We start from the raw sequence: 50,242 nt of genomic DNA, 5'->3' as shown, positions 1-50,242 counted from the left end.
GGCAAATACAGTACAAAACGTATTAAATTTAACTCTAGTCTTTCTGGTTAAGCTTTCGTTACATAGTTAGAAATTTTCCCGCCCACCTACTTAGTTGGCAAGAAGACACTTGGTTGTGCATTGATGAGATAGGTAGATGTAGAGCCGATTTCTTTGTTAAAGATGACTTTTCTCAGTACTGGCACAATTCACGCCTTGAGAGTACAGCTTGAAATGAACTCTGCAAGAATTGCTATTTGCTGAGTAAATTGGGATATAGATGCGGAAAATTTTTCTGGGTAAACTTGACCAGCAAATGGTAATGAAAAACTATTATCAAGATTTTTTAATTCGTGATTGGGTGAAAAGCGATCGCACAAGAGCCGCTGAAGTCATCAGTTATGTATTATCAGAATACGGTCTGGCTTGGGAACCCAAGGGTGCTGACCAAGATGTGTTGCGAGTCGAGGAATGTTATTTGGCTACTGGGGGAGAGTTTTGGGTAATTGAACACCAAAGTCAGTTAGTAGGTACTGGAGCATACTACCCCATACACCGAGGCGAAAAAGCTGTAGAAATCCGCAAAATGTATCTTTTGCCCAGCATCAGGGGTTTAGGATTAGGGAAATATTTGTTACAACAGCTAGAAGCAGCGATCGCAAAGCGTGGTTTTCAGCAAATTTGGATTGAAACCGCCAGTGTTTTGGTGGAAGCAGTCAAGCTGTATGAAAGCAATGGCTACATTCCAGCAACGGGAGTAGAAACAACAAGATGCGATCGCGTGTATGTTAAGTCATTGGTCAAAGACTAATGACTAATGACCAATGACAAAGGACAATTCTAAATGCACGCTTGGATTAAAAATCTCACAGGCTTACTCAATCTTTTTCTCCAATCCCATTGCCCTCTATGTCAACGTGCAACTTCCCAAGAATTCTGTCAGAACTGCACCAGACAACTGCAAAAATGTCAACGTAAAGACCCGATTTCTCTATGGCAAGAGCCTATACCTGTGTTTGGTTGGGGAGAATATGGTGGCCCGGTGAAACGAGCGATCGCAGCGATGAAATACGAAAATCAACCCCAAATAGCTCGTCCTTTGGGTCAATGGTTAGGGGAAGCATGGTTGTTAAATTCACCGAAGCGAGATAGCCAGCCTGTAGTAGTTCCTATCCCACTTCACGCTAGCAAACAAAAACAACGTAAATACAATCAAGCCGCACTGATAGCACAAAGTTTCTGCGAAATAACTGGATTAAAATTGAAACCAAACGGTTTAGCAAGAGTGCGAGAAACTGAAGCGCAGTTTGGTTTGTCGGCATCTAAACGAGAAAAAAACTTGAACCAAGCTTTTGCTATTGGGCAAGAATTTCGCCATCGTCCTCCAAATGTCCCAGTGCTGTTAGTGGACGACATTTATACTACTGGTGCTACTGCGAGGTCTGCTGTGCAAACACTTCGTCAGTATGGAATTGTGGTCTTAGGATTAGTTGCTGTAGCCACTGCTGTCAAAGATGGATAAATTAAGAAGTAATGGGCAAGCTTTGACAGATAAATGCATAAATTGACCGAATTACCCTATTTTTGTAGAAAAATTGCTTGAAATGTATGAATAAAGTTTTGGCGGCAGGTTTAAAACAACTCATCATCATTCCTGCCACATTGCTGGCAATAAGCATTAGTACCAGTGCAGCTTTTGCTCAAAATAAATTGTATAGTCCAATTCCTTTATCTAACAGTACTGAAATTGACGATCGCCTTTCAGACAAAGATATTCCCACAGGTCAAGGTGGGTTTGCCCGTGATTACACTGTGAAGTTACAGAAAGGTGATAATTTAGCAGTTGACCTGTCATCAGAAAACTTTGACAGCATCATCACACTGCTGGCACCTGATGGTTCAACTCTGGCAGAAAATGATGATGGCCCTGATGGTAGTAGCAATTCCTTACTATTTACTCGCATCGTAGAGACAGGGAGTTATGTTATTCGCGTCCGGTCTTTTGGAGAAACTGGGGTTGGGGCTTTTAAACTTAAAGTGACAAAGTTGCAACCGATTAAGTGAAGTAGTCATTTGTCATTTGTCATTGGTCATACGAAGAGGCAAAGATGCAGACGGGAAAGACTTACTTCTCCTCTGCTCCTCTGCTCCTCTGCTCCTCTGCTCCCCTGCTCCCCTGCTCCCCTGCTCCCCTTCTTAAAAAGCGGTCAATGCGCAGAGAAATAAGGCTTCAGTCCACTCAACGACTGCGCCGTAGGTATCTCCTGTGTGTCCGCCTAGTTTGTGGTTGAACCATGCACCAGTTAAAGTGGCGATCGCACTTCCAGCAATTATGATTGTCAGCGCGAGAAATAGCTGCTGTTTATCTATTAGCCAAAGTAAACCACTCAAACTAAACAACAACAACAATCCCGGTAACAAATCTTTGTAAGAACGAATGGCTTGTTTGTGAAATGCGCCTTTACCAGTTGCTTTTAGATAAGGATATCGGGCGATCGCTAGTTGCTGTCCCCAACGTCCCCAGCCACAAGCAGCCATCAGCAACAAGCAACGGTTTTCTGGCATATCCGTCAAAGCTGTTATTTTCAGTATCACCAAGGCGATCGCAGCCATTGCTCCAAAGGCTCCTGTAGCACTGTCTGCCATCACCTCCAGTCGCCGCTCTGGGTCGCCGACTGCTAAACCATCGGCAGTATCCATTGCCCCATCTAAGTGTAATCCTCCAGTTATGGCAATCCAAACACTTACTACCAAAGCACTACGAGTTAACACGGGCATACCAATATAATCCATCCCCGTATCTAGCAATCCTAAAATTCCCCCAATCATAACCCCGACAAGCGAAGCAAGAAGTGCCACTCCCCGAAAGTCTAATCCGTTTAAATACGGCAGTGGAATTACTGTGTAAAATATGATACTAGCTGCCAGCTTTAACAGCAGCTTTTTCCACCACTGTTGCTGTTTCGTCATCTGAATTACATTAATTTTTGGTAAATTGCTGGATAATAGTCATAATTTCGGTACGACCGACATCAGTAGACTTTAAAACTTTAAATAAGATTTACTTCCATTAAACATTCTCGTTAAAAATTTTGTTATGCTGGTCTAAGTGGTAAACAAATATTTTTGGGTATTTTTTTATACAAAAACGACTAACTTAGGAAGTTAAAATTCCATCAGGGAGCAAAATTTGTGTTTTGTATTCGTTAACTAAAAACTTACTCCAAATTATTAGACGATTGCCCCACAAAATTGATATTTTTTTAAATGTAGGGAGTAAACAAGCTATTCAATTATGACAGTTTAGCTATGTTGCTGCTCTCCTTAGCTCAATCGCAATTTTCCTATGAGTCACCATCTACCCGACACCAGGATACCAGCTCCGTGCATTATTAACACGGGCATCATTGTGAATAAGCTCGACATCCGGCGATTGCTGGCAGATTTAGGTCGAGTCCACTACATCTACACCCAAGAAGATAAGGTACTGAGCGAGGGTGAAGGGGATGTGATGGAAGTTTTTGCCAATCCGCAAAGGTCTACCTTAGTGGCTAACCGGGCGCTATATCTGAATGTTTGTAGTTTTGATTACTTGGAACTAAAACAGTCGTCGCAACAAGAAACCTACTTCGATTTGATGCAAGAAGGAGTGTGTCTGCGGTTAATTCCCCGATCGACACCTTTACAAGAGCGACGAGAGCGAAGCTTCAATGTCAGCGCTATAGAAGCGATGATGGAACAAGTACTCTCAGCCAGGTGGGATGCAGAAATTGACGATGACTGTTCTGATTCTTTCTAAATAACAATTATTTACAGTATATACTCGTAAAGTTGGTAACTAGGTTAGTAATGAATGCTTAAGTGTTCGCTAAAACTCAATTACCAATTTTGATGTTTGGTCATAATTTAGCCAAATAATATTATTTTTGCCCTAATACCATTTGGTTTTATGGCTGCTAGTACAGCAAGACGGAAGTCAAAAAGCTTTGATTTTGGGCTTTCTGGCTGTAATGAAATGATAGGTTTATTTCTGCTGCGTTGTACTAGTTATGGATTTTTGAAACTCTTTACCGATTAGTGTTTCACAATCCAAAATCTAAAATCTAAAATTCCAAATGGCATGAGTGCGAATTTTTCTTTTCAATGTCTTGCTTGCTGTAGTCAAACCAAAGCTAGAGCAGGAGTGTTTTTCACTCCTCACGGTCTTGTAGAAACCCCCAGATTTATGCCAGTGGGAACACTGGCAAATGTCAAAACTATTACTCCATCTCAGCTCCGAGATACTGGGGCACAAATGATTTTATCTAATACTTATCATCTTCACCTACAACCAGGGGAAGCGATCGTGGCTGGGGGTGGTGGATTGCATAAATTTATGGGTTGGAACGGCCCAATGCTCACAGATTCGGGTGGATTTCAGGTATTCAGCTTAAGCGAGATGCGAAAAATTACTGAAGAAGGCGTAACTTTTCGCTCGCCCCATGATGGACGAATTATTAACTTAACACCAGAGCGCTCCATTGAGATTCAAAATACTTTGGGGGCTGATGTAATTATGGCCTTTGATGAGTGTCCGCCCTATCCAGCGACTCGCCAAGAGGTTGAAACTGCAACTGAGCGCACTTACCGCTGGTTAGAACGCTGTATAACAGCTCATCAACGCAGCGATCAGGCATTGTTTGGGATTGTGCAAGGGGGGGTGTATTTGGATTTGCGTTGCCGTGCGGCGGAAGCTTTGGCTAAGTTGGATTTGCCCGGATATGCCATTGGTGGCGTGAGTGTGGGAGAACCGCCAGAATTAATGGCTGAGATTGTCAAAGTAACAGCACCACTTCTACCCCCCGAAAAGCCGCGTTACTTAATGGGTGTGGGTACTTATCGGGAAATGGCGATCGCGATCGCATCTGGTATAGATTTATTTGATTGCGTCATTCCCACTCGCTGGGCAAGGCATGGTACAGCGATAGTCCAAGGCGGACGCTGGAATTTAAAAAATGCTAAGTTTCGTGAAGATTTTACGCCATTAGATGAAACTTGCCCCTGTTACACTTGTCAAAATTTTAGCCGTGCTTACATATCTCATTTAGTGCGATCGCAAGAAATATTGGCTTATACCTTGTTGAGCATTCACAACATTACCGAACTAATTCGCTTTACGCAAAAAATTAGAGAAGCAATTTTGAGCGATCGCTTTGTTGCAGAATTTGGTCACTGGCTCAACTCATCTGAATCAGCATCAGATGAGGGTGAAATTACAAATGACTATTGACCAATGATCGAGACTCAAACCATGTTAAGATACTTCTCAATTATGAAAGCTGTGTTGGATAGGTGGATTTAAACAAACATGGAAGCAGCACTTTTATTAGCAAAACTGCCAGAAGCTTACCAAATCTTCGATCCTTTGGTAGACGTTCTCCCAGTCATCCCGGTATTCTTCTTGTTACTTGCTTTCGTTTGGCAAGCAGCTGTGGGATTTAGATAAGTTAATCTATTTTTCAATTTATAGGACAGGTAGTTTACCTGTCCTATTTTTTTGTAGCATCGTATTTGAGAAAATTAATATTTATTAATATTTTGCAATGAATTATGATAATAAATAAGATGTTAATCAAGCTATGTCAATATGAAGCCTTGAAAGCCAAGCTTACAGTCAAGGAGGAATCAGTTATGGGTAATATCAAATTCGTTAAAGAAAATAAAGAAGTAGTGGCAGCAGATGGTGCTAATCTCCGGCTCAAGGCGATACAAAATGACATTGATATATATACATTTATTGGTAAAATGACCAATTGCGGTGGTAATGGTCAGTGTGGTACTTGCGTTGTCGAGATAGTCGAAGGACTAGAAAATCTTTCCCCCCGCACAGACGTAGAAAACCGGAAATTCAAGAAAAAGCCAGAAAATTATCGCCTTGCCTGTCAAACTTTAGTGAATGGCTCAGTCAGCGTAGTCACGAAGCCTTAAATTCTCAAATCTGTCATCTATCCAGTCAGTAGTCAAAATACTTACCAAAATTGAGTTTCCTCTCTACGAGACGCTACGCGGACATTTTGAATACTTCTCCTGGCGGAGAGGCTACGCCAACGACAAGCTCAGTACAAGTTTTGAATTTTGAATTGGTATAACTCTGTCATGGATAATGCTATCCTAATGTTGTTGACTGGAAATTAAAGAGAGGTTTTCTTGCCATGCAAGTTAATGACCTGGGGTTCATAGCGAGCATTTTGTTCGTACTAGTCCCCGCCGTGTTTTTACTAATTCTTTACATCCAAACTGCTAGCCGCGAAGGTGGAAAAGATAGTTAAGAGTTTGTGTATAAAATAAATAACCCCTGCACCAATAGTGTAGGGGTTTTTATTTATCAACTATCAATTTAGTGCTGTTAGCGTAGCCTGTGCTGGGTGCTGAATAGTAAAGACGAGACAAATCTTACTTATTTACTATTTTATTACAACAATTATTATACTCAGCACTGTTTACTTTAAGCGATTGTCCGCGCTAACAATACCGGACAAGTGGCATTGACTCGAACATAGTCAGACAAGGAAGATCCGATGAGCCGATCTATATCAACAAAACTCTTAGCGATCGATGGACGACGATCTGGAGAACCGAGCAATAATAAATCTATATTTAACTCTTCTGCCAATCGACAAATTTCTTCACCAGGTTTGCCACTGCTGATATAAGAACGAGATTGGATGCCTAGTTTTTCAGCTTCTGCAACTGCGGCTGCTAAAACTGGATTTTTGTCTGAGTTAACCTTGGTTATTTCCGATTTTTTACCACCGAAATCTGTACTAATATTTGCCAAAATTAATTCGCCGCCCGGAATATCTCGCAGTAAAAACAATGCCAATTTCAAGCAATTTTTTGCTGAATCAGAATTGTCTATTGCCACCATAATTCGCTTAATTCTTTTAACATAAATGTCATCTTTTACCAGCAACATGGGGCGAGAAGATAGCTGGAAAACATACTGACTGACTGAGTTCGATAAAATCGATTGCAGTCGCTTCAGTCCGCGTGAACCCATAATAATTAAGTCAGCGTCGATTTCATCAGCTACTTGGCAAACCACATCTTTGGGATCGCCTTCACGCAAAATTGAAGAAACTTGGCTAGGATCTAAGTTCAAAGTTTGAATAGCATTCGCCAGAATTTTACCCCCATTTTCCCATTTAGTTGTCATGGTAGTAGCAGCATTTTGTGCTTGAACAACATGCAAAATCGTAACTTTTGCAGATTGAATTGAAGGGATTTCTTTCAGGGTTTTGAGCATTTCTTCTGCGTGTCCCAATCCCGATACAGCCAGCAAAATTCTTCTGATCATCTTACGTAATTTTTGTGAAGTTTACTTTTGTTTTCGCTGTTGGTACTTGGCTCTGGTCGGATTTTCACCACCTTGCTTGACAACCTAATTAGTAAGTTGGCACAAATAAACTTTATTTTTTAGTATTTAACACTCAAACAAATGGCAAAGGATAAAAAACTAAACAAATGTTTAAGTTTGTTTGCACTTAGTCACTTAAACTTTCAACTAGACTTCAACTATTCAGGATACTCTCAATTTAGTCTGATGAACTTAATAAATTATGATGTTAGTTATTATTTTTAATCTATGTTTACTTTTGTTAATTAGAAGTTAGTTAAGTATTGCAAATAAATGCCAAAATAACTCTATAGTAAAATTGATTCAGTATAAGCTTTAACAGGCGATGTCTACGACGGGCTATGCCTACGCTTCCCACTTGAATAGTCTACACTCCACCTGAATTTCTCATATCTGCCGCCTTTTTTAAGTCTTTTGCAGTTTTGGTAACTCAGATAGCATTGCTATATCCGAACATTCGCAAAATGTGGGATAAAAATATCTGAATTAAGATATTGTTATGGTCGAAATCATATTTAATACTATATTGAAACCCTCCAAATAGAATCTGGAGGGTTTGTTTGATTGGTTATGAGATTTGCTTAACTTAGATGTGCCCCTGGTTGTCCGTTCTGGACTACAAACGAAGCTAGGGTTTTGACAGAGGCATTCAAGTCAACGATGCTTGATACAACGCGATAGTCACTTTGCCAGCGTTTTTGAGTCAGGTTGCAGCGAACGTATCCTCGGTAAGCACCGTCAAAGAACTTAGTATGGGGATTATTAGTTAGGGCTGCTTGAGATGGGGCGATGAATGAGGTGGGAAAGTCAGAGGTAATTGAAGTTCCTACGAACTCAGTACCTACCGTCGGTGAGTTTGGGTTATTGAAATCAAGCTTCAGGTCGTGTACCCAACTAGAATGAATATCTCCACTAATTACCACTGGATTAGAGGGTTGGCGCTGGTTTAGAAAACTCAAAAGCCGATTACGTGCAGCCACGTAACCGTCCCATTGATCTACATTGAAGACACCGACACCTGGACTACTATTGAAATTGTACTCGGCTAACATAGTCTGTTGAGCGATCGCATTCCAGCGCGATCGCGATTGGTCTAACCCTTTTCGTAGCCACTGCTCTTGCTCTGAGCCGGTCATCGTAGCATTTGTATCAAAAGCTTGGGGACAGCGAGGCTTAAGTCCGTCATCACAAGGTTGATTAGTGCGGTATTGCCTAGTGTCTAGCACATTGAACTCAACTAAATTACCGAAAGTCAACCGCCGATAAAGCAGCGCGTCTGGGCCTTTGGGCAATGAAGACTGACGTAAGGGCATGTGTTCGTAGTAAGCTTGGTAAGCATTGGCTCGGCGTTTTCTAAAAGCCTCTTGGGTTTGGTTGTCTTCGGGAATTAAGTTGGCGTAGTTGTTGTCAACTTCATGATCGTCCCAAGTGACAATCCAGGGAAAAGCCGCATGAGCAGCTTGGAGATTTGGGTCAGTTTTGTACAGAGCGTGGCGATCGCGATAGTCTTTAAGAGTGATAATTTCTGGACTATTATGCTGGCGGGGCCCACCAGATTGTGGCCCGTATTCGTAGATGTAATCACCCAGATGAACCACAAGGTCGAGATTTTCTTCAGCTAAATGCCGATAAGCTGTATAGTAGCCATTTTGCCAGTCTTGACAGGAGACAAAAGCAAAGTTCAGTTGTTGGGTATAGCTATAAAATGCTGGTGCTGTACGAGTCCGTCCAATTGGGCTAGCTTCCCTACCCACTTGAAATTGATACCAATACCAATGGTCAGGGTTTAGCCCACGGACATCAACATGGACTGAGTGCGCTAACTCTGGTGTTGCTAGTACTGTTCCTCGCCGCACAACCTGTTTCATGTTTTCATCAAGGGCGACTTGCCACCGCACTGGGACATTTACGATTGGCATTCCACCTCCAGAGAGTGGATTTGGAGCCAGTCGTGTCCAGATAACAACACCATCCGGCAAAGGATCGCCAGAGGCAACACCAAGACTGAACGGATAGCCAGAAAACCTTGAGTTAGCCAATACCGGATGCCATTGGCTAGCGATTGTTAACCCCGTTAAGAATCCTGCACCCAACAAAAAATTCCGCCGTTTGCACTGATTTGCTAGCAGGCACGTACCATCCATAAGTTCCATATTCACCCCTTCTTAGATGTAAATACAGTTGGCATTTAGGAGGGTCAATTGCCAAAAGCACAAATAATGGCTTGATTTGACTTGTTTCCTAATTGCTGCTCAACCAAACACAAGCAACCTATCAAACCAGGATCAAGTAGAAATTAAGATTTTGTTAAGTTTAAATTTGAATTAGGGGATTGGGTATTGAAACTAGGAGAAGTTTGTGGCAGATTTAGGCCCACCACCAAAATAGTAAATAATTTATGACAGTTAACAATACAGTTTTGGGAGGAATTGAAAGAGTTAAGCAATTGCTGGAGTATGGGAAGGTTGAACAAAAAATTGATGCCCTTATAGATGCTTTTGAGTATGGGGAAGCTGGCTTAGACTTGATTATTGAAGCTTTACAAAACTCAGAGGTTGATGTTCAAGAAGCAGCTTATTGGCTACTCCAGGAAAGTACAGAGCCAAGAGCTAAACTGGCATTACAGCTATACAACCCATATTTATTTTTTGAGTATCTTTTTACTATTGAGAGATATACAGATCAAGTTCGCAGTATAGCTTGTGTAGATATAAGCCAAGAGTTGCAAACCTTAGTTACTTGTAATTATAACAACATAATTCAAGTGTGGAATATGCAAACGCAACAAGTAATATGCACATTCCAGCCAGAAGCAACGAAGGAATTTCATCAAATCGCGATCGCACCCAATAATCGCGTTTTAGGACTTTGGCATTGTCTTGATTTGGCTGAGGTGTGGGATTTAAAAATAGGGCAGAAGATTTTCACTACAAATATCCAGTCGGAGGAATTTTGGGGAGTTTCTTTTAGCCCAGATGGTCAAATCCTTGTAAGTACTCGTGATGGTTATGAACTAACATTTTGGGATGTTAATGAACAAAAGATAATACCTTCTATTTTTATCCCCGAAAATATTCATCGCCGTATTCCCATCTACTCAAATTCGCAAATATTAGTGACTGAAGAACAAGACTTTGACCAAAACTATGAAATATGGGATTGGCAAACACAACAAGTAATTTGCACCTTAAGTCTTTCAGGGTATATGCCTGTAATTACTGTCAGCCGCGATCGACGCTTTTTACTTAGTGGTAGTCGAGAAAATGGAATTATCAAAGTGTGGAATATTCGGACAGGACATGAACTTTGTAGTCTCACAAGTCATTTATCGTCAATTACTGGTCTTGCAATTAGCTCAGATGGACAGAAACTATTTGTTTGGAGTAGAGACAGCACCGTTGAGGTGTGGGGAATTTAATTATTCATGCTGATTTCAGATAGTTTTACTTCAGAATTCAGGATTATATTATATAAATTACGAATTATTTAAAATCTGCCATTTCCCTGAACAATGTGCTTAACGGTGGTCAAAGTTTCCAGGCTGATAAATCCCCGGCGATGACCTTTTTGATTAGACATACCGAGAAATACTGAATCTCCCCGCGAAGGGTTGCGGGAAAAACGCGGAGAAGTGTTGATGTAGGTAGAGGCACTGTTAACTCCCAACGCAAACTGCCGACTTTCCTGGTAAGATTCAGTCACGATGGAGTCGGCATGACCGCTGCTGTATTCATTAATCCAGGCGATCGCAGCTTCTAAGCTATCCACTAGTTTAAAAGCTACTGTCCTGGTTAAATAAGGGTTTCCCCATTCGCCTTCTTTTACCAGCTGCAACTGGGGAAAGGCTTGTACTAGTTCTGCATCCCCTTTAATTTCAAAGCCTTTTTCCGTCAAGCTGTTCCACAGAACTGCTAAAGATGATGGCAAGGCTTGACGATGAATTAGTACTTTTTCAATGGCGTTGACTTGATCGGGTTCACTTTGATGGCTATTAAGAATCATCAAGCGCACCATTTCTAAGCTACTATTCAGCGACCAGTAGAGATAACAGTTACCCATCGCCGACTTTAAAACTGGGCAAGTTGACTGTCGGACTACCTGCTGCACTAAGCTAGAACGTCCGTAGGGAATCACTAAATTCACGTACTGGTCTTGGGTAACTAGATCCCGAACTGAAGCCCCATGTTCTGCTGTGATCAGTTCTAGACAGCCGGGAGCTAGACCAACTTCTGCGATCGCATTTTGCAATGCCTCAGCGATAGCGGCGTTGGTATGGCTGGCTTCGGTGCTGCCTTTGAGAATTATACAATTACCAGTTTTGATACAAAAACCCGCTGCGATCGCCCCTAAATCGGGAAACGCTTCATAAATAAATCCAATCACTCCCAAGGGCATTAACTGGGTGTAACTTTGGGAATCTTCCAGTTGATAATCAGCGGTTCTAACGCGTCGCAGCGGATCTGATAATTCCCCCAACCGTTGTAAAATGTCTACTGTCATCTCTAGTCTTGTGGGAGTCAGCTTCAGCCAGTCCAATATCAGCTCAGGCACTGCCATTTCCCGACTTGCTTCTAAATCCAAGGTATTGGCTTCTAGAATGTCGTCAAATGAGCGCTCAATCGCCTTTGCCATTGCCAATACTGCACGACTTCGGTCTGCTCCCTTTGTGAGCGCCAACTTTAGGGAAGCTTGATAAGCTCGTTGGGCACTAGTAATCGGTTCGGGGTGGTCATCCAATTCAACAGTCATTGAGTTAACGTCTGTAGGTAAGCCAGACCATTAGTGCTGGTAAGATAGCCAATAGCACCGCCACCATTGCCCAAGCAATAATGCTGGAACCATTTGCCAATCGCAGTGCTAATGGCAGCCATATAATCACTAGCACGAAAATAATGCCCAGCGCTATAGGCAGATAGCTTTCTCCCAAGCGGGGATGGACAACATGCCAACTATTTCCCATCCAGCGCCAAGCCCGTTTGTAGGGATAGGTGGTGGAAAGCTGTTCTAGGACATGACCATTATCTTCTACAACAAAGATTTGCTGACAGCGATCGCAACCAAATGCTTCTGTTAGCGTAATCGGAATTAACTGACCCCGGCGACGACAGGGACAGGGGTATTCGGTATTGAAATCGATTTTTTCGGGTTTTTGAGATTGCACAAGCGTTCTAATAACTTGAGCGTGTTTTACACGAACTACGAGAATATAATGACTTGGTAAACACCTTAAAGGCTTCTGTCTTTATATACATAAAAAGGTGATGCAAACATTGCCCTGATTAAAAATAGTAGATGCCGCTAACTTTAAGTATACTAGTTGCCAAATTAGTACAGAGTTATCTATTTGTAATCTTTCCCCATAGCTGGCGATCTTGTTTAAAAATTTCCTTCTCTTCATCTGTCGCTTTCAAGGTAATGTGGTTGCGTTTGTGGGGATTTATTATGCTGACACACCTGGTACAATTTTAAGCATAGGTGGCGATTCGCTCCTAAGGCAAATTCTTTGGGAAGGCTACACTCGTAAACAACACACATCAACAAACCCGCTAATTTCCCTTTGGCTCACTATATATTACTATCAGTTCTCAAAGTTAGATCGGCATTATGTCCAATCTCTATTCCTTGGAGTTCGCAAGCGTTTGCAAAGCGGGAATTGTTAAAACATCTATTATATGCAGTCTGTAAATCTTCGTCCAAATATATAGATTGTGGCTAATCTTGACCGATCTCCCCATCTTTGGAACGGTTTACAATAGTGCAGAGCTAATCTACGTACACTTCAACGCACCCTAAAAACACTAAACCTCTTGGAATTTTTAAATTCAAGAGGTTTTAGTTGGAAGCGGGTGACGCGATTCGAACGCGCGACATTCACCTTGGCAAGGTGACGCTCTACCACTGAGCTACACCCGCAATCAATTGCCATATATCAATATCTCAGATTTATCTGTAATTGTCAACCCCTTAATATAGTCATTAGTCATTAGTGAATAACAAAGGACAAATGACTAATGACTAATGACTAATGACTAATGACGGACTAGCCGAGTTCTTCTGACTCCAAAGTTAAATTGCCAACGCTGGCACTTGGAAAAGCGGCTGGCAGAGACTGGCTATTACGAGAATATGGCTCTGCTAGGTTAGAACGCAGTTGTCGCATCAGGCTAGCCATTTCTAGGGCATTTAGGGCATAATCCCAGCCATGATTACCTTTTATGCCTGCCCGTTCTAGAGCTTGCTGCATAGTATCTACTGTCAAAATGCCAAAAATGACTGGCACCCCAGTTTGAAAGCTAGCGGCGGCAATGCCTTTAGAAACCTCTGAGGATACGTAATCAAAATGGGGTGTTTGTCCTCGAATGACTGCGCCAAGACAAATTACAGCATCATAACGATGGGAAAGTGCTAATTGGCGAGCTACTAAAGGTACCTCAAAACTTCCCGGAACCCAAACATAGTCCACCTGATTACCTTGGGGATTAGGGTCTACACCGTGACGTTTTAAACAATCTTGACATCCCTCTAGCAGCTTTCCGGTAACGAGGTCATTGAATCGACCAATCACCACTGCAAACCGCAAAGGCTCCGTTTGGGTAAAAGTTCCCTCGAAAACTGCCATGATTGCCTCTTTATCAACTATACTTCTGGCCAATATACATTTCTTATTTAAATGTAGAGGAGCAGGAAAGCGCGGTCAAAATGAAGTTTCTAGGAAAAAGAAAAAATCCCTTGTTTCCCTTAACCTTTAACCTTGGCTTTTCTGCCCCTCTAGTTCTTATATTATGTGCCTGCGCCAGAGCGAAGCCGTCGCCTACACGACAAAAAAGTTTAACAAACCAACTAAAAACACCAAACCAATCCAGACCCCAGAACCAACCCAGAGCAGTTTTTTAGATTCACCCCAATTTTGGGGAGTGGCGTAAGCAACCGGAACGCCGACAACTAGGACAAAAGACAACAAGACTAGACCTATCAAGGCAAATTGGAATATTATGGTCATTTTTGCTTCTCCCAATACAGTGAAATACTAAAGATAGAATATCCTAAAGGGCGACACTGACACTTTCTTATTATTTTTAAGCTAGCAGAAATTGCAACATTTTTGTCATTTGTCCTTTGTCTAAGTAGAAGTGACTAATGACTCTAAACTATGGATTTAATTCTTTGCCACACAACAGCAGATTTTGACGCATTAGGAGCAGCAGTAGGGTTGACGCGCCTACTATCGGGAAGCAAGATTGTGCTCCCTGGCGGCTCTCATCCTACTGTACGGGATTTTTTAGCATTGCATCGGGATGAATATCCTCTGATTGAACGCCGTTCGGTAAATTCAGAAAAAATTCGCTCTCTGACTGTAGTGGATACACAACAGCGCGATCGCTTGGGTAAAGCTGCTGAGTGGTTAGATTTACCTACTGTAAGAGAGATTATAGTTTACGATCATCACTTAGGACAAGAATCAGATATTCCCGCCACGCGATCGCATATTGACTCAGTAGGAGCCACCACAACTTTAATCGTTGAGCAATTGCAACAACAGGAAATTTCCTTGAGTTCTGCCGAAGCAACTGTGATGGCTTTGGGTATCCACGTTGACACTGGTTCTTTGACATATGACCAGTCCACAGCACGGGATGCCTTAGCTTTGGCTTGGTTAATGCAACAAGGGGCTAGTTTATCAGTAATTTCCACCTACCGTGACCCCGGATTATCTTCGCAATTGCAGCAGCTATTAACTGAATCTCTGGAAAGTTTAGAATATCTCTGTCTACATGGATATACGGTTGCTTGGGTAACTTTGAAAACTGAGGCTTTTGTGCCGGGGCTGTCGAGTCTAGCTTCGGAACTTGTGGAATTAACTGAAATTGATGCCCTACTGCTGGCTAATGAATATCCTTTAGGTGAAGAGGATTCACGCTTAACGGTAATTGGGCGATCGCAAATTCCCAAAACGAATCTTAACCAATTATTCCAACTTCTAGGTGGCGGCGGTCATTCGCAAGCCGCATCGCTAAACCTAAGAGGAGTTGATTCAGAGGCAATATTAAAACAACTCCTAGACGGGGTAAAAGCACAAATTCCCCATCCCCTCACTGCTAGGGATTTGATGTCTTCTCCTGTGCGCACGATTCTGCCTGAAACCACAATTGCCGAAGCCCAGCGCATTTTATTACGTTATGGACACTCTGGTTTATTCGTAGTTGATACTCAAGGGCAACTAGTAGGTATTATTTCGCGGCGGGATATTGATATCGCCTTACACCACGGATTTAGTCATGCGCCAGTTAAGGGCTACATGACCAAGAATCTCAAAACGATTACACCATATACGACATTGCCACAAATTGAGTCGGTGATGGTGACTTATGATATCGGACGCTTACCAGTATTGGAAAACGAGCAGTTAATCGGTATTGTTACCCGTACTGATGTCTTGCGGGAATTACATCAAGAATGGGATGAAGACCAAGAGGGAGAGCAAAAATTCAAAATTAAAAATGATGCTCACGGACTCGCTAACGCTGCGCTAACAAAATTTAAAATTCCTCTCAGGACTGAATTGCAAAATCGCCTTGCTCCGCAACTGTGGCAATTACTCACCACAGCATCGCAAGAGGCAGAAAAACGGGGTTGGCATCTTTATCTAGTGGGCGGTGCGGTGCGGGATTTGCTATTAACAGAAGCAGTAGCGGGCACTTTGATGATTAAAGATATCGATCTTGTGGTTGATGGCTTTCATAAATCAGCAGATGTCGGTGCTGGTGTGGAATTAGCCAAAGCACTCCAACAACTTTACCCTATGGCTCGCTTAGAAATCCACGGGGCTTTTCAAACTGCGGCTTTGTTGTGGCACAAAGACCCAGAATTAGCTTCTCTGTGGGTAGATATTGCCACTGCTAGAACAGAATTCTATCCTTATCCAGCCGCAAATCCAGAAGTTGAGGCGAGTTCCATTCGTCAAGATTTGTATCGCCGAGATTTTACCATCAACGCCCTTGCCTTGCGCCTGACTTCCCCTCGTACTGGTGAGTTACTCGATTTTTTTGGTGGATTACTAGATTTACAAGCTAAACAAATTCGGGTTTTACACGCCAATAGCTTTATCGAAGACCCCACCCGCATTTTTCGTGGCGTGCGCTTTGCCGTGCGCTTCGGATTTCAGATAGAACCGCAAACTGAAGAGTTTATCCGCTATGCCATCAACAGTGGTGTTTACGATCGCACTGCTCAAGAGAATAGCAGAACTCCAGCCCTGCAAACTCGACTGAAAACGGAATTAAAACACATTCTAGAAGCCTCCTACTGGAAATCAGCTTTGCAGTTACTAGATAACTTAGGGGCATTGCAATGCATCCATCCTACCCTAAAGCTAGATGTGGAAGTCCTGCGAAAATTACGTTTGCTAGAACGCTGTTTGCGGCGATTTGACCCGCAACCAACCCTCACTCATTGGGAAATGCGTTTAGAAGCGTTAATTGCCCATTTAACACCACAATATCGGGCGAAAGTAGCAAAAAATCTACAATTGCAAGATGATGGCATTAAACGCTTGCAAAACTTGGCTTCTGCCCAAACTGAAGTAATAGAATCTTTGCCTAAGTGTGAAAGTCCTAGTCAAGTAGTACAGTTGTTGCGACAGTATGATTTACCAATGCTGATTTTAATTGCTGTGCAAAGTCCGCGATCGCTTAGACATCAGATTTGGGAATATTTAACTGTTTGGACTAATGTGCAGCCACTATTGAATGGCAATGATTTAAAGAAACTTGGTTACAAACCAGGGCCTCAATATCGGCAGATATTAGATGATATACTTGCTGCTACCTTGGATGGAGTAATTAAAGACAAGACTGAAGCTGAGGAATTTTTAGCGCAACACTATCCTAAATGAAATAGCTCTGGTCTAAATTGTATCTGGATCGATATTTAATTCCCGCAGTTTTGCTGCTAAACGTTCTGCCTTTTGTTCGGCTTGTTCTGCTTTTTGTTGTACCTGTTCTGCCGTTTCTTCCGGTGTTGGTACTAGTTGTCCATCTCGTGTAAAAAATCGCAATAAACCTTCATAAACTCCCAAATATAACCCTAGCTGATCACTCCACAAATATCCTTGTTCATTTGCTTGTAGAGGTTGATATTCTCCATCTACTAAATGAAATCCTGCAAATTTTTGTGTGTAAGGGTCGAACCAAAAATAATCGGGTGTGCGAAAAACTACATTAACGCTTGGCAAAAACAGCCGATCGCATCCTCGCTTTCCGAAATTCCTTAGTGTTACACTGTAGTCAATATCAAACCTCATCACAACTCCAACGAGATAGCAGAAATGAAGTAGTACCAAACACCTGTTGCACCAAAGCAACAAATGTCAACAAAGAATAAACGCAACTAGTTTGACAGGGTTACTTCACATAGCCATGCAATAAAAATATTGTCATTAATCCTATCTATATAGAACCGTTTGACAAGTGTCTGCGGCTGAGTTTTTTGTGTCTAATCTATCCGTAATTTTTGGAAACACGCGGGTGGGAGTTTGGAAATTGAGGTTTGAGAAGAATGCCGAAAAAATCAATATTGTTAGCTGAAAACTTAGCCTATGACCTCAGCGTAGATAAAACTTTATTTCAACGAGTTCATGTGAATATCGACGCGGGCGATCGCATTGCTTTGGTTGGTCGCAACGGAATAGGAAAATCAACCCTACTCAAGATACTTGCAAGTCAACTCAGCCCCAATACAGGCTCAGTTTTGCGTCATGGTATGGTCTATTATTTGCCACAAATCAGCACTATCAGACAAGAAATTACAGCAGATACAGTGCTTAGTTTTTTGATTTCTATCTCTGATGAATGGTGGAATATTGAGGAGATTTTACAAATACAATTTCACACAAACCTTGATCTTTCACTACCAATTACTAACTTGAGTGGTGGAGAACTTACTAAACTATTTCTGGCAATCGGTTTAGCTCAAGAACCAAACTTGCTATTACTTGATGAGCCAACAAATCACATGGATTTGCAAGCGTTAGAAAGCTTAAAGCAGTTTCTTCAAGATTTTGCAGGTGCTTTTGTAATTGTCTCGCATAAGCCTTTTTTCTTAGATAAACTGACAGATATCACCTGGGAACTTACACCTGCTGGCGTGAAAGTCTATGGCGGTAATTTCTCGCACTATCGAGAGCAAAAAGAAATAGAGTTAGAAGTCGCATTGCGATCGCACGAAGCCGCCAGAAAGGAACTCAAACGTACCCAAGCCACAGCGATGCAAGAACAGCAACGCGCAGCCCAATCTAGTCGCAACGGTCGCGCCAAGTTTCTGAATGGTAGTATTGATAGAATGGCAGCAGGATTGATTAAAACCAAAGCTGAGGTATCTACCGGAACTGCAAAAAAGAAACATGAAGCAGCAGTAGCAAAGGCTAATCAAAAGGTTGCAGAGACAAAGGTCAAAACCACCAAAGTCACGAGTATTCAGCTAGAAGAAAAAAATCAAAAGCGCCGAAATCTAATTAATATCCAGGGTGCGAATCTTAGGATATCGGAACGTTTATTGATTCAAAATATTCAACTGCATATATCATCTGGCGATCGCATAGCCATTATCGGCGCAAACGGTTCTGGTAAATCGAGTTTGGTCAAAGCAATTTTGGGCGTAGAAAACCAAACAGCGGTTTTAGAATCAGGTGAGGTTTTGCTCACACCAGCCATGAAAGCTGTATATCTCGATCAAACTTACGAATTGGTAAATCGCCAATACACAATTCTAGAAAATATGCAAGCTGCCAATCCTCATCTCAGCCATCAGCTTTTACGTCAACAACTGGGACACTTTCTCTTTAAATATGATGACGTTCACAAAAGCGCCTCTGTACTGAGTGGAGGTGAATTGGCAAGATTAGCGCTCGCTATAATCAGTATCTCAGAAATCGATCTACTGATTCTCGATGAGCCAACTAATAACCTGGATATTGAAACTGTTGAACAAATAGTAGTAGGTATTAATGATTACCAAGGAGCGCTTTGGGTAATATCCCACGATATCGATTTCCTCAGCCGGATTAACATTACCCAAGGTTTCAAGTTGAGGGAACAAACTTTGCAAATGACAAATTATTTACCAAGTACACCAGAGCAATATTATCGAGAGTTGCTGGAATGCGATCGATAAAGCGATCGCCTGATGTAAATTTCTAGCTCAACAATAGAAGCCGCAAAGCATACAGGCAAGTTATAATTCTCTTGCGGTGCAACGTAACAAAAATTTATGAGTAATCCCCTTGTGCAAGCCTTTTTCGTAGGCAGAGCGGTAGCAGAAGTAGTTAATGAGCGTTTAGAGGTCGCCTTGACCGATGCTTTGAGCGATCTGGGCAAATTTGATGCAGAAGCTAGAGAGCAGCTGCGCCAGTTTACAGAAGAAGTCCTAGATCGGGCAAATCGGGCAGCAGAATCAGCTAATGCTGGTCAAGCTACTGCAAGTACTGGGCAAGCCAGTTCTGATTCCGGTGACTTGCAAGCAGATATTGACGAATTAAGAGCAGAAATTGCCCTGTTACGAACAGAATTGCAACATTATCGCCGAACTTCTGCATAATTTTAGTCATTAGTCATTGGTCATTGGTCATTGGTCAAAAATTATGCACGAATGACATAGACGCGCCAGCGGCTACTCTACGAGTTCTCCGAAGGAGTACCCGCAGGGTAAGACAAATGACAAAGGACATTTAAGAAAAAAACAGTTTAGGAATCAGAGTGTCTTTTCTTCCAAGTGATTCGGTCGCAAACCAACGGTAAACAAAGTATATGGAACAAGGTTATTCAGAGAAGGCATACCGTTGGAATCGGGAAAAATACTCTAGCAAACGGCGTTTTGTGGACATTTGGTCTTTTGTCTTGACCTTATTGTTCAAACTTTGGCTATACAACAAATCTTGGAGTTATCCAGGTGGTGTGACTGATGTAAAGCAAGCTGCAAGACGCAAAACCCAAGCGGTCTGGATTCGCAATACCCTACTAGATTTAGGGCCAACCTTTATCAAAGTTGGGCAACTGTTTTCTACCCGTGCTGATATATTCCCTGGTGAATATGTAGAAGAACTAGCCAAGTTACAAGACAAAGTACCAGCATTTAGCTATGAGCAAGTAGAAGCGATCGTTGAGAAAGAACTAGGCAAGAAAATTCCTGAACTCTTCCATAATTTTGAACCTATTCCCTTAGCTGCTGCTAGCTTGGGGCAAGTACACAAAGCTGTACTACATAGTGGAGAATCAGTTGTTGTCAAGGTGCAACGTCCTGGACTAAAGAAGTTATTTGAAATAGATTTACAGATTCTCAAAGGAATTACCCGCTACTTTCAAAACCATCCCAAATGGGGACGGGGACGCGATTGGTTGGGTATTTACGAAGAATGTTGCCGCATTCTTTGGGAAGAAATTGATTATCTTAACGAAGGTCGTAACGCCGATACTTTTCGCCGTAACTTTCGCGGCTATGATTGGGTGAATGTCCCAAGAGTATACTGGCGTTATGCCACTTCCAGAGTTCTGACTTTGGAATATCTCCCTGGAATTAAAATTAGCCAATACGAAGCTTTAGAAGCAGCGGGTTTGGATCGAAAAGCGATCGCTCGTCAAGGCGCTCAAGCCTACTTACTACAATTACTCAATAGTGGCTTTTTCCACGCCGATCCTCATCCAGGTAATATTGCCGTCAGTGCAAATGGCGCTCTGATATTCTATGATTTCGGGATGATGGGGCGGATTAAGTCCAACATCCGCGAAGGATTGATGGAAACACTGTTTGGCATTGCTCAAAAAGATGGCGATCGCGTTGTGCAATCTCTGATAAATTTAGGTGCGATCGCCCCAACTGATGATATGGGCCCAGTCCGGCGTTCCGTCCAGTATATGCTGGATCATTTTATGGATAAGCCCTTTGAAAATCAATCAGTTGCAGCAATCAGTGACGACCTTTACGAAATAGCTTATAATCAGCCATTTAGATTTCCAGCAACTTTCACTTTCGTGATGCGAGCCTTTTCTACTCTAGAAGGGGTAGGTAAAGGCTTAGATCCAGAGTTTAACTTTATGGAAGTTGCCAAACCGTATGCAATGCAACTTATGACCGATATGAATGGTTCTGAGGGGAATAGCTTTCTTAACGAATTAAGTCGCCAAGCAGCTCAGGTAAGTAGTACCGCCTTGGGTCTGCCACGTAGATTAGAGGATACACTGGAGAAGCTAGAGCAAGGAGATATGCGCTTGCGCGTTCGGTCTATAGAAACCGAACGCCTGCTGCGGCGACAGAGCAGTATTCAGCTCTCAATAAGCTATGCTCTGTTAATCAGCGGTTTTACGCTTTCAGCTACTATTTTAGTGGTTAAGGATTATCTATGGTTAGCACTGCTGCCTGCTTTAATTGCAGCGGCGCTTTCAGCGATCACGATCCGATTACTTTTACGCCTCGACCGTTACGATCGTATGTATTAATTGTTGCAAAAAATTTATGAAACTTAATTTCACGGGTTTTAGCGATCCGGGACTTATTCGTTCTAATAATCAGGATGCTTACTATATAGACCCAGAAGGACGATTTTTCGTTGTTGCCGATGGTATGGGTGGTCATGCCGGAGGTGAAGAGGCAAGTCGCATTGCCACTGGAGAAATTCAGGCGTATTTAGTAGCAAATTGGGAAACTTCTAAGTCTTCTCAAGAATTGCTAGAGCAAGCTTTGTGGGGAGCCAACGAAGCGATTTTGCAGGATCAGCAAAATCATCCCGAACGCGCCGATATGGGGACAACAGTTGTAGCAGTGATTTTTCGCTCCCCAGAGTCGCCTTGGTGCGCTCATGTTGGCGATTCGCGGCTGTATCGCTTCCGAGAGTCGCACTTAGAACAGGTAACGGAAGACCACACTTGGGTAGCACGAGCAATCAAAATTGGTGACATCACCTTAGATGAAGCACGATTACATCCTTTTCGCCATGTATTATCGCGCTGTTTGGGGCGCGAAGACTTGCATCAAATTGATGTGCAACCACTAGATGTAAAAGTTGGCGATCGCTTGCTGTTATGTAGTGATGGTCTTACAGAAGAACTTGTCGAGCAGAAGATTGCTAACTGCCTCCAAGATGGTCCTTGGCTTGATAAAGCCGCCATCTCTCTTGTTGAGGCTGCCAAAGAGCATGGAGGGCACGATAACATCACAGTTGTCATCGTCTCCCTTGAATAAAATAGTCATTAATCATTGGTCATTAGTCATTAGTCGATGCTTAGTAACTTGAAACAAATGACAAAGGATAAAGGACAAAGGACAAATCTGGTAAATATACTCAGTAATTTGTTCAGCGTGAGCATTTTTCCTTTTTACAATTTGATACAAATATTTTTAGCCTCTAAAATGACCGAAAGAGGCTAAATTTGTATAAATTGGTAAATTGACATCTTGCACATAATAAGGTAAAGCGACTATAATTCACGCTTATTACCATTAATTCCCCAACCTCCTTAAAATTTCCGTCCTCCGAAGCTTCTTCCACGCTTGCGGAGACAACATCTTAGGCTTTTTAAACACAAAGACTAAGACGGGTTTTGCATAGCACCAAATATTTTCTTTAAAGGAGATTCGTGCAAAGCAGGAAGGAATGAGGGAGGTAGTTATACCTATCTAAGACCAAGTAGAGCTTATTTTCCGGAATATGGTTCAGCTGACTTGGGTGGTATATCAGTAGGATTAGGTGCAAGATATCAGAGCAGAAAAACTCCACACTTTGGATGTGGGCAATCTGTCAAACAATTGTTATCTTTCGTAATACGGAGGAACAAATGTTGGACAGATATAAGTCCAAATATTATCCCATTTGGACTTCTGTGAGCGATATCACCTTTACGCGTTGTTTTTTCGGAGTAATTATGAATCAACCAATGAAACTATCCTTGGAACAGCAATTCAGCATCTGCTCATTTTCCACTCAGGTGCAGAACATGAGCCACGAGCAAGCTAAAGACTTTTTAGTAAAGCTCTATGAGCAAATGGTCGTGCGTGAGGCAACTTATCAAGAGCTTCTGAAGCATCAGTGGGGCTTAGATTCAGGTTCCACTATGGCATAGAGTCGTTCTAATGTCGCAGTGGGCGACCTCCTTCTCTTGCTTGGTTCCAAGGAGGAAAAGAGCTGGGGATGTCGGGGCGTCAACTTCGATAAGTAATTCCACAAGATGATCCAAAAGTTCAATTCACGAAATTAACCAAGAATGAGTAAACATTGTCTACGGCATATCTGCTGGAGTCTAGACTAACTTTAGAATTGCAGGCGAAATCCGTTGTTTGCTTTAGCCAAACTTCTTGTTGTTTCGTCTAGCGGTGGAATCACACCTGCACAAATTGACAATCCACAGGAATCTTTGCCCAGGAAGATTTAGAGGTAATTCCGATACCACTGCTTTAGCAGCTAGTGATTTAACTCTTTATACATATAACTAGAAGTTACATCTTTATATATCTTTTGTTTATAAAACGTTACATTCTTGGAGCGACCACCTATAAAATACGTAACATAAAGAAATTATGCCTAGCTGGAAAGATCGTATGGAGAATCTGTATCTATACTTTCCAGTTTTGTTATAATCTGAGGCTTAATCTTTTCGTACTCGTTTTTGAGTAAACTTTTACTAATTTGCGGGTCGGCAGAGGACATCAACGTATTGCTCATTGCGACCCACTCTTGCAGTCGTTGCCGTTGGGCAGAAGCGACGCTAGAAAGTAAGATGTGGGTACAGCTATTTGGTGCTTCTCGGGCAAAGAATAAGAGGCGGTAGTAACCTGTTTGCTGTAGTAACCGAGCAATTTCTTGACCAAGGCTGGTTTTGAGATCGAGGTAATAAGGCAACCATTTAGCGCCATGCTTGCGATTGTAGATGACAGTAATCCATAGCAGCATGGGATGGGGGATAGAGATGAACAGAAATTGGTTATAGCGCGTACAGAGTAAGCGTTTTTGAATTTCCTCTTGCGGTAGCATCACCCACAAAGCTGGTAAAACCTCCCCATTGGTATGAATGGGCTGGGGAAACACAATATCGGCAATTGGTTTATTTTTGGGCCAGGAAATGGCACGAGCGATTTCATCGTTTGACCAGGATACCCGCAAATCGGCTTTGGTCTTTTGTTCAAGCTCAGTGCTAGCTGTAGTAGTAGGAACGAGGGAATGGCTGGCTTGCTGAATTTTACGGGTATGCTCAGGCTTTTCTAAAGATGCTAAAACTCTGAGGATTTCAGTAATACTTTGGGGGCGATCGCTTGCTTTTTTAGCTAGACAACTCATCACCAAATTTTCAATTTCTTTTGGTAGTTCTAATCCAGGCGCAGCCTCAGCAAAAGAACGTGGTTTTTGATAGTGATGTGTTTTATACCACGCACCAAAAGAGTGAGTTGGTGCCACCAGTGGCATTTTACCTGTGAGCATCTCAAACATCATGACGCCCAAACTATAAATATCAGCACGATTGTCTAATTCCTTACCCTCCATCTGTTCGGGAGAAGAATAAGCCAATGTCCCCAAATAGAATTTTGTATGGTCGCCATCTGACTGTAATAACTTAGCAATACCAAAATCTAGAACCTTGACCAATTCGCCAAAACTGGGATCTTGAATCACCAGCATATTGCTTGGCTTGACATCGCGATGGATAATTGGGCAAATAGTGCCATCAACCGGGATGCCATCATGGGCGCACTGTAACCCCAGGCTGAGTTGACGCGCCATACTGAGGAATCTTGGTAAAGGTAATCGTTGCTTGCGAATAATATTGTTCAGGCTTTGTCCTTGTAAGTATTCCATGACGTAGAACGGCGTGTTATTGTCATCTACGCCATAGTCCATAACTCGGACAATATGGATACTTTTTTGCCCTAGTAAAGCACAGGTTTTTGCTTCTCGCTCAAAGCGGTCTTGCAATCGCATCTTTTCATTTTGGATTGATAGAGCCAGAAACTTAACCGCAACAGGTACACCTCCCAACAATGTATCTTTAGCACGATAAACCCGACCCATTGCTCCAGTACCGATTAACTCTTGGAGTTGGTAGCGTTTGCTGAGTAAGCGACCAATGTTGGGGTCTGACATAGAAAATTCGACTCCAAAAGCAGGTTGTAAATGTTTGGGAGGACAAGTGCATTCAAAAATTGTGGTGTAGCTTTAGTTTGCCCAATTTTGACTAATGCGCTATCACTCTTGGCATCTCCTCTTCTCTACGAGACGTTGCTTTGTGTTGGGAGAAGACGGCACTAGTTTGGCTACACGAAACCTTACCTGCCTTTGTAGGTTAACAAACCTTTAAATTCGCATTAGTCCAAGGAGGTAGGCTTTGTTTGTGTAATAGAGAATTATATTCGCCCAATACTTTTAAAACATTTTTTGATTACCTAACGATATTTTTAACCTTAAAGCTAGCTCTTACTATGTAAAAATGCATTATTTATTGATAAAACTGTAATATTCTAAGTGGTAGTTTTTCGTTTTCTCTGTTGGTTAGGATATATATCAAAACTTGATTTATTATTCATCACATAGTATTGAATTCGACGTTCGATAATACTATTAAGTCGGGACATAAAATCATAAAAGAAACCCGGGTTTTTCCTAATTTCTGTGAATGCTGTTAACCATTTCCCTTGTTTTATAGGTTCTACAACTTGAAGATAAGCTAGATTTTTCTTATAGACTGAGAGATTATAAGATAGAGCACGCCTTAGAGCAGGATTTTTTTTCACAATGTCTTGTTGCATGAAATAGATAGCAGCTTTGCAAGATTGATTGAGACGTGGTAATTGGCTTTGATATACAAGAGAACCAGGACGTGAACGGTAGAAATAATAGGGTTTTGGTTCAATAAAAAACCTAGCTCCTTTAATTAAGCATTTCATATCAAGCCAAAAATCTTGACCCATCCTGATTTCATCATCGTACTCAATGCCGTGTTTAACCAGAAATTCTCGTTTGAATAGAGGCTTGCTTAGACCAAGATGCAATCCTGGTTCACCGAAGACATCAGTTTCTACAAAATAAACGATATCAATTTGGAAGATTTTATCTATACGTTCTCCACTTTCTTGAATCAATGTACTCCAAGGAGATGTTGTACCGTCTTTGATAAAATAAACATCATCAGCAATCATGTCTGCATTTGTTTTATTTGCCAGAGATACAAGCTTTTCCAATCTTTCGGGAGCATACCAATCATCTGAATCAAGTACAGCAATCCATTCTCCTTGAGCTGCCCTGAAGGCGCGATTACGTGCCGCCGCCGCTCCAATATTTTGCCGATTAACTATCACTTTGAGACGTTGATCGGTGAAACTTTTAGCGACTTCTACAGTTTTATCACTTGAGCCATCATCGACTATGATAACTTCAATGTCAGTGAGTGTTTGCTCTAAGGCTGACTCTATTGCCTTCCCAATATAAGTTTCAGTATTGTAAGCAGGGATAATAACGGAGACTTTAGGATTCACGAAACTGAACTCCTGACTACATGGTTAGGTAAAATACTAAAATCCTGACAATAATTTGATCGTTTCTTTTTTACTATACAACTCAGTCGGTCAGTGAGAATAAACGATGAGTGGTTAAAGTTGGGCAGGAGATATTAGGCGTTGGTAAACCAGTGCATTGCCAGAGTTTTTGAACGGCGGTTTTTGGCTTAGAAGAACAGCAAAGCCCTGAGGCAGCACTGCTTTTAAGCTGACTGACGCTCTAGGCTAGCTTCCATTGTGTTAGTTAAAAAATGACCAGCCAAGATACCACTACTGAGGTAATATGTATTTTGCGAAATCCGGTGTAGGGTTTCAAAGCCACTACGACGCTGACGATCGCCTAGTACCCAGTAACGCTGTACGATAGTATCCAGACCAATCCAGCCTTCTCCTTCAACCTGCCCCAAAATATTATGTTGTAGTAAAAAAGTATACTGACGCTCTCCATCATGCAACCGCCCTTTATATTGCAGAGAGATTTCAGAGCGATCGCTACCTGGAAAAATCAGTTTTGTGGCCATAGTAAACCAGTTATCTCGATTCCAAGCGACCAAGGTCATACCCTTGACGCTGATTGGCATACCATTACGTTCTAGCCAATTTCCTTCCATTGCCCAGCGTCCTGGTTCCAATAAAAAAGTATGAGCCACCTTTTATTCCCTGTCTTGCTCGAGTGCCGCCAAAACTACAGTTATAGCAGTGCTAAGTTACGAGTGCTGAGTTGCTAGTGAAGAATGAAGAAATTTTTATATCTTGTTTATTTTTCCTGACTCAGCATTCAGGATTGAACTTGGTGAATTTCTCCCAAAAGTACTTCTTGAGGTGCACCTGTGGCAGCAGGTAGATTGCCAGGAATACCCAAATGTCGCCAGTAGGCTAAAACCGCGAAGGCGATCGCTTCTTTAAAATCTGCACTCAAGCCGACTTCATCTGTTGTCGAGACTGGTATTGATCCCAACAACAATTGTAACCTTTGTTTCAAATAAAGATTGCGACTACCACCACCACATAATAGTACTCGTTGTGGCATTTCTGGCAAAAAAGTGCGGTAACTATGGAAAATTGAAGCAGCTGTAAGTTCTGTGAGAGTTGCCAGTACGTCAGCAGGATTGAGTTGGTATGCTTGAGCATCTTTTAAACACTGATGCAGGTAAGTCACACCAAATAATTCGCGTCCAGTGGATTTGGGTGGCGGCAGATGAAAGTAGTCTTGGTTGAGCCATTGTTCTACTAATTGATGGCAAGGAGTACCACTTGCTGCCCAATTGCCATCTTCATCATAAGTTTTAGCACCACCGCTTAAATGCTCCACCGCTAGATCCAACAGACTATTTCCTGGGCCAGTATCCCAACCACGAATTTTTGAGAGCCAGTCTCCATGCCGAGGCGGAATATAGGCAACATTGCCAATACCACCAATGTTTTGAATACAACGCCCCTCCTGGGGATGACTGAGTAAATAAGCATCGACTCTGGGTACGAGAGGCGCACCATGACCACCAATAGCAATATCAGCAACGCGGAAGTTGCTCACAGTCGCAATGTTCGTAAGATGGGCAATTAATGCACCTCGCCCTAGTTGAAGACTGTAACCCAAGGGACTGCCCAGTGCTGTTAACGGATAGCTAGGGTTTAGCCCGTGGGTAGCGATCGTTTCTCTCCCCCTGCTCCCCTGCTCCTCGGTCACTGAGCGTAGCCGTTCGCGCAGCGTCTCGTAGAGAAGTGCTGCTCCCCCTGCTCCCTCTTTGGGTGGTCGATGATAAACCGTTTGACCGTGGGAACCAATGAGAGTGGCTGGCTGATGACCAATTTGAATATTTTGGGCGGCTTGGGCAAAGACTTGAGCGATCGCATCATCTATTTCCGCTAATTCTGCCATTGAGATGGCAACGCCTGCACCAACTGCTAATATTCTTTCTCTAAGTTGGGCTGGATAAGGATATGTTGCCCCGGCTAGCAACTCAACTTTGAGATCCAATTCTGTGCCGGAAATCTCTACCAACGCAGCGTCTATCCCATCTACGGATGTGCCACTAATTAAACCAATAACGCGAGTCGGGACAACAGCTTTTTCAGGTGGATGCATCGATCGAGATTCTTTTGTTGGTTGCAAGAGTTTAGTTTAATTCATGTTACTAACTATGTCAAAACACTCAAGTTGCATAGTTGACTACAAAAGAAAAAGTAAATAGAGCGAGGGAAGAATCTCAAAACCAATAGCAATGACCACGAATCTATTTCTATTTATCAGCAAGCAAAGAATTTCAAATAGTTTTGTTTATTATCTTGATCGATCCTTAATCAGGACAACATCCGAAGATACAAACTCTTGATATATACTAGCTAACTTCACAACTTTTTTATCTTCAGATAAAGAACAGATATCCTATCCACTTTTCCGGCAAGTGAAACTACTCATTTATGTTCAAAAGCAGGGCAAATTATTGGCTAAATTTAGGAATTTTTCAATAAATACAAATCCAGTAGTTTCATCCTATTGTTTCTTCTAGAAGACACTACATAATGAATCCAAGTCGCACAACGAACTTTTCAACAATTAAAAATACAGAATTTCAAAATTATGTCTCTTACAAAAATTGCTTGTATCGCTGCTCTATCTTTATCTGCAATCTCCTCATTTATCTATGCAGGTTCTGCCCAGGCTATTTCCTTCCAAATAACCACTGGCATTGCAGGCCCTAATGGAGAAACTGACCAAGGTGCTTTTTCTGAGTTTACTCAACTTCCTGGTACGACAACTGTTAACTTCAATGATGGTCAAGCACCAACCACTGGTTTTGCTAAATACTCATTTGAGAATAACAGTGGAAGCAGCAGTGTGAGGTCAGATGTATGGGCACCTGCTGGGGCAAATGGTGAGGTCAATAATGGGAAGTATTTGGCAGTTTTCAACGGCGATAATGTCACAATTAACCTTGCAAGTTCCCTCAATTATTTCGGTATTGACTGGGGAGCTATTAGTTCTGGTAACGTTTTTTCCTTCTACAATGGCGATAATCTAATCAAATCATTTACAACTGAGGATGTGAACCCAGTTGCTCCAATTCGTGCATTACAGCATGGCGGTGAAGGAAATGGCTATCTTCACTTCTACTCAGATAGTAGCAACGATATTTTCAACAAGATTGTCATTACCCAAACAGGTGGTGGTGGATTTGAAAGCGACAACCATTCTTTCCATCTAGGAACTGACAAATTTACTGGTTTTGACCCCGAGTCTGTTCCTGAGCCTAGCATTACATTAGGTATGCTGGCTGTAGGTGGTATGTTTCTACGCAAGCGCAAGAACGAAAAGTTGCAAAGTGTAAGGCAATCTCATTAAATATATCAATCTTACTTAGCTAAGTAAGATTTTCTCTACACTCTACCCTTAGTCTGTACAAGCATTTAAAAACTTAGTTAATATTAAATACAAATCAGGGTGAGCTTACTTAGGTAAACTCGCCCTAATCCTTTTGCCATTGATAATCCAATGCAGTTCAGCTAAGGGCTATTGCTGTATGTAAATAATTAGTCTTTTCAGACGCGATAAATCGCGTCTCTACATGAGGGTTTTGATCTTCTCTGAACTGTATTAATTTATAATCGTACCTTCTTCTACAGTCAATGTTACGCGTAGCAAGCTGTAGAAAAATTTTCTTTAACTAGACTTTTTGCATGAATCAAAAGCCCTCACCCTAAATTCCTCTCCCAAGCTTGGGAGAGGGACTTTGAAATTAGCTCCACCGATCTCAATTTTGGGAAAAGCGGTTGGGGGATGTAGCAAGATCCCACAGGGTGGGCAAATTTTACATTTTTGCAAGAGGTATGCTCAATACTGCTTAGAGCTTAACCGAACTGGATTAAGAGTAAACTGTAATTCTGACTCTTAACTCCTAAATCTTCCTACAGGTTGTTGCATGAATAAAATATACATGGATTAGTTTAGATATAATAATGACTCATTCTTTGTTGTCCTAACTGGAGAAATTAATGGGTCGCGCCAAAAAGGTTGTCCTGGCATATTCTGGCGGAGTGGATACCTCAGTTTGCATCCCCTACCTCAAGCAGGAGTGGGGTGTGGAAGAGGTGATTACCCTAGCAGCAGATTTAGGTCAGGGAGATGAATTAGAGCCAATCAGAGAAAAAGCTCTGAAATCGGGTGCAAGTGAATCCCTAGTGGCGGATGTCAAAGACAGCTTCGTTAAAGATTACGCCTTTGGAGCGATTCAAGCCAACGCCCTTTATGAAAATCGTTATCCTCTAGGAACCGCTCTTGCTCGTCCACTGATTGCCAAGGTATTAGTAGAAACAGCCGAAAAATATGGTGCTGATGCGATCGCTCACGGTTGCACTGGCAAAGGGAACGATCAGGTTCGCTTTGATGTCTCTGTCACCGCCTTAAACCCCAATCTGAAGATCCTCGCACCAGCCAGAGAATGGGGAATGAGTCGTGAAGAAACAATCGCTTATGGTGAGAAGTTTGGTATCCCCTCACCAGTCAAAAAATCTTCCCCCTATAGTATTGATAAGAATTTGCTCGGTCGTAGCATTGAAGCTGGTTTACTCGAAGATCCCTCATTTGAGCCACCAGAAGAAATTTATGAGATGACCAAAGCGATCGCTCACACTCCCAACGAGCCAGAGTACATCGAAATTGGTTTCCACGGTGGTATTCCCACAACCCTCAACGGTATAGCCAAAAAGCCAGTTGAGCTAATTGAAGAACTCAATCAGGTGGTAGGAAATCATGGCATCGGACGGATCGATATGATTGAAAACCGTCTGGTGGGGATCAAATCGCGGGAAATCTACGAATCACCCGCGATGTTGGTGCTAATTCAGGCACATAGGGATTTAGAAAGCTTGACTTTAACGGCAGATGTTACCCATTACAAGCGTGGGATTGAAGAAACTTACAGCCAAATTGTTTATAACGGTTTGTGGTACAGTCCGCTCAAAGTTGCACTCGATGCCTTTATTCAAAAGACACAAGAGCGAGTTTCTGGAACTGTACGAGTGAAGTTGTTCAAGGGCAGCTCTACGATAGTTGGGCGTTCGAGTGATAATTCCCTCTACACTCCCGATTTGGCAACCTACGGAGCCGAAGATAAATTTGACCACAAAGCCGCTGAAGGCTTTATATACGTTTGGGGACTACCGACTCGCATTTGGTCACAGCAGGTTAGGGGTTGAGAGTTAAAAGTTAAGAGTTAAGAGTTAGGAGTTAGGAGCTAGGAGTTAAAAAAGCAAAATACAAAAGTAAAAGTTAAAAAAATTCACTTTTTACTTTACTCCTCACTCCTCACTCCTCACTCCTCACTTAGTTTATGCTTGACTTACTCTTCTGCTGCACCTTTAACCTGGCGAGACTCCAGCCACAGGGGCACAATAATTAAAGCAGCGAGGATTAGTAACGCTGCGATCGCAAATTGACCCACCCAAGCAACCAATTGTTCTAAAGAGACTACTTTGCCTGCAAAAAAAGCTAATGTCACCATCAAACTAGCCCAAGCAACTGCTCCTAACAAGTTGTATAAAAAGAATTTTCCAAAGGGCATTTCAGCTATACCAGCTAGTGGTGCAGCAAAAACTCGTAACAATGCCAAAAAACGTCCAAAAAACACCCCTTTAGCAGCATTTTGACTAAATTGATCTTTAATACTCAGCAGCCGCACTTCAGAAATCCGAAATATGCTGCCAACTTTTACCAGAAAAGCCCAACCGCTTACTCTACCAATCCAATAGCCACAAGTGCCACCAATGACAGCACCCATGATTGCGTCACCGAGAACCAGCCAGTAATTTAGTTCATCGCTACCAGCTAAAAACCCGCCTACTAAGGTCACGGTTTCACCAGGAAGGGGAATGCCTAAATTTTCTAGCAAAATTCCGAAAAAAATTGCCCAATACCCGTAATTATGAGCAACTTCCTGGATATTTTCTAGTGAAATCAGCTCTAAAGACATTCCGCACCGCCGTCTTTACAAATTTTTACTTTTACTATATCTTTGCTTGTTTTTGGGTGGGGTGTCAATCAAACTAATACATAGAGTCATTAAGTCATTAGTTTAATACTGAATAATCCATAGATTTTAATCTATGCTAACTGTTAACTTTCTACTATTAACTATACAACTTTTGGGACTAATACCACATTTTCATAATTTATTAAAAAAAGATTAAAAATTTTATAGAAAGTTTATAAATATCCGTTTAAATTGTGAAAATCTTGTAAAAGATACGGTTGATACCGAAATTGTTAGGCGCTTATGCCTATATTGATGAAAGTTATCACAAATTATACGACATGAATACTGAAATAATCTTTCTCAGCTGTAGGACTGCAATTGCCCAAATATTTGGGTAAAAGAGTCATTTCACCGTTGAAAGAGAAGAGGTATTGATGTCTTTTTCAATTTTTTGTCAAGTGTTCCAATTACCCTGTTAAATTCATGGCTTTCACACAAGAACTTCAAGTGATTTTGTTTAAACCCCAAGGAAGCATAGATTTGGAAGGCGGTAAGGCTTTGAGCGAACAGATGGCTGGAGTAGTCCCTCAAGCTTATCAACTCTGGGTTATCGACCTAGCAGAAGTTAACTTCATGGACAGCTCTGGATTAGTTCCTTTAGTAAAAGGCTTAAAAGCTGCACGTCAGAGTGGTTGCCGCTTGGTTCTATGCAACGTACAAGCTCCTGTACGGTTGATTTTGGAACTTACCCAACTCGATACAGTGTTTGAAATTTTTCACACTTACCAAGATATTTTTACCACCGTCAAAGATAACAGTCTGGTGCTAGCAGACTAACTAATAAATCTACCTATAGAAGGATGGCGGAGTCAAGCAATATTTGCATTTTTTCACATTCTCTTAAGATAACAGTCTGGTGCTAGCAGACTGGTCTTCTTTCTTGTCTAGAGAAGAATGTTGAGGGAAACTCATGGCTTTGAGCTAGGCAGTATAAATTACAGATGAATGAATCTGCTTATTGGATAATTATCCACCTAAAGTAGTAAAGTTCAGAAATGACTAAAATTGGTCAAAGCAAATGCAACTGTTTGTGATACTCCCCAGCCTTTTCAAGACAGGGTTTTTCAAATTACTCTAAGCTAATTGTTTTATATACTGCGTAACTAGTGAAAGGAAGCAGGAGGTAAGAAAGGTTAGAATATGAGCTTTGACGTTATTTCTAACTCTATAGTTATTTTTGCCTCGATCTACTACTTGGATGCCTCCAAGATGCTTCGATGCACCAATTTCTTACCTCTTAGATTTCACGATAATGGTAATTTTAGGCATTCTGGGGAGTCGAAATATTAGTTTGTTCGGATGCTGGGCGGGGAAAATTTGGTAAATCAATACCGCTGTGACTAGCATTGCGAGTTTTTAGTGCTAAACGGTAACTCACACTTTGCAGTTCTGCTTGCAGTTGGCGGTTTTCCCGTTGTAGCGTTGCTACCTTTTCTCTCACTGGCGTCATCCGCTCCTCAAACTTCCGACGGTAAATTTGAGGCAACTCTTGTACTACTTGCTCCAACATCCGAGTGCGATCGGTAAGTTCTTGAACTGACTGTCGCAATTGATAAATTTCGGAGTCACGAGTTGTAATTTGCTCTTGGTAGAACGCCACCTGCTGTTCCACAGCTTGGAGTTGTTCTTGTAAAGCGTGTAACTGGGTCAGATCGCGCTCAAATTCCGGCTGCTGGGGCATAAAACTAGTGTTACCCTTTACCAGCCGGAAGAGTTCTTGAGATAGTTGTTGCACTAATTGATCGCGAAGTTGCAACTCTTGGCGTAGCTGCGATACTTCCGTCGAGAGAACTTGAATATTAGGTGTATCAGATTGGCTCACAGTAGCTTAAAGCTCCCATTCAGAATCTTGTCCACTCTTAGGTATAACTGCGGGAGTACTACCTTTGGCAAGTATTTGTTAATTTAGCATTCCCAAACAAGTCACGAAAAAAGAAAAAGACAAAATTTTATTGAATGCGGATTGGGAATTGGGGATGGTGGGGCCCCCTCTGGGGATAAGGGGTAATGGGGATTAATTATTTCTCCCTCATCTCCCTCATCTCCCTATTTTCTAAACTGTTGCAGGTGCAGGTGCAGGTGCAGGTGCAGGTGCAGCTACTTTAGTGGGCTTTTCTTTTTCCTCTTTAGGGGGTTTTTCTTCTTCAATATCCTGCTTAATTGTCAAATAGCGAATCACTTCTTCACTCAAACGCATGGCGCGTTCAAAGGGGGCGATCGCAGTTGCAGGCGCACTGTAGTTTAATTGGATGTAGATGCCATCCCGGTGTTTTTTGATTTCGTAAGCCAGACGGCGCTTACCACGATTTTGAATTTGGATCTCCTCAGCGCCTTGATCGCGAAGCAAATTCTGATATTTTGTAACCGCTTGCTCTACCTGTTCCTCTCCGAGGTCAGGACGGAGGATGTACATTGTTTCGTAATTTGTAGTCATATTTTTCAGTTTCCTCATGGACAAAAGTGGCTGCCGATATTAATTTATACCTGACTTTTATTTAAAATTCCAGTATTAATCAACATCTGAAGCAACAAGGAACTATAATCTTACCAGTTTTCAATTTGAATCATTAGCCAAATCGCCGAAGTTTGGATTTTTTGGATGTCCCTAATGAAAACTAGGTTGGGAGGCAACCCCGATATTTCTTTCACAAGATCGATCGAGCTATCAGCTTCGCTAAGGGGTATCTTTCTTTAAAGGCATCTTAGTAGCGATCGCTTTTTTGCTCAAGGCTCAATCGGTTGGCTAAACAGCTAACTGACGATTGCTACCTGCTCACAGCTTCTAATCGTAGAAAAAAGGATATTCATCAAGGTTATGGCGCAGCGCTACGTGCGAATTCAAAATCCAGAAGGACAGATTTACTATGGGTTACTACAGTTATCCCTGAATGTGCAGGTGCTAGATGCTCCACCCTGGTTACATGGACAACCCACTGATTTAACTTTGACACCAGAAAATTACCAAATTCTAGCTCCCTGCGCTCCCTCAAAAATTGTGGCGGTGGGTAAGAATTATGCAGATCATGCAGCCGAAATGGGAACTCCAGTACCTTCTGAGCCACTAATCTTTCTTAAACCACCTACGTCGATCATTCCATCTGAGAGGGAAATTAAGTATCCCCCCCAGTCACATAGAGTTGACTACGAAGGAGAGTTAGCTTTAGTGATTGGCGATTATGCCTTTGAATGTACGCCAGAGGTAGCCCAAACCAAAATTTGGGGCTACACCATCGCCAATGATGTAACAGCACGGGATTTACAAAAACAGGATGGTCAATGGACGCGAGCCAAAGGTTTTGATACTTTCTGTCCCTTGGGGCCTTGGATTGTCCGGGAATTAAATCCAGGAGCGAGATTGCAGACTTTTGTAAATGACGACGCTAATCCAGTCCAATCTACCTGTATCGACCGGATGGTATTTTCCCCCGATGTTTTAGTTTCCTATATCAGTCAGGTGATGACGCTACTCCCTGGTGATTTGGTGCTTACAGGTACGCCGGAGGGTGTAAGTGCTTTGCATCCAGGCGATCGCGTCCGCGTAGAAATTGAAGGTATCGGTCGCCTGGAAAACACCGTAGCGTCCCGTTAATTTCTAACGCACTTGCATATACACTGCATCGGAAATCGCTGGAATTTCTGCATAACGTCCACTTACAGACTGGATGACTGAATATGCGACTGCTCCCACTATACCGATAAAAATGGTTGTGGATAGGGTTTGGATGGCAAAACCACCAGAGGGAACTAGTCCCACAACATCAGTTAGGATGCTAAACAAAAAGATGATGATGTCCAAAAGGATTGCTTGCATGGTGTTGAAACGAATAAAGTGACTAATTTTTTCGTTTCTTACTACTAGCAAAAATAAAGCAAAGAAAATAATCATTCCTGCATAACGCACGCCGTAGTAAATTCTCAACAATGGCAGAAGCGGTAAAAACAGTAGTTGTAATGGTGGAAACTCTGAAAGCAAATATCTACCAAATACAAAAACTTCAATTAGAGGAAGCAAATAAGGCAAGGAAGCAAAAATCCGATCTGAAACTGTTGTAGACCCGCGCCAAGACATTATGCGTTCTCCTGTGGTTAAATTTTTAATAGTTACTTGAGCTTAGGATAACGCAGTTGCTAGGTCTTGCTGAGAAATTCAACTATTCTATATGGGCGATGCGAAAGCCCATCATGCACTCATACTGGTCTGGCTGCTGTTGAGTAAGTTTGCGAATGGCTTGACCACAGCGCAGTTGACCCCCACGCCAACGGGGTTGACCGCTCCCGTCAGCGAGTAAACAAGACTGGCAAACTTGCTCAGGGGCAAGGATTTGCTCGTCCATTAAAATGACTAGCATCGAATCCCTCCTGTAAATCTTCATTGTCAACCCACATTTCACTCAGGGTAAACACGCTTTGTCGCCCTTTAAAGAGCAGTTTCAGGTAGGTTGGATGCGTTTTGCGTGGTTAAGTGTTGTGATTTGCGCCTAACTTGGGCGATCGCAGAGGACACTTAAGAGCCACATCCTACCTCTTTGTAGCAAAAATGTGGGCAATTACAATTCAATAACAATTCTCAAGTGAATTTAAATTTATTGTACGTTGTGTCTATTGCAAAGTGGAAATCTTAGTAAAAAATAATACAAAATTTGTTGCACTAAGTTGAGCAAAGACAACTAACGGTATCCATTGCATCCCTGTTAATTTAGCACTAGGATGTGTCAAACTTAATATTCAGAAAACAACAAAAGCTTTACACATAAGCAAGACGGCGACTTATTGAAATTCCCTTGAGGTGAGTAGTTAAAGTGTGGGAAGTCAAGCCAGTAAAACTGAGTTAACTTGATAGCCATTTAAGTGAGGCATTTCTAAAATACTGAGGTAAACTTGCAAGCAAGTTAATCCACAATATTACTCAGCGGCTCGTCGGTCTGGGCATCACTTACAATGGAACACTGGCAATTTCTGATACAGAAACAAGGCGCTCGCTCGTGGCATATCCTAGAATCGCCAAATTTGGAAATTTTGGAAGGACAGTATAGAGTTTTGGCTCGTTCTAACCTTCTTAATACAGACGTGGAAGTGCGGGTAACTCACTCTTCAACAGAGGAAGTTCAACCAACGCGGCGAATTTTCAAGCGATCGCGTCGCACTAATTCAGAAGGCGTAATGGCGGTAATTCCTTTTACCTACTTCCAGGCGGGAGTTTGGGAGTTGCGTTGTTCCGGCGATTTGATGTCGGATCTGCTCGGTAAATCTTGGCAATACAGCGTGCAAGTGCAAGTCTTCTCGCTGTTAGCAGAGAGAGAACCGAGGAAAAATTTAGGATCGAGTTCACCCGACGATCGCCTAGATACTGTTTCTGAAAACTTGGAATCTAATGCCTCAGCAGAAACGGCAATTACGTTATTTACGTTTGAGAAAGCGATCGCAGTTTCTGAAGAACTGGCAATTACTACAAATGGCAACCTTGTTACCACTGTTGCGCCAGATGAAGAGAACTTGGAATCTAATGCCCCAGCAGAAACTGCAATTGAGCTAGATAATGCGATCGCAGTTTCTGAAGAACTGGCAATTACTACAGATAGCAACCTTGTTACTACTGTTGCATCAGATGAAGAGAACTTGGAATCTAATGCCTCAGCAGAAACGGCAATTACGTTATTTACGTTTGAGAAAGCGATCGCAGTTTCTGAAGAACTGGCAATTACTACAGATAGCAACCTTGTTACCACTGTTGCACCAGATGAAGAGAACTTGGAATCTAATGCCCCAGCAGAAACTGCAATTGAGCTAGATAATGCGATCGCAGTTTCTGAAGGACTGGCAATTACTACAGATAGCAACCTTGTTACCACTGTTGCCTCAGATGAAGAGAACTTGGAATCTAATGCCCCAGCAGAAACTGCAATTGAGTTAGATAATGCGATCGCAGTTTCTGAAGAACTAGCAATTACTACAGATGGCAACCTCACTGTTGCCTCAGATGAAGAGAACTTGGAATCTAATGCCCCAGCAGAAACTGCAATTGAGTTAGATAATGCGATCGCAGTTTCTGAAGGACTGGCAATTACTACAGATAGCAACTTCATTACCACTGTTGCGTTAGATGAAACGGAAGAAGATGAAGATATAGTTATCGATCAGCCTGTGAGTCCTGTGTGGCTCAAAGGAGAGACGGCAGAGCAGATTTTACAAAATTTAATAGATTTAGCTTTACCCACCTCTGAACTGCTGCCCCAAGATGAAAAAGTTACAGATTCTTCGGCAACACAACTACCGCCACCATTACTGCTAACTTTAAGTGAGGATAATTATATTGCTCGTTGGGGACAAGCTCTTATAATCAACGGGTACATAGAATTCCAAGAAAAGACAAATCTAGATTGGGATGAAACATCATCTCCAAAAAGCTTGCGGGCGCTTGAAGTAGAAATTGAACTGCGATCGCCCAATAACTCGAAAATCTTGACTAAAGTACGGCAACCCTTATCAGATAAGGAGTTGCCCTTTAGTATCAATACCTCAATTGATATTCCTGCTGATTGTGAATCCAAGCTAATTTTGGCAGACATCAGTTTGTATGGTAAATTCGCTGATGCTGGTGAAGTCATTTGGTTAGCCAGCCAGTCCTTCACCATTACAGCAGATGTAACAGAATTACTGGCAATCACAGCCGCAGCAAAATCCAGTACATCTTTAAATGACCTCGTAGCAACATCGAACTCATCTGCTGCTTTCACAGAAACAGAGACACCTGTTAGGCTCGATTTGAAACTATTAAATTTGGTCAAGACTCCAAAAACAGACCAGTCTCAGATAGTTCATCTATCTCCAAACACACCTTTACCAGCGCAAATTAACCTGCAAGTTCTGCGAGAAGCTAATCTGCGGACATCTAAGTTCAAGAATTCAAGCATTTCGTTGCCTCAATTACCGAAACTACCCCCTATTCAAAGTGATGCCAACATTCCCACAGATGTTGTTGCAGAACCACAGACACGGGAGGAGCTTGTAGAAAAGGATACTATTATAGCCACCATCAACTTAGAGCAGTTGGTCATCAAGCAACGTCGAATGCCAATACTTGAGACTACTTTGCCATACTTGAAACGGTTACAAGCTTTGCCAGATGATGCCGAAGAAAAAGTAAAAAACAATGTTCCTCCAGATGAATTGGAAGTTAAAGCGGCTGAAGACTTGCCAAAGTTGGATGCAACTGTGACTGAAGATGAAAATATACCTGAATTAGTAGTAGGTGACGCACAATTCCAGGAAGAATCTGTTTCTGAAGTCGAAGCCCCGCAAAATTCGCAATTCCAGGAAGAATCTGTTGCTGAAGTTGAAGCCTCACAAAATTCGCAATTCCAGGAAGAAGTTGCTGAAGTTGAAGCCTCCCAAAATTCGCAATTCCAGGAAGAATCTGTTGCTGAAATCGAAACCCCCCAAAATGCACAATTAATTACAACCGGAAACCTTTATTCATCTCCCCTGTTGAGGAAGTGGATGCAGAGCCAAGGATACTCCTTGCCTGAATCTATCAACGATCTGCAACCTCAAGATTACAATAACTATGTTCCACCGCAGCAGATACCCCTTCCTCCTAGTGCAGAAAATGCGAATGTTGATGTTAACTTGCCATTAGACCTAGATGCCAACACGGAGAATAATCTGAGCGAAGATTGGAGCAGTTCACCACTTCTCCTGACTGAAACGCGCAAGGGAGAAGAGACATGGGAAGAAGTCGAAGGATTGGCTCCTGAACTGAAGAACTTTGGGGAAGATATAGACACAGCGCAGGAAGTGGGACTGGGGAACGGAGAAAATACGGAAATAGAAACAGTACTAGAAGAACCAACAATCTCATCAGCTCTGTTAACACAAGTACCGCCCCCTCCTCCTCCAATAAAAATAAATATAGCGTCAGCTTGGTTGGCGCAAGAAATCGTTGTAGATGATACAGATACCGAACTGGAAGGCGATACAAAGGAGAGTGACACCTTTGAAGAAAAGGAGCAACCACTTTTATATTCATCTTCTTCCTTACCTCTAATTGCGGCAGCCACTGAGCCTTTGCCAACTCCACATTTGTATGTGCCAGAAGGCGAATTAATTGCTGGCAAGTCGGTCATAGTGCGCGTAGTACTGGCAGAAGTACCTCTGCAAGTTGTTGTCAAGTTATGGCTTGAAGATTATCAAACTCGCTACTTACTAGATGGCCCCCATTTGTTGACAAATTTACTTCCTAATGCATCGGGAGATTTGGAAGTGATGACACAATTAAACATTCCCTTTGGCTGTTTGGAAATTCGCTTAGGAGCGATCGCACTCGATCTTACAACTCAACAGGAGAGTCACAAAGTCACAATAGTGCGAACCGTGATTCCTCCAGACTTGCCAAGCTTGCAACTAGATGAACTCCTGGGTATGTAACTCAGGTATGAAAGGTATTGGGCATTGGGCACAAGAGGCAGAGGGAAAAGAACTTGTACAATAACTCTCCTCTGCTCCCCATCTCCCAATTATCCCCTGTGTTAAAAATATGAAAGAATTTCAAAAATTTGGCAGAATTTGCAGTAAGCTCATCTTGAATTGTAGTGTGATTTCATAGGAACCTTTAACTATGGCAACTTCTTTTTTACCTACTGTCTTGGCTAGTACTTCGTACTTGTCTGCTATCTTCGTGCCCATAATTGGTTGGGTTTTGCCAGGTGCGGTCTTCGCGTTTCTGTTTTTATACATTGAAAGCGACGATATCAGCGATATCAACTGATACTGATGTAGTCATTAGTCACTTGTCATTTGCAAAAAACAAATGACAAAAGACAAATGAGAAATGACCAAAATTAATACCGCCCATCTCATAGAGACAGGCGGTTTTTTTAACGTTGATTTCTCAACAAATGCTAGAAAGTTCTAACTTATAGTATTCGGTTCAAACTAACTAATGTTAAATCGAAGAACCGAGTCCGGCGTAGGCACCATAAAAGAAAATGCCCAAGACTGTAATTATACCTAAACCTGCGATCGTAGCGACGACCCACAGGGGAATTCTCCCACTTCCAGACACAGCTTCTCTCCTCCCTTAACAACAAATCAACACACGTTCATAAACCAAGATTAACAACAGTACTTCTAATTAGTTAAAGAAGTAACTGGAAAACAGAATACCCAGAACGAAAATCATTAGTAATCCCAGGTATAAAGAAGTCCGGTTTAGTTCAACCGGCTGATTATTGGGATTGGGGGATCTTTCTACCATAATTGCTCCTAACGTTGAATAAATTGCATTGCGGCGATCGCGCCCAAAAAGAATACAGTTGGTACACCTAAGGTGTGTACTGCCAGCCATCTAACGGTAAAAATTGGATAGGTAACTGGTTGATTGATGTTGTTTCCGCTAGTCATGATCTCAAACTACTTTCCAATAAATTCTTCAACTTGTTTTTTAGCTTCAAAACGGTTCTTCACAATGGGCACTTCCTGCCGCGCTGGTGTGAAATACTCGTTGGGACGGGGTGTACCAAAAGCATCATAAGCCAGTCCGGTGCTGACAAATAGCCAACCGGCAATAAATAATGCCGGGATGGTGATGCTGTGGATTACCCAGTAACGAACGCTAGTAATGATGTCCGAAAACGGACGTTCTCCAGTGGTACCTGACATTTAGATCCCTACCTTATACATAGAGTGTTATTGAGTTTATTATCCTACAAAGATAAGAAAGAGTTACAAGTTGCAACGTTCTTCTCAGAAATTGTACGTTGGGAATGGGGCATTGGAAGAGGCAGAGGGGCAGAGGGACGAGGGGCAGAGGGGAAATAACCTACTGCAACTTCTTCTCTGCTCCCCTGCTCCCCACTCCCTGCTCCCTGCTCCCTGCTCCCTAAGCCGCCTCTGGGGAAGTTGCTTCAGGGTTTGGTAGATATTTGAGCAAAACGCCGCGATCGCCAATTATAAATCCCCGCTCTGGCTCTAAGAACACAATCTTGTACAAATTAGCCGCAACTTCTTCTATGTCACGGTCTTTTTCCCAGGTTTTGCCACCGTCGCCGCTGCGTAGCAAATTACCGCTACCGCCACCTACCCAAATTTCATCGGGTGTACGATATGCCAAATCCAGTAAACCCCAACTGGTGGATAACTCTGGATATTTTGCCTCTTGCCATTCTTCAGGTTTAGTTGGGTCACTAAACTGAACTTGACCTCCTCTAGCTAGCAACCACAATTGCCCATTGTCACCAAAGCCCATGTTTTCTACTCGCCGAGAACTATTGCGGTTATGGGGTACCCAAGCACCTTGGCCTGGTTCCCAAGTCGAGTAGAAGCTACCCTTAGCAGAAACAGCAATATATTTACCATCAGGAGAACGTTCCAAGTTACGCACCACACCCACTGCTGATTCCACCTGGGCTTTCCAGTTTTTGCCGCCGTCTGTGGTCTTATATATGGCTCCAACATTAGTAGCCATTTCCGCTGTATTGTCTGCTAGCGCCTTAACTGCGATCGGGCTACCTGGTAGCTTTTCGCTCAGGGGGATACGCGACCAAGAAGCACCTTCATCGGTAGTGTGTAGTAACAGTCCAGGCTCTCCGGCAATCCAGCCTTCTTTACCTGCAAAACTTACTGAGTCAAAGCGATACTTCTGCTCATCCAGTTGCAGTGTTATTGGTTTCCAGGTATTACCACCGTCATTGGTTTCCAATAGGGTGGCATTGCTACCGACTAAATAGCCATGCTCAAGGTTATCAGTAAAAGCAATATCCAATAAATTTGAGTCTGTTGGCACAGAAATTACTTTCCAAGGGTTGTAGCTAACAGAGGGAACTTGGCTACACCCTATGCACATCACGACTACTATTAACAAGGCAAATATTCGTTGCCAACCTTTCACAATTGAATGCATCAGTATTTCTTAGTTATTTCTAAATTTTTGTAGGAGTTGGCAGCCAGGATGCTGTAACTCCTGGCTTTTTCATTTTGAATTTTGTTAGCGCAGTGTAAACCCTCTGGTAGAGAGCTTTATTTGGAATTGCTTAAAGGCTGTCATTGTAAGCCGTAAAGACTGATAAAAAACAAGAAGCCAAGAGCCAAAGCACCAAAAATTAGGATATTTTTTTGGGTTGGCGTTAGGTTGTTAACACCCAAACCATAACCAAGATTTTCTTTAAAGCCGGATGCAGTACCGGCAGGGCCGATGTTGGCAAAAGCGGTCTTTTTAGCAGAACAAACTGGACAGCGCCAATTTATGGGCAGTTCTGCAAAGCTTGTCCCTGAAGGAATATCATCTTTGTCGTCTCCCTTTTCGGGTTCGTAAACATAACCGCAGGCGCGACACTCGTAGCGGTCTAACACCGTAGTCTCAACAGCTGGTTCGCTCATGGCTAAGGCCTCGCAAAGGAGAAATCTTAAATATACGTTAAAAATTATGACATAATTGTTAGACTTTTCTATCACTAGCAAAAGTGAATCAAATACCTGAAGTGCGTCTGTTTCGCAGATTTCAGAAAAACCAAACAGATATAATGTAAAAGAAAGTTACGCAGTTAAGAGATTGGGCATGGGGCATTGGGCATTGGGACATTGGGCATGGGGCACAAGAGGCAGAGGTGCAAAGGGGCAGAGGGGCAGAAGGGAAAGAACTTGTACAAGAACTCTCCTCTGCTCCCCTGCTCCCCTGCTCCCCCACTCCCCCACTCCTAAATACCTAATATCTAGTCATCAGTACCCAATCTCCACTCACTACTTAAAATACTCCATAAGCGGTAGATACTCATTGTGTTTGTCCTCAGCGGTTACGAGTACCTTCTAGGTTTCTTCATCATCTGTAGCCTAGTACCTGCCTTAGCGCTCTCAGCTTCCAAGCTCCTACGACCCAGTGGTTACAGCCCAGAACGTCGCACCACCTATGAATCTGGCATGGAACCCATCGGGGGAGCCTGGATTCAGTTCAACATCCGCTACTACATGTTTGCTCTGGTCTTCGTCGTCTTTGATGTGGAGACTGTATTCTTGTATCCTTGGGCGGTAGCTTTCCACCGTTTGGGGCTATTGGCTTTTATTGAAGCGCTAGTCTTTATTGCAATTCTTGTAGTCGCTTTAGTTTACGCATGGCGTAAAGGAGCTTTGGAATGGTCTTGAATTCTAACTTAACAACCCAGGGTAAAGAACGAATCATCAACCCCATTGAGCGTACCAATGTCACTCAAGACCTTTCAGAAAACGTCATTTTGACGACGGTTGATGACCTCTACGACTGGGCGCGGCTTTCTAGTCTGTGGCCGTTGCTGTTTGGTACTGCTTGCTGCTTTATTGAGTTTGCAGCTTTAATTGGTTCCCGATTTGACTTTGACCGTTTTGGACTAATTCCCCGTTCTAGCCCCCGCCAAGCCGATTTAATTATTACGGCAGGGACTATTACGATGAAGATGGCTCCCCAACTGGTGCGTCTTTACGAACAAATGCCAGAGCCAAAGTATGTAATTGCGATGGGAGCTTGCACAATTACTGGCGGGATGTTCAGCGTTGATTCCCCCACAGCAGTGCGCGGAGTCGATAAATTGATTCCTGTGGATGTGTATTTGCCTGGTTGTCCTCCCCGTCCAGAAGCAATTATCGACGCAATCATTAAGCTGCGGAAGAAAATCTCCAATGAATCGATGCAAGAGCGGGATAAAATTAAGCAAACCCACCGCTATTACAGCACGACTCATAACCTGAAGCCAGTAGAAGAAATCTTAACTGGTAAGTATTTGCAGTCAGACACTCGCTATGCACCACCGAAGGAATTGGCGGAAGCGATTGGTATGCCAATACCACCTGCACTGCTGACAGAAAAGGCGCAAAAGGAGGAACAAACCCGTGGCTGAAGAAGAATCTAAACCAGTACCAGCAGCGAAAGAAGAGTCATTGGTACAAGCGGGTAAAGTTTCCCAGTGGTTAACGGAAAACGGCTTTGACCATGAGTTTTTAGCACCAGACAAAAATGGTGTAGAGATAATTAAGGTGGCGGCAGATTTTTTGCTTCCCACCGCTACAGCCCTTTATGCTTATGGGTTTAATTATCTCCAGTGTCAAGGTGGTATTGACCTTGGCCCAGGACAAGAATTGGTGAGCATGTATCACTTGATTAAAGTCGGTGATAATAGCGATCGCCCCGAAGAAGTTCGAGTTAAGGTGTTCTTACCACGGGAAAATCCTGTAGTGCCTTCTGTGTACTGGATTTGGAAGACGGCAGATTGGCAAGAGCGCGAGTCTTACGATATGTACGGCATTATCTACGAAGGACACCCAAATCTGAAGCGGATTTTGATGCCGGAAGATTGGGTAGGTTGGCCTTTGCGGAAGGATTACATCTCGCCTGATTTCTACGAGTTGCAAGACGCTTATTAGAGATTGCTGAAGAGAGACGCGATGAATCGCGTCTGTACAAGATAGTGCTGAGTTTCGGCAGTGATTAACCCCTTTCCGGTAGCGGAGAGGGGTTATGTTTTTGGTGTTTCATGTCAAGTTGGTTGATAAAACTTGCTGTAATTCATTGACTGTATTTACAGTTTTAATTGTTTGTTGAATTGCTTTTAATTTCTGCAAATCTGTAATTTGAGAGATTATAGATATTCAGATTTTTGATTGGATTACTTAGAGAAAGCGTAGGCAAAGCCCGTCGTAGATATCGCACCCAATCTGAGATAATTTGAGACTATGCGATCGCTAAAATGCTCAGTGAGATTTCGTAGTAATCGGAATCGCTATCTCTAGTGTTGTATCTATAATTTGTGGGAAGATTTAATGTAAATATTTAAAGTACACCCCAAGACGATCGCATTTGGATTGTGACGGATGATACCCCTCAAATATCGATTCCTGACGGTGCTAAAGGCGGGAGTTCTAATACACGCAGTTGGGGAGACGAAACTAACAGGGAAAACACTGGTAGCAAAGGGGTAGGAGATGCCGTTAAGGTTAGCGCTCAAACATTAGAGCAAAATATGACTCACTTTCTGAAACTCGTGGGAAGTTTGTTTAGTCAAGCTGAACAGCAAGCAAAAGTCAACTCCAAGATGCAGCTAGATGAAATTGAGCTATCGGTAGAAATTAGTGCAGATGGGGAAGTTAAATTAATTGGCAGTGGTGTCAAAGCTGGGAGTAAAGGAGCAATTAAGCTGAAGTTCAAGCGCCAAGAACTAGGGTGAGATGGCAAAAAATTGGGCGATCGCGATCGGTATTAACCAGTATGATTATCTGCAACCGCTAAACTATGCCAAGCGGGATGCACAGTTAATGCAAGAGTTTCTAAGCAATGAAGCCGGATTTGAGCGGATATTCTTCTTCTCCGATGACTCTCCTCATGTTGACGGAAAATCGACTCGCCCAACTCGCACTAACTTGTTGCGAGTCTTGCGGCAGTTATTTGACAATCCCTTTATGGGAGCAGGGGATAATTTCTGGTTTTTCTTCAGTGGTCATGGGATAAGATACGCTGATCGCGATTATCTCATGCCCTGTGATGGCGATCCAGAGGATATTGAAAACACGGCAATTGCGATTAACTTTGTAAGTGAACGTCTGCGTCGCTGCGGTGCTGATAATGTTGTCTTGATTCTGGATGCTTGTCGCAATGAAGGCAAAAAAACAGGTGAAGGAATTGGGCGACAGACCGCAGAAGAAGCACGTAAACAAGGAGTTATCAGCTTTTTTTCTTGTATTCCCCAAGAGTATTCTTATGAAATTGAGGCTTTACAACAAGGTGCTTTTACCACTGCATTATTAGAAGGCTTAGGAATTCAAGGTCGATGCGCTACTGTTGAACGATTGGAGCAATATCTCAAATTTCGTGTGCCTGAACTGGTTCGCCAGCATAAGAATACAAGGCAAACGCCTTATGTGATTGCTGAACCTGTTAATAAATCCCACCTAATACTTGTGCCAAGATATGCAACTCTAGCGGATATCGCTACGTTGAAAAATGATGCTTATCGCGCTCAGAGTAAGAGAGACTTTGATTTAGCAAAACAACTTTGGATTAGGGTACTAGCTGCTGCATTAGATCAAGATATGGAACCTATAGAAGCCTTGGAAGAAATTGCTCGGTTGCGAAATAGTTCTGCAATTCCTGATTTACCTCAGCAAACAATTCCACAACAATCTAAGTCAGCCACAAATACAACTATAAGTAAACCTCCTCAGATTCAAACCCCCAAGGCAACTTCACCATCCCCGATTAATAATACTCAGGCTTCTGGTGCGGGACAATTTACAAAATCTACAATTTCAACACCTTCAACACCTGCTTCGCCATCAAAAATCATATTACCTAACTGGTCACGACGACGTGTAATTCAAACTGCTGGGGCAGTTGCTGGGTTGGGTTTGACAATTGCAATACCACGTTTTTGGCCATCTGATTCAGGAGAAACTAGTACCCCCCCCACCAATAAAGCAATTAGCCTAAAAAGCTTTCAATTTGAAATTGTCAGGGTCGATGCACGGGGAAATATTACCAACCGTAGCAATAGTGAGGCAAAACACTTTGTTGAAGATTTAGAGAATGGTGTCACCCTGGAAATGGTGCAGATACCAAGGGGAACTTTTATGATGGGTTCATCTGAAGGAGAAGCACAGAGGGATCAAGATGAAAGTCCACAGCATCAGGTAAAAGTACCTGGGTTCTTCATGGGTAAATATAAAATCACCCAGGCACAGTATCAAGCAATTATGGGTAATAATCCTTCTAAGTTCAAAGGTGAGAAACGACCTGTAGAACAGGTGAGTTGGGATGATGCAGTAGAATTTTGTAAAAAATTGAGCCAAAGGATAGGAAAAACCTACAGGCTACCCAGTGAAGCCGAATGGGAATATGCTTGTCGTGCCAGAACAACTACACCGTTTTATTTTGGTGAAACGATTACCACAGATTTAGTTAACTACAACGGTGACTTTCCTTACGGCTCTGCACCAAAGGGCGAAGATCGTGAACAAACAATAGATGTAGGAAAATTTCCGCCTAACTCTTTCGGTTTATACGATATGCATGGTAATGTATGGGAATGGTGTGAAGATGTGTATAACGGTAATTACATAGATGCAACAACAAATGGTAGACCGTTGTTGATTGGTAGCGATAATGACACAAGGCTGCTGCGTGGCGGTAGTTGGATCGCCGATGCCTGGGATTGCCGTTCTGCCAGTCGCTTTAGGTTCGTGCGCGCGTATCGCGACCTCTTTGCTGGTTTTCGCGTGGTGGCTGTGGCGTGAGGATTCCTTGCTCTTTATCCTCTTCCCCTTTTGCCCTCTACACTTCTTTCTCTTTTCCCTTCTTCTTCTCTCACTGCCAACAGGCGAGTCAAAAATTTTTTTTCAAAAAGCGGTGTCTTGATATCAAAAATATCATACACTACATTTAATCAAATTTCTCACTTAGTTTGAGAGTTTGAGGATGGGGCAGGTCGATTTTAGCTGCTGCGTGGCGGTAGTTGGATCAACAATGCCAAGAATTGCCATTCTGCAAATCGCAATAGGAACGCGCGCGAATTGTAACAACAATGTTGGTTTTCGCGTGGTGGCTGTGGCTGTGGCGTGAGTACTCCCCAAAGTCAGGGTTGATAAGTGGGAATTTATCGAGCGTACACCAGGGAGTCCAGACCTGAACCAGCGAGGAAGGCGACAACCTCCGAATATAAAACCGAGTCGGATAGCTTGGTAGGTTGCAAAACTGAACAGTTGTTCGACTCAATTAATTTTGTAACAATCCTAAATGAGTTGTGAAAATCGAGAGACTCAGAACCCAGACTTCTTTGAGAAGTCGGGGTTCTTATTGTTCACGACTGATTTAGGACTGTTTGTTTTACTAATGGACGTGGTTTTTTGCGGTCTGACCTGCGTGTTCCCCCAGCCATCCCATACTCATCACTATTTTTGCCATAGCAAGATGCAACATTCAACAGCATTTGCTCAGAATAAGTATTCAACTCACGCTCTGCTTCTATTAATGCATTGTGTGTCTTATCTACTATTGTTTGTGCTTGATTATAAGCGGCTAGCTTTTCTCGTAACTCAATTACTTTAGTGTTGTAAGTAGCAATTGAAAACCCATTACTAAAGTCTAACTGAGCGTTAATTGTCTGCATTCCTTCAATCCGTCGTTCAGCTTTCGTCAGTGACATGGAGTTTCGTTTGCGTTGCGTCATATAGTTTTCCTGTTTGGATTAATTTATAAATAACCCTGACTTTGTACACTGAGTTATTTATATATCATCAACATACGCAATAGACAGATGCACTAGCCACAGTGAAGTTACAGAATTATAAAAGCATTGGA

At 42.4% G+C, this 50,242-nt stretch carries 49 protein-coding genes, 1 tRNA gene and 2 pseudogenes; 26 read left to right on the top strand and 26 right to left on the bottom strand.

Annotated features, from left to right (window positions below; all coding sequences use genetic code 11):
- Positions 1-301 precede the first annotated feature (301 nt).
- From V7K84_RS32085 to V7K84_RS32075, 3 genes are all read left to right on the top strand, one after another.
- The gene (locus V7K84_RS32085; protein ID WP_334844251.1) at positions 302-790 is read left to right on the top strand and encodes a GNAT family N-acetyltransferase; all 489 of its coding nucleotides are present in this window, start codon (positions 302-304) and stop codon (positions 788-790) included.
- A gap of 33 nt (positions 791-823) precedes the next feature.
- Positions 824-1,501, top strand: a complete 678-nt coding sequence (locus V7K84_RS32080) for a ComF family protein (protein WP_334844247.1) — start codon at positions 824-826, stop codon at positions 1,499-1,501.
- Positions 1,502-1,587: 86 nt separating this feature from the next.
- A complete protein-coding gene (locus tag V7K84_RS32075) occupies positions 1,588-2,043 on the top strand; it encodes a PPC domain-containing protein (RefSeq protein WP_334844246.1) in 456 nt (151 codons plus the stop codon).
- A gap of 132 nt (positions 2,044-2,175) precedes the next feature.
- Here the strand turns inward: V7K84_RS32075 and cobS are convergent, their stop codons facing one another.
- On the bottom strand, positions 2,176-2,949 hold the full coding sequence (cobS, locus tag V7K84_RS32070; protein ID WP_334844244.1) for an adenosylcobinamide-GDP ribazoletransferase: 774 nt from the start codon (positions 2,947-2,949) through the stop codon (positions 2,176-2,178).
- A 376-nt stretch (positions 2,950-3,325) separates the two neighbouring features.
- Here cobS and V7K84_RS32065 point away from each other — a divergent pair, with 376 nt between their 5' ends.
- From V7K84_RS32065 to psbM, 5 genes are all read left to right on the top strand, one after another.
- Positions 3,326-3,778: a hypothetical protein gene (locus V7K84_RS32065; RefSeq protein ID WP_094347994.1), complete on the top strand. Its 453-nt coding sequence runs from the start codon at positions 3,326-3,328 to the stop codon at positions 3,776-3,778.
- A gap of 321 nt (positions 3,779-4,099) precedes the next feature.
- Positions 4,100-5,248 carry a tRNA guanosine(34) transglycosylase Tgt gene (gene tgt / locus V7K84_RS32060; RefSeq protein ID WP_334844242.1) on the top strand — a complete coding sequence of 383 codons (1,149 nt, stop codon included), beginning with the start codon at positions 4,100-4,102 and terminating at the stop codon, positions 5,246-5,248.
- Positions 5,249-5,326: 78 nt separating this feature from the next.
- Positions 5,327-5,464, top strand: coding sequence for a photosystem II reaction center protein K (locus V7K84_RS32055; RefSeq protein WP_006195022.1), 138 nt, complete (start codon positions 5,327-5,329; stop codon positions 5,462-5,464).
- 185 nt (positions 5,465-5,649) lie between these two features.
- Complete coding sequence (locus tag V7K84_RS32050; RefSeq protein WP_334844240.1) at positions 5,650-5,946, top strand: 2Fe-2S iron-sulfur cluster-binding protein; 297 nt, start codon at positions 5,650-5,652, stop codon at positions 5,944-5,946.
- A 224-nt stretch (positions 5,947-6,170) separates the two neighbouring features.
- The gene (gene psbM, locus V7K84_RS32045; protein ID WP_084227279.1) at positions 6,171-6,287 is read left to right on the top strand and encodes a photosystem II reaction center protein PsbM; all 117 of its coding nucleotides are present in this window, start codon (positions 6,171-6,173) and stop codon (positions 6,285-6,287) included.
- A 176-nt stretch (positions 6,288-6,463) separates the two neighbouring features.
- Here the strand turns inward: psbM and V7K84_RS32040 are convergent, their stop codons facing one another.
- Entirely contained in the window at positions 6,464-7,315 is an 852-nt protein-coding gene (locus V7K84_RS32040; protein WP_334844238.1) for a universal stress protein, read from the bottom strand.
- 641 nt (positions 7,316-7,956) lie between these two features.
- On the bottom strand, positions 7,957-9,528 hold the full coding sequence (locus tag V7K84_RS32035; protein ID WP_334844236.1) for an alkaline phosphatase D family protein: 1,572 nt from the start codon (positions 9,526-9,528) through the stop codon (positions 7,957-7,959).
- A 245-nt stretch (positions 9,529-9,773) separates the two neighbouring features.
- Here V7K84_RS32035 and V7K84_RS32030 point away from each other — a divergent pair, with 245 nt between their 5' ends.
- On the top strand, positions 9,774-10,793 hold the full coding sequence (locus V7K84_RS32030) for a WD40 repeat domain-containing protein (protein ID WP_334844235.1): 1,020 nt from the start codon (positions 9,774-9,776) through the stop codon (positions 10,791-10,793).
- Positions 10,794-10,861: 68 nt separating this feature from the next.
- On the opposite strand, the gene V7K84_RS32025 is transcribed toward V7K84_RS32030, so the two are convergent.
- The 5 genes from V7K84_RS32025 to psbZ form a co-directional block, all read right to left on the bottom strand.
- Positions 10,862-12,124 (bottom strand): glutamate-5-semialdehyde dehydrogenase, encoded by a 1,263-nt coding sequence (locus tag V7K84_RS32025; protein ID WP_334844234.1) that lies wholly within the window; start codon positions 12,122-12,124, stop codon positions 10,862-10,864.
- A 4-nt stretch (positions 12,125-12,128) separates the two neighbouring features.
- Positions 12,129-12,536: a hypothetical protein gene (locus V7K84_RS32020; protein WP_094348002.1), complete on the bottom strand. Its 408-nt coding sequence runs from the start codon at positions 12,534-12,536 to the stop codon at positions 12,129-12,131.
- Positions 12,537-13,216: 680 nt separating this feature from the next.
- Positions 13,217-13,288 (bottom strand) — tRNA-Gly (locus tag V7K84_RS32015).
- 127 nt (positions 13,289-13,415) lie between these two features.
- A complete protein-coding gene (gene ribH / locus V7K84_RS32010; RefSeq protein WP_289799467.1) occupies positions 13,416-13,994 on the bottom strand; it encodes a 6,7-dimethyl-8-ribityllumazine synthase in 579 nt (192 codons plus the stop codon).
- Positions 13,995-14,186: 192 nt separating this feature from the next.
- The gene (gene psbZ, locus V7K84_RS32005) at positions 14,187-14,375 is read right to left on the bottom strand and encodes a photosystem II reaction center protein PsbZ (RefSeq protein ID WP_179068007.1); all 189 of its coding nucleotides are present in this window, start codon (positions 14,373-14,375) and stop codon (positions 14,187-14,189) included.
- Positions 14,376-14,525: 150 nt separating this feature from the next.
- On the opposite strand from psbZ, the gene V7K84_RS32000 reads away from it, so the two are divergent.
- Positions 14,526-17,267 carry a CBS domain-containing protein gene (locus V7K84_RS32000; RefSeq protein ID WP_334844231.1) on the top strand — a complete coding sequence of 914 codons (2,742 nt, stop codon included), beginning with the start codon at positions 14,526-14,528 and terminating at the stop codon, positions 17,265-17,267.
- Positions 17,268-17,279: 12 nt separating this feature from the next.
- Here V7K84_RS32000 and V7K84_RS31995 read toward each other — a convergent pair.
- Positions 17,280-17,585: pseudogene (locus tag V7K84_RS31995) on the bottom strand (Uma2 family endonuclease); the annotation flags it as partial.
- A gap of 344 nt (positions 17,586-17,929) precedes the next feature.
- Between V7K84_RS31995 and abc-f the strand changes: the two are divergent.
- The 5 genes from abc-f (at position 17,930) to V7K84_RS31970 (ending at position 23,481) form a co-directional block, all read left to right on the top strand.
- A complete protein-coding gene (gene abc-f / locus V7K84_RS31990; protein ID WP_334844229.1) occupies positions 17,930-19,543 on the top strand; it encodes a ribosomal protection-like ABC-F family protein in 1,614 nt (537 codons plus the stop codon).
- A 96-nt stretch (positions 19,544-19,639) separates the two neighbouring features.
- Entirely contained in the window at positions 19,640-19,966 is a 327-nt protein-coding gene (locus tag V7K84_RS31985; RefSeq protein WP_334844227.1) for a DUF6825 family protein, read from the top strand.
- Positions 19,967-20,175: 209 nt separating this feature from the next.
- Positions 20,176-21,861: an ABC1 kinase family protein gene (locus V7K84_RS31980; RefSeq protein ID WP_334844225.1), complete on the top strand. Its 1,686-nt coding sequence runs from the start codon at positions 20,176-20,178 to the stop codon at positions 21,859-21,861.
- A 16-nt stretch (positions 21,862-21,877) separates the two neighbouring features.
- Positions 21,878-22,603 (top strand): PP2C family protein-serine/threonine phosphatase, encoded by a 726-nt coding sequence (locus V7K84_RS31975; RefSeq protein WP_334844223.1) that lies wholly within the window; start codon positions 21,878-21,880, stop codon positions 22,601-22,603.
- A 680-nt stretch (positions 22,604-23,283) separates the two neighbouring features.
- Positions 23,284-23,481, top strand: a complete 198-nt coding sequence (locus tag V7K84_RS31970; RefSeq protein ID WP_094348015.1) for an NblA/ycf18 family protein — start codon at positions 23,284-23,286, stop codon at positions 23,479-23,481.
- A gap of 458 nt (positions 23,482-23,939) precedes the next feature.
- Here the strand turns inward: V7K84_RS31970 and V7K84_RS31965 are convergent, their stop codons facing one another.
- The 4 genes from V7K84_RS31965 to V7K84_RS31950 all read right to left on the bottom strand — a co-directional run bounded on the left by V7K84_RS31965 (position 23,940) and on the right by V7K84_RS31950 (position 28,988).
- Positions 23,940-25,493 carry a serine/threonine-protein kinase gene (locus tag V7K84_RS31965; protein ID WP_334844221.1) on the bottom strand — a complete coding sequence of 518 codons (1,554 nt, stop codon included), beginning with the start codon at positions 25,491-25,493 and terminating at the stop codon, positions 23,940-23,942.
- Positions 25,494-25,867: 374 nt separating this feature from the next.
- Positions 25,868-26,881, bottom strand: coding sequence for a glycosyltransferase family 2 protein (locus tag V7K84_RS31960; protein ID WP_334844220.1), 1,014 nt, complete (start codon positions 26,879-26,881; stop codon positions 25,868-25,870).
- 224 nt (positions 26,882-27,105) lie between these two features.
- The gene (locus V7K84_RS31955; protein ID WP_334844219.1) at positions 27,106-27,552 is read right to left on the bottom strand and encodes a hypothetical protein; all 447 of its coding nucleotides are present in this window, start codon (positions 27,550-27,552) and stop codon (positions 27,106-27,108) included.
- Between the two features lie 128 nt (positions 27,553-27,680).
- On the bottom strand, positions 27,681-28,988 hold the full coding sequence (locus V7K84_RS31950) for an anhydro-N-acetylmuramic acid kinase (RefSeq protein WP_334844249.1): 1,308 nt from the start codon (positions 28,986-28,988) through the stop codon (positions 27,681-27,683).
- Positions 28,989-29,483: 495 nt separating this feature from the next.
- Here V7K84_RS31950 and V7K84_RS31945 point away from each other — a divergent pair, with 495 nt between their 5' ends.
- Positions 29,484-30,245 carry an Npun_F0296 family exosortase-dependent surface protein gene (locus V7K84_RS31945; RefSeq protein WP_334844218.1) on the top strand — a complete coding sequence of 254 codons (762 nt, stop codon included), beginning with the start codon at positions 29,484-29,486 and terminating at the stop codon, positions 30,243-30,245.
- A gap of 650 nt (positions 30,246-30,895) precedes the next feature.
- Positions 30,896-32,098: an argininosuccinate synthase gene (locus tag V7K84_RS31940; protein WP_334844217.1), complete on the top strand. Its 1,203-nt coding sequence runs from the start codon at positions 30,896-30,898 to the stop codon at positions 32,096-32,098.
- Between the two features lie 143 nt (positions 32,099-32,241).
- Here the strand turns inward: V7K84_RS31940 and V7K84_RS31935 are convergent, their stop codons facing one another.
- Positions 32,242-32,871, bottom strand: a complete 630-nt coding sequence (locus V7K84_RS31935; RefSeq protein WP_094348022.1) for a DedA family protein — start codon at positions 32,869-32,871, stop codon at positions 32,242-32,244.
- Positions 32,872-33,357: 486 nt separating this feature from the next.
- Between V7K84_RS31935 and V7K84_RS31930 the strand changes: the two genes are divergently transcribed.
- Positions 33,358-33,711 (top strand): STAS domain-containing protein, encoded by a 354-nt coding sequence (locus V7K84_RS31930; RefSeq protein ID WP_094348023.1) that lies wholly within the window; start codon positions 33,358-33,360, stop codon positions 33,709-33,711.
- A 484-nt stretch (positions 33,712-34,195) separates the two neighbouring features.
- Here V7K84_RS31930 and V7K84_RS31925 read toward each other — a convergent pair whose 3' ends face one another.
- Together V7K84_RS31925 and rpsF are read right to left on the bottom strand one after the other, a co-directional pair.
- Positions 34,196-34,756: an Npun_F5560 family protein gene (locus V7K84_RS31925; protein WP_094348024.1), complete on the bottom strand. Its 561-nt coding sequence runs from the start codon at positions 34,754-34,756 to the stop codon at positions 34,196-34,198.
- A 231-nt stretch (positions 34,757-34,987) separates the two neighbouring features.
- On the bottom strand, positions 34,988-35,368 hold the full coding sequence (gene rpsF, locus V7K84_RS31920; protein ID WP_334844215.1) for a 30S ribosomal protein S6: 381 nt from the start codon (positions 35,366-35,368) through the stop codon (positions 34,988-34,990).
- 381 nt (positions 35,369-35,749) lie between these two features.
- Between rpsF and V7K84_RS31915 the strand changes: the two genes are divergently transcribed.
- Positions 35,750-36,523, top strand: a complete 774-nt coding sequence (locus V7K84_RS31915) for a fumarylacetoacetate hydrolase family protein (protein ID WP_334844214.1) — start codon at positions 35,750-35,752, stop codon at positions 36,521-36,523.
- A gap of 3 nt (positions 36,524-36,526) precedes the next feature.
- Here V7K84_RS31915 and V7K84_RS31910 read toward each other — a convergent pair whose 3' ends face one another.
- Together V7K84_RS31910 and V7K84_RS31905 are read right to left on the bottom strand one after the other, a co-directional pair.
- Positions 36,527-37,003: a Tic20 family protein gene (locus V7K84_RS31910; protein WP_094348027.1), complete on the bottom strand. Its 477-nt coding sequence runs from the start codon at positions 37,001-37,003 to the stop codon at positions 36,527-36,529.
- Positions 37,004-37,085: 82 nt separating this feature from the next.
- A complete protein-coding gene (locus V7K84_RS31905; RefSeq protein WP_094348028.1) occupies positions 37,086-37,283 on the bottom strand; it encodes a hypothetical protein in 198 nt (65 codons plus the stop codon).
- A 589-nt stretch (positions 37,284-37,872) separates the two neighbouring features.
- On the opposite strand from V7K84_RS31905, the pseudogene V7K84_RS31900 reads away from it, so the two are divergent.
- Positions 37,873-38,217 (top strand): annotated as a pseudogene (locus V7K84_RS31900) (hypothetical protein); the annotation flags it as partial.
- A gap of 3,331 nt (positions 38,218-41,548) precedes the next feature.
- Positions 41,549-41,698 carry a photosystem I reaction center subunit VIII gene (psaI, locus tag V7K84_RS31890; RefSeq protein WP_334844212.1) on the top strand — a complete coding sequence of 50 codons (150 nt, stop codon included), beginning with the start codon at positions 41,549-41,551 and terminating at the stop codon, positions 41,696-41,698.
- Between the two features lie 177 nt (positions 41,699-41,875).
- Here psaI and V7K84_RS31885 read toward each other — a convergent pair whose 3' ends face one another.
- The 6 genes from V7K84_RS31885 to V7K84_RS31860 all read right to left on the bottom strand — a co-directional run bounded on the left by V7K84_RS31885 (position 41,876) and on the right by V7K84_RS31860 (position 44,307).
- Positions 41,876-41,995 carry a photosystem II reaction center protein J gene (locus V7K84_RS31885; RefSeq protein WP_012411803.1) on the bottom strand — a complete coding sequence of 40 codons (120 nt, stop codon included), beginning with the start codon at positions 41,993-41,995 and terminating at the stop codon, positions 41,876-41,878.
- A 69-nt stretch (positions 41,996-42,064) separates the two neighbouring features.
- A complete protein-coding gene (locus tag V7K84_RS31880) occupies positions 42,065-42,187 on the bottom strand; it encodes a photosystem II reaction center protein L (protein WP_322670285.1) in 123 nt (40 codons plus the stop codon).
- A gap of 8 nt (positions 42,188-42,195) precedes the next feature.
- Positions 42,196-42,333 (bottom strand): cytochrome b559 subunit beta, encoded by a 138-nt coding sequence (gene psbF / locus V7K84_RS31875; RefSeq protein WP_015115279.1) that lies wholly within the window; start codon positions 42,331-42,333, stop codon positions 42,196-42,198.
- 9 nt (positions 42,334-42,342) lie between these two features.
- Positions 42,343-42,591, bottom strand: coding sequence for a cytochrome b559 subunit alpha (gene psbE / locus V7K84_RS31870; RefSeq protein ID WP_094348030.1), 249 nt, complete (start codon positions 42,589-42,591; stop codon positions 42,343-42,345).
- A 220-nt stretch (positions 42,592-42,811) separates the two neighbouring features.
- On the bottom strand, positions 42,812-43,831 hold the full coding sequence (locus V7K84_RS31865; RefSeq protein ID WP_334844211.1) for a photosynthesis system II assembly factor Ycf48: 1,020 nt from the start codon (positions 43,829-43,831) through the stop codon (positions 42,812-42,814).
- Between the two features lie 140 nt (positions 43,832-43,971).
- Positions 43,972-44,307, bottom strand: coding sequence for a rubredoxin (locus tag V7K84_RS31860; RefSeq protein WP_322664193.1), 336 nt, complete (start codon positions 44,305-44,307; stop codon positions 43,972-43,974).
- Between the two features lie 396 nt (positions 44,308-44,703).
- On the opposite strand from V7K84_RS31860, the gene ndhC reads away from it, so the two are divergent.
- The 5 genes from ndhC to V7K84_RS31835 all read left to right on the top strand — a co-directional run bounded on the left by ndhC (position 44,704) and on the right by V7K84_RS31835 (position 49,179).
- Complete coding sequence (gene ndhC, locus V7K84_RS31855; RefSeq protein WP_094333328.1) at positions 44,704-45,066, top strand: photosynthetic/respiratory NAD(P)H-quinone oxidoreductase subunit C; 363 nt, start codon at positions 44,704-44,706, stop codon at positions 45,064-45,066.
- Positions 45,057-45,794, top strand: a complete 738-nt coding sequence (gene ndhK, locus V7K84_RS31850; RefSeq protein ID WP_181930966.1) for a photosynthetic/respiratory NAD(P)H-quinone oxidoreductase subunit K — start codon at positions 45,057-45,059, stop codon at positions 45,792-45,794. The genes ndhC and ndhK overlap by 10 nt, the downstream gene beginning before the upstream one ends.
- On the top strand, positions 45,787-46,317 hold the full coding sequence (locus V7K84_RS31845; protein ID WP_094348036.1) for an NAD(P)H-quinone oxidoreductase subunit J: 531 nt from the start codon (positions 45,787-45,789) through the stop codon (positions 46,315-46,317). Before ndhK ends, V7K84_RS31845 begins: the two co-directional genes overlap by 8 nt.
- Positions 46,318-46,757: 440 nt before the next feature.
- A complete protein-coding gene (locus tag V7K84_RS31840; protein WP_334844205.1) occupies positions 46,758-47,117 on the top strand; it encodes a Pepco domain-containing protein in 360 nt (119 codons plus the stop codon).
- Between the two features lies 1 nt (position 47,118).
- Entirely contained in the window at positions 47,119-49,179 is a 2,061-nt protein-coding gene (locus tag V7K84_RS31835; RefSeq protein WP_334844203.1) for an SUMF1/EgtB/PvdO family nonheme iron enzyme, read from the top strand.
- Positions 49,180-49,193: 14 nt separating this feature from the next.
- Here the strand turns inward: V7K84_RS31835 and V7K84_RS31830 are convergent, their stop codons facing one another.
- The gene (locus V7K84_RS31830) at positions 49,194-49,319 is read right to left on the bottom strand and encodes a hypothetical protein (protein ID WP_334844200.1); all 126 of its coding nucleotides are present in this window, start codon (positions 49,317-49,319) and stop codon (positions 49,194-49,196) included.
- Between the two features lie 423 nt (positions 49,320-49,742).
- Entirely contained in the window at positions 49,743-50,111 is a 369-nt protein-coding gene (locus tag V7K84_RS31825; RefSeq protein ID WP_334844199.1) for a hypothetical protein, read from the bottom strand.
- Between the last annotated feature and the right edge of the window lie 131 nt (positions 50,112-50,242).

Source organism: Nostoc sp. (genome assembly GCF_036917315.1).
In the GTDB taxonomy this organism is placed as follows: Bacteria; Cyanobacteriota; Cyanobacteriia; order Cyanobacteriales; family Nostocaceae; genus Nostoc.
This window is presented reverse-complemented; position numbering and strand designations above follow the sequence as displayed.

Coding starts and splice junctions, on each gene's coding strand:
- tgt (WP_334844242.1), top strand. CDS start 4,100: ATGAGTGCGAATTTTTCTTTTCAATGTCTTGCTTGCTGTAGTCAAACC.
- V7K84_RS31930 (WP_094348023.1), top strand. CDS start 33,358: ATGGCTTTCACACAAGAACTTCAAGTGATTTTGTTTAAACCCCAAGGA.
- V7K84_RS31935 (WP_094348022.1), bottom strand. CDS start 32,871: ATGTCTTTAGAGCTGATTTCACTAGAAAATATCCAGGAAGTTGCTCAT.
- V7K84_RS32025 (WP_334844234.1), bottom strand. CDS start 12,124: ATGACTGTTGAATTGGATGACCACCCCGAACCGATTACTAGTGCCCAA.
- V7K84_RS32080 (WP_334844247.1), top strand. CDS start 824: ATGCACGCTTGGATTAAAAATCTCACAGGCTTACTCAATCTTTTTCTC.
- V7K84_RS31965 (WP_334844221.1), bottom strand. CDS start 25,493: ATGTCAGACCCCAACATTGGTCGCTTACTCAGCAAACGCTACCAACTC.
- V7K84_RS31880 (WP_322670285.1), bottom strand. CDS start 42,187: ATGGTAGAAAGATCCCCCAATCCCAATAATCAGCCGGTTGAACTAAAC.
- psaI (WP_334844212.1), top strand. CDS start 41,549: ATGGCAACTTCTTTTTTACCTACTGTCTTGGCTAGTACTTCGTACTTG.
- V7K84_RS31835 (WP_334844203.1), top strand. CDS start 47,119: ATGGCAAAAAATTGGGCGATCGCGATCGGTATTAACCAGTATGATTAT.
- abc-f (WP_334844229.1), top strand. CDS start 17,930: ATGCCGAAAAAATCAATATTGTTAGCTGAAAACTTAGCCTATGACCTC.
- psbF (WP_015115279.1), bottom strand. CDS start 42,333: ATGACTAGCGGAAACAACATCAATCAACCAGTTACCTATCCAATTTTT.
- psbE (WP_094348030.1), bottom strand. CDS start 42,591: ATGTCAGGTACCACTGGAGAACGTCCGTTTTCGGACATCATTACTAGC.
- V7K84_RS32040 (WP_334844238.1), bottom strand. CDS start 7,315: ATGATCAGAAGAATTTTGCTGGCTGTATCGGGATTGGGACACGCAGAA.
- V7K84_RS32055 (WP_006195022.1), top strand. CDS start 5,327: ATGGAAGCAGCACTTTTATTAGCAAAACTGCCAGAAGCTTACCAAATC.
- V7K84_RS31860 (WP_322664193.1), bottom strand. CDS start 44,307: ATGAGCGAACCAGCTGTTGAGACTACGGTGTTAGACCGCTACGAGTGT.
- V7K84_RS32030 (WP_334844235.1), top strand. CDS start 9,774: ATGACAGTTAACAATACAGTTTTGGGAGGAATTGAAAGAGTTAAGCAA.
- cobS (WP_334844244.1), bottom strand. CDS start 2,949: ATGACGAAACAGCAACAGTGGTGGAAAAAGCTGCTGTTAAAGCTGGCA.
- V7K84_RS31950 (WP_334844249.1), bottom strand. CDS start 28,988: ATGCATCCACCTGAAAAAGCTGTTGTCCCGACTCGCGTTATTGGTTTA.
- V7K84_RS32050 (WP_334844240.1), top strand. CDS start 5,650: ATGGGTAATATCAAATTCGTTAAAGAAAATAAAGAAGTAGTGGCAGCA.
- V7K84_RS31970 (WP_094348015.1), top strand. CDS start 23,284: ATGAATCAACCAATGAAACTATCCTTGGAACAGCAATTCAGCATCTGC.
- V7K84_RS31915 (WP_334844214.1), top strand. CDS start 35,750: ATGGCGCAGCGCTACGTGCGAATTCAAAATCCAGAAGGACAGATTTAC.
- V7K84_RS32075 (WP_334844246.1), top strand. CDS start 1,588: ATGAATAAAGTTTTGGCGGCAGGTTTAAAACAACTCATCATCATTCCT.
- psbM (WP_084227279.1), top strand. CDS start 6,171: ATGCAAGTTAATGACCTGGGGTTCATAGCGAGCATTTTGTTCGTACTA.
- rpsF (WP_334844215.1), bottom strand. CDS start 35,368: ATGACTACAAATTACGAAACAATGTACATCCTCCGTCCTGACCTCGGA.
- V7K84_RS32000 (WP_334844231.1), top strand. CDS start 14,526: ATGGATTTAATTCTTTGCCACACAACAGCAGATTTTGACGCATTAGGA.
- V7K84_RS31985 (WP_334844227.1), top strand. CDS start 19,640: ATGAGTAATCCCCTTGTGCAAGCCTTTTTCGTAGGCAGAGCGGTAGCA.
- V7K84_RS32065 (WP_094347994.1), top strand. CDS start 3,326: ATGAGTCACCATCTACCCGACACCAGGATACCAGCTCCGTGCATTATT.
- V7K84_RS32085 (WP_334844251.1), top strand. CDS start 302: ATGAAAAACTATTATCAAGATTTTTTAATTCGTGATTGGGTGAAAAGC.
- ndhK (WP_181930966.1), top strand. CDS start 45,057: ATGGTCTTGAATTCTAACTTAACAACCCAGGGTAAAGAACGAATCATC.
- psbZ (WP_179068007.1), bottom strand. CDS start 14,375: ATGACCATAATATTCCAATTTGCCTTGATAGGTCTAGTCTTGTTGTCT.
- V7K84_RS31940 (WP_334844217.1), top strand. CDS start 30,896: ATGGGTCGCGCCAAAAAGGTTGTCCTGGCATATTCTGGCGGAGTGGAT.
- V7K84_RS31945 (WP_334844218.1), top strand. CDS start 29,484: ATGTCTCTTACAAAAATTGCTTGTATCGCTGCTCTATCTTTATCTGCA.
- V7K84_RS31865 (WP_334844211.1), bottom strand. CDS start 43,831: ATGCATTCAATTGTGAAAGGTTGGCAACGAATATTTGCCTTGTTAATA.
- V7K84_RS32035 (WP_334844236.1), bottom strand. CDS start 9,528: ATGGAACTTATGGATGGTACGTGCCTGCTAGCAAATCAGTGCAAACGG.
- V7K84_RS31980 (WP_334844225.1), top strand. CDS start 20,176: ATGGAACAAGGTTATTCAGAGAAGGCATACCGTTGGAATCGGGAAAAA.
- V7K84_RS31825 (WP_334844199.1), bottom strand. CDS start 50,111: ATGACGCAACGCAAACGAAACTCCATGTCACTGACGAAAGCTGAACGA.
- ribH (WP_289799467.1), bottom strand. CDS start 13,994: ATGGCAGTTTTCGAGGGAACTTTTACCCAAACGGAGCCTTTGCGGTTT.
- V7K84_RS31910 (WP_094348027.1), bottom strand. CDS start 37,003: ATGTCTTGGCGCGGGTCTACAACAGTTTCAGATCGGATTTTTGCTTCC.
- V7K84_RS31975 (WP_334844223.1), top strand. CDS start 21,878: ATGAAACTTAATTTCACGGGTTTTAGCGATCCGGGACTTATTCGTTCT.
- V7K84_RS31905 (WP_094348028.1), bottom strand. CDS start 37,283: ATGCTAGTCATTTTAATGGACGAGCAAATCCTTGCCCCTGAGCAAGTT.